53 protein-coding genes and 1 pseudogene (1 of these 54 running past the window's edge) are annotated in these 57,671 nt (G+C 31.7%); 11 read left to right on the top strand and 43 right to left on the bottom strand.

From position 1 onward, the window contains the following. The 15 genes and pseudogenes from T473_RS0105585 to T473_RS0105520 all read right to left on the bottom strand — a co-directional run. Positions 1-579, bottom strand: the 5' portion of a protein-coding gene (locus T473_RS0105585; RefSeq protein ID WP_024621014.1) for a glycosyltransferase. 159 nt of this gene lie to the left of the window's left edge; 579 of the gene's 738 nt are visible here — the first part of the coding sequence; the start codon lies at positions 577-579; its stop codon lies off the left edge, out of view. Positions 580-630: 51 nt separating this feature from the next. Next, on the bottom strand, positions 631-1,704 hold the full coding sequence (locus T473_RS0105580) for a mannose-1-phosphate guanylyltransferase (protein WP_024621013.1): 1,074 nt from the start codon (positions 1,702-1,704) through the stop codon (positions 631-633). Positions 1,705-1,717: 13 nt separating this feature from the next. Beyond that, positions 1,718-3,423 (bottom strand): annotated as a pseudogene (locus tag T473_RS19980) (phospho-sugar mutase). A 44-nt stretch (positions 3,424-3,467) separates the two neighbouring features. Continuing rightward, the gene (gene murJ / locus T473_RS0105570; protein WP_024621012.1) at positions 3,468-5,018 is read right to left on the bottom strand and encodes a murein biosynthesis integral membrane protein MurJ; all 1,551 of its coding nucleotides are present in this window, start codon (positions 5,016-5,018) and stop codon (positions 3,468-3,470) included. Positions 5,019-5,096: 78 nt separating this feature from the next. Continuing rightward, complete coding sequence (locus T473_RS0105565; protein WP_024621011.1) at positions 5,097-6,152, bottom strand: cell wall-binding repeat-containing protein; 1,056 nt, start codon at positions 6,150-6,152, stop codon at positions 5,097-5,099. Between the two features lie 94 nt (positions 6,153-6,246). Then, a complete protein-coding gene (locus T473_RS0105560; RefSeq protein WP_024621010.1) occupies positions 6,247-6,933 on the bottom strand; it encodes a sugar transferase in 687 nt (228 codons plus the stop codon). Positions 6,934-7,472: 539 nt separating this feature from the next. Beyond that, positions 7,473-9,506, bottom strand: a complete 2,034-nt coding sequence (locus T473_RS0105555) for a cell wall-binding repeat-containing protein (protein WP_024621009.1) — start codon at positions 9,504-9,506, stop codon at positions 7,473-7,475. A 187-nt stretch (positions 9,507-9,693) separates the two neighbouring features. Then, complete coding sequence (locus tag T473_RS0105550; protein WP_024621008.1) at positions 9,694-10,980, bottom strand: acyltransferase family protein; 1,287 nt, start codon at positions 10,978-10,980, stop codon at positions 9,694-9,696. A gap of 84 nt (positions 10,981-11,064) precedes the next feature. After that, positions 11,065-11,370: a hypothetical protein gene (locus T473_RS19045; protein ID WP_242825868.1), complete on the bottom strand. Its 306-nt coding sequence runs from the start codon at positions 11,368-11,370 to the stop codon at positions 11,065-11,067. Continuing rightward, positions 11,364-11,774 carry a PIG-L family deacetylase gene (locus T473_RS19040; RefSeq protein ID WP_242825867.1) on the bottom strand — a complete coding sequence of 137 codons (411 nt, stop codon included), beginning with the start codon at positions 11,772-11,774 and terminating at the stop codon, positions 11,364-11,366. The genes T473_RS19045 and T473_RS19040 overlap by 7 nt, the downstream gene beginning before the upstream one ends. A gap of 4 nt (positions 11,775-11,778) precedes the next feature. Then, a complete protein-coding gene (locus T473_RS0105540) occupies positions 11,779-13,650 on the bottom strand; it encodes a cell wall-binding repeat-containing protein (protein ID WP_024621007.1) in 1,872 nt (623 codons plus the stop codon). A gap of 319 nt (positions 13,651-13,969) precedes the next feature. Next, entirely contained in the window at positions 13,970-16,351 is a 2,382-nt protein-coding gene (gene secA, locus T473_RS0105535) for a preprotein translocase subunit SecA (RefSeq protein WP_024621006.1), read from the bottom strand. Between the two features lie 317 nt (positions 16,352-16,668). Beyond that, positions 16,669-18,738, bottom strand: coding sequence for a cell wall-binding repeat-containing protein (locus T473_RS0105530; RefSeq protein ID WP_024621005.1), 2,070 nt, complete (start codon positions 18,736-18,738; stop codon positions 16,669-16,671). 199 nt (positions 18,739-18,937) lie between these two features. After that, a complete protein-coding gene (locus T473_RS0105525; protein WP_024621004.1) occupies positions 18,938-19,216 on the bottom strand; it encodes a Mor transcription activator family protein in 279 nt (92 codons plus the stop codon). A 203-nt stretch (positions 19,217-19,419) separates the two neighbouring features. Continuing rightward, positions 19,420-19,677: a Mor transcription activator family protein gene (locus T473_RS0105520; RefSeq protein ID WP_024621003.1), complete on the bottom strand. Its 258-nt coding sequence runs from the start codon at positions 19,675-19,677 to the stop codon at positions 19,420-19,422. A 196-nt stretch (positions 19,678-19,873) separates the two neighbouring features. Here T473_RS0105520 and T473_RS0105515 point away from each other — a divergent pair, with 196 nt between their 5' ends. The 3 genes from T473_RS0105515 to T473_RS17665 are packed head-to-tail and all read left to right on the top strand — an operon-like array spanning position 19,874 to position 20,512. Then, positions 19,874-20,095 (top strand): DUF1659 domain-containing protein, encoded by a 222-nt coding sequence (locus T473_RS0105515; protein WP_024621002.1) that lies wholly within the window; start codon positions 19,874-19,876, stop codon positions 20,093-20,095. 33 nt (positions 20,096-20,128) lie between these two features. After that, complete coding sequence (locus tag T473_RS0105510; RefSeq protein WP_024621001.1) at positions 20,129-20,353, top strand: DUF2922 domain-containing protein; 225 nt, start codon at positions 20,129-20,131, stop codon at positions 20,351-20,353. 12 nt (positions 20,354-20,365) lie between these two features. Further along, complete coding sequence (locus T473_RS17665) at positions 20,366-20,512, top strand: YvrJ family protein (RefSeq protein ID WP_077065772.1); 147 nt, start codon at positions 20,366-20,368, stop codon at positions 20,510-20,512. Positions 20,513-20,542: 30 nt separating this feature from the next. Here the strand turns inward: T473_RS17665 and T473_RS17185 are convergent, their stop codons facing one another. Continuing rightward, positions 20,543-23,515, bottom strand: a complete 2,973-nt coding sequence (locus tag T473_RS17185; RefSeq protein ID WP_051365876.1) for a cell wall-binding repeat-containing protein — start codon at positions 23,513-23,515, stop codon at positions 20,543-20,545. A gap of 288 nt (positions 23,516-23,803) precedes the next feature. Between T473_RS17185 and T473_RS0105495 the strand changes: the two genes are divergently transcribed. Continuing rightward, on the top strand, positions 23,804-24,274 hold the full coding sequence (locus T473_RS0105495) for a pyridoxamine 5'-phosphate oxidase family protein (RefSeq protein ID WP_024620999.1): 471 nt from the start codon (positions 23,804-23,806) through the stop codon (positions 24,272-24,274). Positions 24,275-24,417: 143 nt separating this feature from the next. Here the strand turns inward: T473_RS0105495 and T473_RS0105490 are convergent, their stop codons facing one another. Further along, complete coding sequence (locus T473_RS0105490) at positions 24,418-25,539, bottom strand: YHYH domain-containing protein (protein WP_024620998.1); 1,122 nt, start codon at positions 25,537-25,539, stop codon at positions 24,418-24,420. Between the two features lie 253 nt (positions 25,540-25,792). On the opposite strand from T473_RS0105490, the gene T473_RS0105485 reads away from it, so the two are divergent. Further along, positions 25,793-26,854 (top strand): NAD(P)-dependent alcohol dehydrogenase, encoded by a 1,062-nt coding sequence (locus tag T473_RS0105485; protein ID WP_330369383.1) that lies wholly within the window; start codon positions 25,793-25,795, stop codon positions 26,852-26,854. A 174-nt stretch (positions 26,855-27,028) separates the two neighbouring features. Here T473_RS0105485 and T473_RS0105480 read toward each other — a convergent pair whose 3' ends face one another. The 20 genes from T473_RS0105480 to T473_RS0105390 all read right to left on the bottom strand — a co-directional run bounded on the left by T473_RS0105480 (position 27,029) and on the right by T473_RS0105390 (position 43,783). Continuing rightward, positions 27,029-27,640, bottom strand: a complete 612-nt coding sequence (locus T473_RS0105480; protein ID WP_024620996.1) for a hypothetical protein — start codon at positions 27,638-27,640, stop codon at positions 27,029-27,031. 202 nt (positions 27,641-27,842) lie between these two features. Then, the gene (locus T473_RS0105475; RefSeq protein WP_077065771.1) at positions 27,843-29,018 is read right to left on the bottom strand and encodes a lysylphosphatidylglycerol synthase transmembrane domain-containing protein; all 1,176 of its coding nucleotides are present in this window, start codon (positions 29,016-29,018) and stop codon (positions 27,843-27,845) included. A gap of 2 nt (positions 29,019-29,020) precedes the next feature. Next, complete coding sequence (locus T473_RS0105470) at positions 29,021-29,731, bottom strand: polysaccharide deacetylase family protein (protein WP_029791543.1); 711 nt, start codon at positions 29,729-29,731, stop codon at positions 29,021-29,023. Next, complete coding sequence (locus tag T473_RS0105465; RefSeq protein WP_024620994.1) at positions 29,722-30,828, bottom strand: MGDG synthase family glycosyltransferase; 1,107 nt, start codon at positions 30,826-30,828, stop codon at positions 29,722-29,724. Before T473_RS0105465 ends, T473_RS0105470 begins: the two co-directional genes overlap by 10 nt. Before the next feature lie 240 nt (positions 30,829-31,068). After that, positions 31,069-31,689, bottom strand: a complete 621-nt coding sequence (locus tag T473_RS19035) for a sensor histidine kinase (RefSeq protein ID WP_242825866.1) — start codon at positions 31,687-31,689, stop codon at positions 31,069-31,071. After that, a complete protein-coding gene (locus T473_RS19030; protein ID WP_242825865.1) occupies positions 31,662-32,396 on the bottom strand; it encodes a HAMP domain-containing protein in 735 nt (244 codons plus the stop codon). Before T473_RS19030 ends, T473_RS19035 begins: the two co-directional genes overlap by 28 nt. Then, positions 32,389-33,093: a response regulator transcription factor gene (locus T473_RS0105455; protein ID WP_024620993.1), complete on the bottom strand. Its 705-nt coding sequence runs from the start codon at positions 33,091-33,093 to the stop codon at positions 32,389-32,391. Before T473_RS0105455 ends, T473_RS19030 begins: the two co-directional genes overlap by 8 nt. Positions 33,094-33,239: 146 nt before the next feature. After that, on the bottom strand, positions 33,240-34,655 hold the full coding sequence (locus T473_RS0105450) for a cell wall-binding repeat-containing protein (protein WP_024620992.1): 1,416 nt from the start codon (positions 34,653-34,655) through the stop codon (positions 33,240-33,242). A gap of 298 nt (positions 34,656-34,953) precedes the next feature. Continuing rightward, positions 34,954-35,724 carry a hypothetical protein gene (locus T473_RS0105445; protein ID WP_024620991.1) on the bottom strand — a complete coding sequence of 257 codons (771 nt, stop codon included), beginning with the start codon at positions 35,722-35,724 and terminating at the stop codon, positions 34,954-34,956. Then, positions 35,717-36,199 (bottom strand): RNA polymerase sigma factor, encoded by a 483-nt coding sequence (locus T473_RS0105440; RefSeq protein ID WP_024620990.1) that lies wholly within the window; start codon positions 36,197-36,199, stop codon positions 35,717-35,719. Before T473_RS0105440 ends, T473_RS0105445 begins: the two co-directional genes overlap by 8 nt. A gap of 439 nt (positions 36,200-36,638) precedes the next feature. Next, positions 36,639-36,782: a six-cysteine ranthipeptide SCIFF gene (scfA, locus tag T473_RS17660; RefSeq protein ID WP_065365606.1), complete on the bottom strand. Its 144-nt coding sequence runs from the start codon at positions 36,780-36,782 to the stop codon at positions 36,639-36,641. Positions 36,783-36,846: 64 nt separating this feature from the next. Further along, positions 36,847-37,209: a TIGR04086 family membrane protein gene (locus T473_RS0105430; RefSeq protein WP_024620989.1), complete on the bottom strand. Its 363-nt coding sequence runs from the start codon at positions 37,207-37,209 to the stop codon at positions 36,847-36,849. Between the two features lie 48 nt (positions 37,210-37,257). Then, complete coding sequence (gene yajC, locus T473_RS0105425) at positions 37,258-37,569, bottom strand: preprotein translocase subunit YajC (RefSeq protein WP_024620988.1); 312 nt, start codon at positions 37,567-37,569, stop codon at positions 37,258-37,260. Between the two features lie 111 nt (positions 37,570-37,680). Continuing rightward, entirely contained in the window at positions 37,681-38,802 is a 1,122-nt protein-coding gene (gene tgt / locus T473_RS0105420; RefSeq protein ID WP_024620987.1) for a tRNA guanosine(34) transglycosylase Tgt, read from the bottom strand. 85 nt (positions 38,803-38,887) lie between these two features. Further along, positions 38,888-39,379, bottom strand: coding sequence for a hypothetical protein (locus tag T473_RS16280; RefSeq protein ID WP_024620986.1), 492 nt, complete (start codon positions 39,377-39,379; stop codon positions 38,888-38,890). A 73-nt stretch (positions 39,380-39,452) separates the two neighbouring features. Then, positions 39,453-40,478 (bottom strand): tRNA preQ1(34) S-adenosylmethionine ribosyltransferase-isomerase QueA, encoded by a 1,026-nt coding sequence (gene queA, locus T473_RS0105410; RefSeq protein WP_024620985.1) that lies wholly within the window; start codon positions 40,476-40,478, stop codon positions 39,453-39,455. A gap of 96 nt (positions 40,479-40,574) precedes the next feature. Next, complete coding sequence (gene ruvB, locus T473_RS0105405) at positions 40,575-41,591, bottom strand: Holliday junction branch migration DNA helicase RuvB (protein ID WP_024620984.1); 1,017 nt, start codon at positions 41,589-41,591, stop codon at positions 40,575-40,577. A gap of 72 nt (positions 41,592-41,663) precedes the next feature. Further along, a complete protein-coding gene (gene ruvA / locus T473_RS0105400; RefSeq protein ID WP_024620983.1) occupies positions 41,664-42,257 on the bottom strand; it encodes a Holliday junction branch migration protein RuvA in 594 nt (197 codons plus the stop codon). Beyond that, positions 42,250-42,759 (bottom strand): crossover junction endodeoxyribonuclease RuvC, encoded by a 510-nt coding sequence (ruvC, locus tag T473_RS0105395; RefSeq protein WP_024620982.1) that lies wholly within the window; start codon positions 42,757-42,759, stop codon positions 42,250-42,252. The genes ruvA and ruvC overlap by 8 nt, the downstream gene beginning before the upstream one ends. Before the next feature lie 403 nt (positions 42,760-43,162). Beyond that, positions 43,163-43,783, bottom strand: a complete 621-nt coding sequence (locus T473_RS0105390) for a hypothetical protein (protein ID WP_024620981.1) — start codon at positions 43,781-43,783, stop codon at positions 43,163-43,165. 146 nt (positions 43,784-43,929) lie between these two features. On the opposite strand from T473_RS0105390, the gene T473_RS0105385 reads away from it, so the two are divergent. Both T473_RS0105385 and T473_RS0105380 read left to right on the top strand, forming a co-directional pair. Further along, a complete protein-coding gene (locus tag T473_RS0105385) occupies positions 43,930-44,253 on the top strand; it encodes a DUF1540 domain-containing protein (protein WP_024620980.1) in 324 nt (107 codons plus the stop codon). A 343-nt stretch (positions 44,254-44,596) separates the two neighbouring features. After that, positions 44,597-45,019, top strand: a complete 423-nt coding sequence (locus T473_RS0105380; RefSeq protein ID WP_024620979.1) for a hypothetical protein — start codon at positions 44,597-44,599, stop codon at positions 45,017-45,019. Positions 45,020-45,220: 201 nt separating this feature from the next. Here T473_RS0105380 and T473_RS0105375 read toward each other — a convergent pair whose 3' ends face one another. Together T473_RS0105375 and T473_RS0105370 are read right to left on the bottom strand one after the other, a co-directional pair. Continuing rightward, complete coding sequence (locus tag T473_RS0105375; RefSeq protein ID WP_024620978.1) at positions 45,221-45,598, bottom strand: GNAT family N-acetyltransferase; 378 nt, start codon at positions 45,596-45,598, stop codon at positions 45,221-45,223. Positions 45,599-45,799: 201 nt separating this feature from the next. Further along, positions 45,800-46,738, bottom strand: coding sequence for an SGNH/GDSL hydrolase family protein (locus tag T473_RS0105370; protein ID WP_161627538.1), 939 nt, complete (start codon positions 46,736-46,738; stop codon positions 45,800-45,802). A gap of 245 nt (positions 46,739-46,983) precedes the next feature. Here T473_RS0105370 and T473_RS0105365 point away from each other — a divergent pair, with 245 nt between their 5' ends. Next, complete coding sequence (locus T473_RS0105365) at positions 46,984-47,541, top strand: sigma-70 family RNA polymerase sigma factor (protein ID WP_024620976.1); 558 nt, start codon at positions 46,984-46,986, stop codon at positions 47,539-47,541. 1 nt (position 47,542) lies between these two features. After that, positions 47,543-48,607: a DUF4179 domain-containing protein gene (locus T473_RS0105360; protein WP_051365875.1), complete on the top strand. Its 1,065-nt coding sequence runs from the start codon at positions 47,543-47,545 to the stop codon at positions 48,605-48,607. Between the two features lie 96 nt (positions 48,608-48,703). Here the strand turns inward: T473_RS0105360 and T473_RS16275 are convergent, their stop codons facing one another. The 3 genes from T473_RS16275 to T473_RS0105345 all read right to left on the bottom strand — a co-directional run bounded on the left by T473_RS16275 (position 48,704) and on the right by T473_RS0105345 (position 53,794). After that, the gene (locus T473_RS16275) at positions 48,704-50,401 is read right to left on the bottom strand and encodes an ABC transporter ATP-binding protein (protein WP_330369381.1); all 1,698 of its coding nucleotides are present in this window, start codon (positions 50,399-50,401) and stop codon (positions 48,704-48,706) included. A gap of 139 nt (positions 50,402-50,540) precedes the next feature. Next, a complete protein-coding gene (locus T473_RS0105350) occupies positions 50,541-52,268 on the bottom strand; it encodes an ABC transporter ATP-binding protein (RefSeq protein ID WP_024620974.1) in 1,728 nt (575 codons plus the stop codon). A 206-nt stretch (positions 52,269-52,474) separates the two neighbouring features. After that, entirely contained in the window at positions 52,475-53,794 is a 1,320-nt protein-coding gene (locus T473_RS0105345) for a cytochrome c biogenesis protein/redoxin (protein ID WP_024620973.1), read from the bottom strand. A 230-nt stretch (positions 53,795-54,024) separates the two neighbouring features. On the opposite strand from T473_RS0105345, the gene T473_RS0105335 reads away from it, so the two are divergent. Beyond that, complete coding sequence (locus T473_RS0105335; RefSeq protein ID WP_024620972.1) at positions 54,025-55,440, top strand: potassium/proton antiporter; 1,416 nt, start codon at positions 54,025-54,027, stop codon at positions 55,438-55,440. 282 nt (positions 55,441-55,722) lie between these two features. Here the strand turns inward: T473_RS0105335 and T473_RS0105330 are convergent, their stop codons facing one another. After that, the gene (locus tag T473_RS0105330) at positions 55,723-56,901 is read right to left on the bottom strand and encodes a cation diffusion facilitator family transporter (RefSeq protein WP_024620971.1); all 1,179 of its coding nucleotides are present in this window, start codon (positions 56,899-56,901) and stop codon (positions 55,723-55,725) included. 241 nt (positions 56,902-57,142) lie between these two features. On the opposite strand from T473_RS0105330, the gene T473_RS0105325 reads away from it, so the two are divergent. Beyond that, complete coding sequence (locus T473_RS0105325) at positions 57,143-57,658, top strand: ferritin (protein WP_024620970.1); 516 nt, start codon at positions 57,143-57,145, stop codon at positions 57,656-57,658. Positions 57,659-57,671: the final 13 nt, after the last annotated feature.

Below are 57,671 nucleotides of genomic sequence, written 5' to 3'. Positions count from 1 at the left end.
TATACAATCATAGCTAAACTCTTCTTTAAAACTAAATGGGTAGAAATACTCTCTATCGTAGATATATATGTCTTCTTCAAAGTTATTTCTATCTATTTGTTTAAATTTATTTCTAAGTACGTGAGTAATAACTTTCGGTATAGTGTATATATCGGATGTAAGTATTTCGCTGTCATAGTAATCAAGGATATCCTTTAGAAGTGGATGTCCTTTCTCAGCACATATTAATCCAGCGCTAATATGTATATCTTCATCTTCATATCCACTTATAAATTTATGCGTAACTAATATAGGAGTTATATCCTTTAAAATCTGCATATCGGTATCTAGGTAAACACCACCTTGCTCATATAATACCTTGATTCTGATATAATCGGATATAAACGCCCAAAGCTTTCTTTTGTAACATTCTTCAAAAAATTTATTTCCTGCGATTTCTTTTTCTATATCAAAGTTTTTTTCATTCCACTCAATGATTTCGTATTCTGGTAATTTTTCTCTCCATGAATTGATGCAGATATTCTCCAAATTTCCTTTAGGTCCACCAATCCATACATAGTGTATCTTTTTAGGTATCAATCTAAAACCTCCTCGTTGACATCTATATTATAAAATACATCGCCTTAGTTTTTATATATACTCATATCTATCATTTTCTTTAAGTTGATTCACTATCTCCTTAACATCCTGAGCCCTATCTTTTCTGCAAACCATCACAGCATCATTTGTAGATACTACGATTAGATCGTTTATTCCGATAGTAGTCACTAGTTTATCATCTGAATATATAATAGAATTGCTAGTATTTATAGTTATATTATCTCCACGCTTGATATTGCCTTCTTCATCAGCTGGGTATATAGCTCCCAGAGAATCCCAAGACCCGACATCGCTCCATCCAAAATCTCCTGGAACCACCACAACATCATTACTTCTCTCCATAATGCCATAATCTATAGAAGTCGATTGTATAGTAGGATAAATCTCTCTGATCTTTTCCTCTTCTTCTGGAGTACCTATATAATTAGATAACTCTTCAAGCTTAGAATACACTTTTGGTAGATATCTCTTAAAATCCTCAAGAATTTTTGATACTCTCCAAACAAACATACCGCTATTCCAAACATATTTCTTAGATTCAACATACTCTTTAGCTTTCTCAAAGTTTGGCTTTTCGACAAATTCACATACGTCATAAGCGCCATCACCTACACAAGCATTTCTATCGAAGTTAATATATCCATATCCTGTCGATGGAAAAGTAGGGGTAATACCTATTGTAACTAACTTATCATTAGTTTCTGCTATATTAATCGCTTTTACAATAACTTTTCTAAATTCTTCTTCATTCTTTATATAGTGATCAGCTGGATAAACACACATTACCCCATCACCAGTTTTTTTCATTATACTAAATGCTGCAAATCCTACTGCCGCGGCAGTATTTCTCGCTGATGGCTCAAGCAGAATATTATCGCATACGCAATTATCTTTTACTATATCCTTCAAAGCCCCTTCTTGTCTTTCATTAGTAACTATAAAAAGATTCTTCTTTGGAGCCAGAGTATCTATTCTCTTGATAGTTTCATTTATAAGAGCATCTTCCCCGCTCAAATTAATCAATTGTTTAGGTAATTCTTGTCTACTTAGCGGCCAAAAGCGAGTTCCACCTCCGCCAGCCATTATGACATTATATATCTTCATTATGTTCTCTCCTCTATATAGCCTCAACTATCTCTTGTAAACAACTCATAAGTTTTTCAAGTTTCTGTTCAGAGCTTTGTTCACTGTTTGAATTCACACCGAAATAAAATTTAATTTTAGGCTCTGTACCAGATGGCCTAATTGCTATCCAAGAACCATCGTCCAATATATATTTTAACACATTTGATTTTGGAAGGTCTTCAATTCCTTCATTATAATCATTAAATTTTTCTATTTTTATATCTTGAAATGAATTAATATCGTTATTTCTAAAGTAATTCATTATCTCTTCAATTTTCTTAACACCATCTAGACCTTTAAGAGTATAAGATTTAAGTCCTTCTTTATAATATCCGAACTTATCGTATGTATCCTTTAGAGCATCGTATAAACTCATCCCTTTAGATAGATAGTACGCTGCCATTTCACATATGATGAGTGAAGCAACTACTGCATCTTTATCTCTAGCATGTGTTCCCATAAGATATCCATAGCTTTCTTCATATCCAATTATAAATGTTTTTTCTTTGCTCTCCTCAAACTCATTGATTTTCTCTCCGATAAATTTGAATCCAGTAAGAGTGTTCAGACATTCTACTCCATAACTCAATGCTATTTTAGCTCCAAACTCAGATGTTACTATAGTCTTTATAATCGTTGGATTATTTTTGGAAGTTTATTCTTTTCTATTAATCCTTCGATAATATATCTAACTAATAGAGATCCTGTTTGGTTTCCATTTAAAACAATATACTCTCCACTTGAATCTTTAACGACAACTCCAACTCTGTCACAGTCTGGATCAGTTCCAATAATTAAATCAGCGCCTTTATCTTTAGCCATTTTTATCGCTATATCAAAGACTGATCTTTCTTCTGGATTTGGATATTTTACTGTTGAAAAGTTGGAATCAGGTAACTCCTGCTCTTTTACTACATTTATGTTCTTAAATCCAACTTCTTTTAATATAGATCTAACCGGAATATTTCCAGTTCCATGTATAGGTGTGTAAATAACTTTTAATTTTTCACTGTATTCATCGATTATATTTTGTCTGATAACTTGTTTTTTTACTGCATCTAAAAAGTCTTGATCTTCTTTTTTATCAAGTATAGTTATCATATTATTTTTTAAAGATACTTCAAAGTCTACAGTATTTATCTCACTGTAGTCTCCTATTTTATTGAACTCAGATATTATCTCATTTGCTACATCTAAACAGACTTGTCCTCCATTTTCATCATAGACTTTATAACCATTGTATTCTTTAGGGTTATGGCTTGCAGTTATAACAATTCCCATTATGCATCCAAGATTTCTAACAGCAAATGATAGCTCTGGAGTAGACCTTATGTCTTCAAATAAATATGCTTTTACACCATATGCCGCAAATGTAGTAGCCACTTCTTTCGAAAATTCCTTTGACATAATCCTTGGATCATGCGCAATCACTACGCCTTTAGATTTTCCTATTTCTCCGTAAGTATTTAAAATATAATTAGCAACTCCAAGAGTAGCACGTCTAACAGTATATACGTTCATTCTATTAGTTCCCGCTCCAACTACACCTCTAAGTCCTCCAGTTCCAAACTCTAAATCTTTATAAAATCTATCCTGTATTTCTTTATCATCATTTTCTATCGATTTTAATTCATTTTTAGTTTCTGTATCAATAAATGAAGAATTAAGCCACTTCTCATATTTTTCTCTATAGTTCATAAAATCATCCTTTCGAATATAGCAAAATTAAATCTAAGATCTTTTTAACAATTTATTTTTCCTTTTTTTAATAAATCAAATACTAAATCTACTTCTTCCACTTTCATTAAAGTTATTATAAATAGGTAGATACCTGCTCCTAATAATGCAGCCGTTCCAACAGAAAGAATCTCATTTATAAGCCCAGCTCCAAGGAAACCAAATAGTTTACTGTATGTAAACCAAGCAACTACAGCCATAACAGCCGTACCCAAGGCACTTTTTAATCCAGTCTTAACTATTCTCATACCTCCAAAGTGACCTTTTTTCTTTCTTAGAGAAAAGAATAAAAGGATCGCAGTAAGTATGGAAGATATACTTGTAGATAAAGCAAGCCCTGCATGTCCTAAAGGCTTTATTAATATTAAATTTAATACTATGTTTATGATTAGAGATATACTACTGTTTATCATTGGAGTCTTAGTATCAGATAGAGAGTAGAACACTCTATACAGAACATCTCTTACACCACAAGCTAAAAGCCCCAGTGAAAATAACTGTAGAGCAATTGTAGTCAGCTGAGTAGACTCTGCATTAAACATACCTCTTTCAAACAAAATTCTTACTATAGGTTCAGCGAATATTATAAATCCAACTGAAATTGGAAGAACCACCAATACAACGACATTTGAAGATCTAACTATAGTATTTATAAAACCGGATTTATCATCGCTATTTGAAAGCTTTGATAATTTTGGATATATTACAGTTATTATAGATGTAACAAATAATGCGAGTACGAACTCATTTAATTTGTTTGCATAGTTAAGGGCTGAAAGTCTTCCATCTAATAATAATGATGCTAGAAGTTTATCTATATATGTGTTAATCTGACCTACAGATACCCCTAAAAGCATCGGCATCACTAAAATACCAAGCTTTTTAATCGATTCATCACTAAAATTTAAATACGTCTGGTATTTATATGACTTCTTTTTTGCAAATGGTATTTGAAAGAAAAGTTGACTCGCCATCGCAAGAAGAGCCCCAACCGGTAATATATATATGTTTTTAGTTAAACCACTTATTATTATCGCTGAAATCAATATAACGTTATACGGAAGTCCAATAAGACTCGGAGCCGTAAAACTATCATTTACCTGTAGGTATGATCCTATAATTTTACTTCCAGTTATAAATAAAGCACCAGATATCATAATTTTAGTAAAAATCACTGCTGTTTTAAACTTTTCTGGATTGCTAACAAACCCTGCCGCAAATACCTTAACAAATTGCTCTGTATATATTAGACCCAATAAAGAAATTACTATAGCCAATATATAACATACGTTTAAAACATTGTTAGTAAATTTAAGTGCTTCTTCTTCACCTTTTTTTTCTTTAGTCTCAACATACATAGGTATATATGTAGTAGCAACAGCCGATCCTATTATTGGCATAATCAAAGCTGGTATATTTAAAGTCAGTACGAATACATCCGCGTATATTCCAGTACCATAAAAATTAGCAAAAATCTGCTCTCTAAAAAAACCTAAAATTTTCGAAAGCATTGTAGCCATCATAATCCAAGCTGCTGCCTTAGCTGTTTTTGACATCCTAGTTCTCCTTATCTAAGTTAACTCTCACTAGTCTTCAATAAATGTGTTCTAACACCTGAAGACCTCCTAATAGTTCTATTTTACTTCGTATCTAATCCCTCTATATGCTAACATTACCAACAATACTATTAAAATAGCAGCAGAAATAAAGGCTTTATTAAATATAGTTTTAGCAAAACTATATGGTTCTACCTCATCGCCTACTTCAATTATTTTTTCTATATTGTTATTTTCCAAAAATTTATTTTGAGAACGAGTGAAACGTTCATTACAAACAAGTATCGGCGCTTTGTCTTCACCAGCTACTGCTCCCAAAGAAATATATTCTTTTACCTGTGAAAGGGTCCCAAACTCGATATTTACAGTATATACCTTTTTAACTTCATCCATATTGTAAAACTCATTTATTAATCCAACATTAGACTTGGATTTATTAATCTCACCCAAAAGGTTTACATTATCCAAATCTTCAGTCAGTGCAGAAGTAAACTCGGGCGAATCTCCTACTCCATAGATTTCCTTTAAATCTTTTCCTTTTAGAAAATCTATTGCGTCATCAAGGTTATCATCGCTAACCCATATTATAGGATATTCATTTTGTGCCGCATAAGCGTATATAGATAGAGGGTTCTCTAAACCAGCTTTAGAACTAACCACAAAAGCCTTATCAAATCCTTTAGTCTTATACAGCTCTCTAGCTAAATTTATAGATGTGTTGTATCTATCCTTTCCTCTAACTCTATCAACGGTAATTCCCATTCTCTCTAGAGATTCCTCTGTTTCCTTAGAGATAGTTCCACTTCCACCTATTATAGTGGCATTTTTAACACCGAGCTCTTTTATATAATTAGTAGTTACTCTACCCAAGTTTTTCTTCTTAGCTGCTATTAGCGGAGCATTTTTAGCGTGAGCTAATGGTGTAGCCCCTAGGCTATCTATAATTGAATCTTCATTTACTAGTACAATGTTGTCAGACCTCTTAAAAACATTTTTGTTTAACTCCATTGAAATTTCTTGTGTCGTCCCATCAATTACATCTACATTATCAGCGTTTAATGCATCTAAATAAGTTGTAGAAGATATAGTTATAGTTAAAGCTATGGATAATGCAACAGAAAGTTTCTTTATCATGTATTCTCAAATCCCTTTCTAATAATCTCTTTTTTAGCAATAAAAAAGCTCTATTTAAAGAGCTCAATCATTGATTAAAATCTAAATATTTAAATTATCTAGCTCCGTCACCTGTAAATATAACTTTTACAGTTCTAAGGAGTATCTTAAAATCCAAAAATACACTCCTATTTTTAATATAATAGATATCTTCAATCAGTTTCTCTTCAGGAGTAACTTCATACCCACCATTGACTTGAGCCCATCCAGTAAGTCCTGGTTTTATTGCAAGTCTATTCACAAAACCAGGTATTTCTTCATTGAACTGAACAGTAAAGTTTGGTCTTTCCGGTCTCGGCCCTATAAGACCCATATCTCCCTTTAGTATGTTGAATAGCTGTGGAATCTCATCAATTCTAGTTTTTCTGATAAATTTTCCAACTTTTGTAATTCTAGGATCATCTTTCTCTGCCCACTGAGCACCATATTTTTCCGCATCTAACCTCATAGATCTTAATTTATATATATAGAAGCTTTTGCCGCATTTTCCTAGTCTCTCTTGTTTATAAGTAATTGGTCCTTTGTCATCTATCTTAATAAGAATTCCAAATATCGCTATTATAGGTATACCTATTACAAGTCCTAATAAAGACAAGACCACATCTAATACTCTTTGATACGCATCAAAAAGAATCGATCCTCTAACCATACTGTAGTCAATCTCACTTGCAATCTCTTTATCTGCTCCTGGATAGTTCTGTAATTCAGCTATTTCGTAATCTTCATTAGTATATCCAGACATCGCTACCTCCATCATTGGAATATTGTTTTTATATTTTAACTTATTCATATATTATACTCAAATTTCTACACTTAATCAATATAAGAAACAGCATTGTAAATAAATTATTTCTTTAAAAAATACGTCGTACTAGGCAATTCATCATATTCAAGCCTAAAACGACATATTTTCACTTTATATTTTTAACTTTTTTGGCATTTTTTTCTACATAACTTAACAAAAATACACTAAATTATTTTTCTTATTTTAAAGTATTAACTATCCTTTACCTACTTAAGTTCTTATTTGTTTTACTTTAGCGCTAGTATTAAGTTTTTACATATCATTATAATTGTCTATAAAAGCACATTCTATTATTCTTCTCATATCTTCCTCCCAAGTTTTCAAATTATAATTTATTATAGAAATACAATATAATAAATTATATTTCTATAATAAATTAGGAGAAAAGTAACATTTTTTGTAAAAGATGTTACCCTCCTCCTATTTATACTCATTGCAAGATATATATTAATAATGATTTTGCAATTACGCACTCATTATTTTAATGACTTAACGATTCCTTTACCTACTTGAGTACCCATTTTTTTAACTTGTTCATTAGTTTTTAATTGACCCATATCTTTAGCACTGTCTATAAAAGCACATTCAACTAATATTGATGGATAGTTATTGTTCCTAAGAACATACAGGTAATCTGTATTAGGGCTATTGCTTAAAGCTCTAGTTTTTATTCCTCTGTTTGTATAATTAAATTCAGCTAAAATACTGTTTAGTATATTAGTAGCAGCAGTTTTTGTAAAACCGCCGTTTTTATCTTTAAGTTGGTAGAATATCTCAACTCCGTTTGCAGACGCATTGAAAGAGTTGTAATGAACACTTGTAAACAAATCTGGTTTAACTTGATTTGATATAGCTGTTCTTTCACCTAAAGCCATTGTTTTATCAGTGTCTCTAGTCATTACAACATTTATACCTTGACTTCTCAAGTACTCTGTAGTTGCTAAAGCTGTGTTAAGAGTGTATTCTTTTTCTTTAGCTCCACCGTTTTGACCACTTACTGCCCCTGAATCACTTCCACCGTGTCCTGGATCTATTACTACTGTCTTGCTACCTGTACCAGGGTCTGGAGTAGTAGTATGTTTAGAAAGACTTGTAGCTATCGATTGGATAACACTATCTCTCATTCCTCCACCTATTTGGTAAACCTTGTTTGCTTTTTTAGCGTTTAAGTTATCTGTATGGTAAGCAGAAACATAAGTTTTCGGTGTTATAAGTATTGGAGAATTCAACTTCGCTGCTAGTGGTCCAGCTGCAAGAGCATCAACTATTATATCTGATTTTGCAACTAGCACAGAATTGTACTCTTCTTGTGGATAGAAATAACTTATAACTTTTGCATTAGTTTCATGTCTATCACTACCTGAAACTCTGTGCTTGTATATATTTTGGTCAGAATTTGTAGGGTATGATGGAGTAATTGCTGACATTTGATGGATAACATTTGTATCTATACTAGCCTCTCCACCTATAAAGTAAGCTGTCTCTAAGTCTTCACCCTTTAACCAAGTTAAAGTTTCAGCTGGTATTGCTTCTTTATTTGTAAGTATTATCGGTTGTTTATCTTGTCCTGATTTTGAAGCTATATTTAAAGCATCATACTCTTGATATCCATTAGCTATATACGCTTTTTTTACATCAACAGTTTTGTCTAATTCTTTTGCAATCTTTAATGATGTTTGCATTCTGTCACTTCCACCTAAACGTGTACTCGTAACATTTACTGTAGATTTTATATCTGTAAGTGCCTTAGCAGAAACAGAACCCTCATCACCAATAATTATTACTTTATTAGGATTTAATCTCTTAAGCTCTGTTTTAGTGCTGCTTGGTAAACCATTTTTGTATGTTAGAAGTATTGGAGCATCATTGGCTGTAGCTAATGGAGTCGCTGCTATCCCGTCTGCACTAAGCTCTCCATTTACTATTACCACTGTCTTAGCTCCATTTGGATAAGCTTCTTTACTTATAGCAGAAGCTGTTTCGTATCTATCTAAACCAGATAACTTAGTTATCGGGGCTGAAGTTTTTTGCGTAAATGCACGAAGAGCTTTTGGCGAATTTGCATCACTTATTATAAACTCTTGAGTTACATCGTAGTCGCTAAGTTTTAGACCCATATTTTGAAGATCTTTTTTATTTAAAACCTCAGATTTCTCAGGGTTGTTTATTTTTATGCTTTGTAGTTCCCAAACGTTTAAATATTCTGGATCTTTATTGTATTCGATCACGCCCTCGTATTCACCAGTCGACTCATTGTAGTTTAGAGTTGCTTCAAGCTCCATATCATAACACAAAAAATTAAGCGTTATGCTGTCTGCATTTGGCTTTTCTTTAAATTTAACACTAGCATTTGACTTCGTTCCAAGAAGTACACTTTTCTTTTCTAAATTTATGTTTAAGTCTGAGTTGTTATTCTCAACTGTACTAGCATTAGCTACTATAGCCATATTTGGTGTAACCAACGCCATAGATAACATTCCGGTTGCAAATATTTTGTTTAATTTTCTCATAGAACCCCCTCCTAAATTACTCAACAATTTTCAATCTTTTTTCATTATAGCACAATGAAATACAAATTGTAACATTTTTGTAATATCTTAAGAAAAAAGGTAACAATTTTTTACAATCTTTGTTAATATTTCCCGATATTACTCGCATCCAGAATATTATCCATAAATTACCACTTGCATTATTAGACTATATTTTAATAACTATATCCCTTTTATATATAATCATCATCACTATCATCCACATAATTAAGTATCCAATCACAAATACTAACGAATCCCAAGTCGATCCCGCCCAAGGTGTTATATATTTATAAGTAAAGTTATCAATCAAATACACAGAATTATAAGGCGGCATATTTGATGCAACCATTTTATGCAAAAACAAACTTGACAAACTTTCCGAAGCCACATACACAAATATCGGACTACTTCCAAGAGCAATAATAGGTGTAAATATCTTATTTACCTTTAAAATATCGCAAATTAAATACAGTATCGATAAAAGTACACCGTAGCTACCAGCTGTAAGCAACACAAAAGAACTCGACCAGAGTCTCTTATTATATGGAAAATAGTTATTGAAGTATTTAGCCAACAATAGAGTAACTACAGCAAAAACTAATAGAAATAAAAATCTCTTGTATTCTCCGAGCTTTTTGTTATTTACAATCTTTCCCATACAGCATCCGAGCATACCAGATGATATGGATACAATGCTAGTAAGAAATCCATCTGGTTCAAAATTAGGTTTGTACAAATGACCTTTAAAAAGGTACATATCCACTCTTTGAGCTAGAGATCCTTCCATCTGAAAACCATAAGGTTTTGCTATAAAATAATATACAACTACAATAAAAGCAGATATAGTTATCATTGATGTTACTATATACAAATCTTTCTTTTTAGCTTTTTTCATTAAAAGATAGATAAAGCTAGTTACAAAGTACACTAGCCCCATTCTTTGAAGCACACCTAATATTCTAATAGTTTTTAAATCCTGATTTTTTAAGTAATTTAGAAATATGCCGATTAGAATAAGCATCACACTTCTCCTAAATATACTTAGTGAAATACTAAGTATAGAATCATTTCTCTTTAATCTACTATCTATAGATATAGGAATAGTAACCCCTAATGATATTACAAAGAACGGAAATGCAAAGTCTGCCAAAGTAACCCCATTCCATTCTGCATGTATAAGTGGCGGATAAACCCTCTGCCAGAGCGGTTTATTATTAACCACTATCATAAGAGCAATAGCCAACCCCCTTATTACATCTATTGATTTAACTCTTTTTCGAGTTTTAGTGTCTTTACTAGATTTCCTAGAATAACTCGACTTGCTACCTTGCTTTTTTTTATTGCTTCCAGTACTGCTCCCTTCTTCGTAATCTGGGCTATTTAGATCCTTTAGAACATCTCTTCCATCAACAGGCTTTCTTGTTCTCCCTAAATTAGTTAACACATAACTCATAAAACCACCACCACTTTTAAATTTATATAAAATATAAAAGGCCCACTGAAAATACAATTTAATTTTCAATGAGCCTTTGTGTATCTACTCTGGTGTATGTATATACTGTATCTTGTTGATTTCAAGAGAATCGAAGTACGAACTTACTGAATGGTACCCTATTGCAAATCTACGATCTTTTGGATCCCATTTCTTATATGCCTTTATCGCCTTGAACAACTTCTCTTCATCGTCATTTAAAACTCTCCAAGACCTTACATCAGGTTTATCTTGTATAAATTCTTCATATTTATATGGCTCTACATAAAATCTTAAATCTTTTATCTTACCTTCTTCATAAAGCTCTAATGCGGCTTCGCCCAAAGCTCTGTGGTCATTTTGAGTCAACATATCACCAAAAGGCTGATAGTCTTAACCTTTGCATTCGGATATTTTTCAAGATAAGATAAAATCATCTTTCGAGCCTTTTCTTTTGTCAAACTTCCATCTACTGCTCTATCTTTATCAGCGTGAATGTTTTCTTTTTTTACACCTAAAGCCTCACAGCTTTCTTTGAACTCAGTATCCCTATAACCAGAGAACTCTTTTTCTGTTAGGTAGAATCCATGATATCCTAAGTGAAACGAGCATGTACCATCTTCACTAAGTCTTTTTCTGACAGTTGACTTCGATCCATCGGAGCAAAGTATAACGTGAGTATCGCTAACTTTTGCATGTTCAATTATTGCGCTTCCCATACTTAGAACTTCATCATCCTGATGAGGTGTAAAAAATAAAGTTGTTTCCATCATCATTTTTCTATTCCCACCCTAAAATACTTGCTAATTTCGTGTAAACAGCTGTTTTTATTCCATTACCAATTTGTACAACTGTTCCTGGTTTATTTTCTTTAGATTTTAGAACATTTTCTTGAGAATCAGCCATTTTCTCTGTCGCAAGAAGTATTGGTCCATTATTTGCCGCTAAAGTTCCTGCCGCTAGAGCATCTATAAGCATATTATTATTTCCTTGCCCATCTTTAGCTACATACAGTGTGTTTATATCAGTGTAGTAATTTTCTATAACCTTAGCATTGGTATCATGTCTATTTTCTCCTTCGACTCTAGATACTTTGCTGTCTTTAGCAACTAACTTAAGGTCGTTTTCAAGAGATGAAGAAACGCTATTATATCCACCGATTATATCTATCTCTTTGTCTTTAAGCATAGTCAAAGAGTCGTTAGATAGTCCACTTCCCCCATTAACAATTATTGGAGAGTAATCTTCAGCAGCCTTCGCAGCTATACTCATAGCATCTGGCTCACCTTTTGCACCGACAACATACGCTTTTGTAGGTGTAGATACTTCACCCATAGCTTTAGCAACTTCTAGTGAAGTAGTATGTCTATCAACACCAGCTAATCTCTCAACGTTTTTAGTTATACCAGTAAGTTGTTTTTCAGCTTCCTTAGAAACTGTTGACTCTCCACCAACGATATATATGTTAGCAGATGGGTTAGATTTTATTACTGATTTTATGTAATCTATAGTAATTTGTGGCACATCAGTATCTGAAGCTAAAAGTATTGGCGCAGATTTCATTTTTGCAAACGGAGTTGCTGCAAGCCCATCAACTATCTTACTTGAGTTAACAATTACTATATTATCTTTAAGCCCAGATTCTTTAGCTATCTCTATAGCTGTAGAATATCTATTAGCTCCTGCTAGTACGTTTACTTTAACATCATTATTAAGCAACGCATTTCTTGATTTTTCTATAGTTGTTAAGTTTGTACTCTCTATAGTTAATTCTATAGGATTTCCTGCTGGATCTATATATTTAACTACGTAGTTGTATTTTCCTGTTTTTTCGTCTTTTTCTGATATATCACTTATTTTTTTATCTTTGTCTTTTGCTATCTCAACACCTTTTACTGATAGTTTGTATCCATCGTATATTTCTGAAGCTGGTAAAACTTCTAATTCTCCATTTTTGATAGTTACTTCTTTTATTATTTTTGATGGTAACTTAACTGGATCAGCTTCTCCTAGCGCAACTATATTCTCAACTTTTAATTTATCAAATTCTATCTTATTACCTGCTTTATCTATAGGTTGAGCTTCTAAATTGACTTTTTTGTCCCCAACTTTTAAAGTTATAGTCTTTGTAGTCTTTCCAGTTTCTGTTTTATCCACTAAAGTTATTTCTAATATTTCTTTAGTTTCATCTAAAGATACTGTTACAGTTGCTTTTCCATACAGACCTTTAGTATTTGTTTTAATTAAATCCTCTATATTTTTAACTTCTTTTGATAAATCAGCTAAAGTTTCATATTTTTCAACTGCTTTTGAAGTTATTTTTCCATTTACTTTGGCATGACCTTTGTCAGTTATTCTAACAACCATTTGAGCGTTGTTAGGAATAGCTTCAATTTTCTTTTTAAGATCTTCTGTATCCTTTATAACTACTCCATCCGCCTTAATTTCATAAACTGGCAGAACTGTTTCCCCTGGAGCATTGTATTCTAAGTCTATATACTTTGATTTAATCTCTGATAATAAACCTTCTGATTCATTTACTGTTACAGTCTCTTTGTCAAACTCTGGTTTTTCCTCTACAGCAAACGCTGGTGCTACTGATGTAGCTACAGTTGCTCCCGCCATTACTATTGCAAGGTATTTTTTATTCATACACTTACCTCCTTATATTAGATTAGTTCTAATTCATTCATTATATTACATATTGTAGTAGCTTTCAACATTATTGGAACTATTAACCTCATATGAGAAAAAAAGGTTACAATTTTGTAATAATATTCAATCATAAGCGAATTATTCAATAGACAATTAAAAATCTTTATAGTATAATAGCTATTAGGACGAAAGAAATTTCAAACATCTCTTTTTTCCGTATTACTCACACGAAAAAAGAGACCGATCACTCGGTCTCTTTTTTTATTTGTATTTATCTTTTAAGTCGCTTTTTAAAGCCGACTATTTTTTGTTATTCTTATTGATCTTCTTGCGCTTCTTTTTCTTCTTGTTCAACTTCATCAAACTTATACAGATATTTTACAGTGTTTATTCTTATATTGTCGTTTAATTCATCAAACATCTGGAACCCTTCGACTTCGTATTCCTTAACTGGATCTTTTTGACCTATAGCTCTAAGACCTATATACTGTCTCAACTGATCCATAGCATCTATATGTTCAACCCAATACGAATCGACTACCTGAAGTAATACTTTCTTCTCAAGTTCTTTAACTCTATCTATACCAGTAACCATCTTTTTAAGATCGTAAACTCTCTTAGATATATCGTAAGTATACTCTACAAGCTCGTCCACACTCATGCTGTCCATATCTGGAATCAGTATAGTGTTTATTGGCATAAAGGCATTGTAAAGATATTTTAGATATCTAACGTAATCTCTATTTTTAGTTAAGTACTTCTTAGCAGCATCTTCAATTATACTTCTAACCATCTTTTGAATCTCATCTGATAAATCTATATCATCAAGAACTTTGTCTCTTTCTCCATAGATTATCTTTCTCTGCTGATTTATAACATTGTCGTACTTAAGTACATTTTTTCTTATCTCAAAGTTTTTACCTTCTATTCCTCTTTGAGCTCTCTCAATGTTTTTAGATAGGTTTTTACTTTCAAGAGCTTCATTTTCATCGCCCTTCATCCTAGACATTATCTTCTCTATACTCTTACCACCGTACAGTTTGATAACCTCATCTTCAAGACTCACAAAGAATCTAGATGTACCAGGGTCACCTTGACGACCAGAACGACCTCTTAACTGATTGTCTATTCTTCTAGTCTCATGTCTCTCTGTACCAATTACATAAAGACCACCAAGAGCCTTTACTTGTTCCTCTTCTTCTTTGTCACCAGCGCCTAGAGAAATATCAGTCCCTCTACCAGCCATATTTGTGGCAATAGTTACCGTATCCAATTTACCAGCCTTTGCGATTATAGCCGCTTCTTTATCATGCTGTTTCGCATTAAGCACTTGATGTTTAACGCCTTTTTTCTTTAACATCTCTGAAAGCATTTCTGATTTATCTATAGAAACCGTACCAACTAATATAGGTTGTCTAGTTTTATGTACTTTTATTATCTCTTCAACTACCGCATTGTATTTAGCTTTTTCTGTTCTAAATACTTTTTCCTGCAAATCTGCTCTAAGAATAGGTTTATTTGTAGGTATTTGGATAACGTTCATATTGTAAGTCGATTCAAATTCAGTCTCTTCTGTTTTGGCAGTACCTGTCATTCCCGATAGCTTTTTATACAATCTAAAGAAATTTTGGAATGTAACAGTAGCCATTGTCTTAGACTCATTTTTAATTTCTACTCTCTCCTTAGCTTCAACAGCTTGATGAAGTCCATCAGAATATCTGCGTCCATCCATGATTCTTCCAGTAAACTCGTCAACTATGAGTATCTCTCCATCTTTGATTACATAATCAACATCTTTATCCATAAGTTTGTGAGCTCTAAGAGCTTGGTTGATGTGATGGTAAATCTCTAAGTTATCTATATGTGTTAAATTCTCTAGACTAAAGAACGATTCAGCTTTCTTCATACCAGTATCAGTCAAGTTAGCATAGTTGTCCTTTTTATCTATTTCGTAATCTTCTTCTTTTAATGTTTCTATAAGTACATTTGCTTGTTGATAAAGAGCTGTACTTTCATCACCTTGTCCAGAAATTATAAGCGGAGTCCTTGCTTCATCTATAAGTATTGAATCCACCTCATCGACTATAGCGAAGTTAAGCTCTCTTTGAACTTTATCATCTTTTCTAGTAACCATGTTATCTCTCAAGTAATCGAAACCAAACTCATTATTTGTACCGTATACAATATCACAGTTATATTGTGCTTTTCTAAGAGTTGGATCTTGATCTTGAATTATGACTCCAACGGACATGCCTAAAAATTCGTAAACCGGTTGCATTTGCTCTTTATCACGTTGTGCAAGATAATCGTTAACTGTAATTACATGTGCACCTTTTCCATCTAAAGCATTTAAGTATACTGGAGCTATGGCAACTAACGTTTTACCTTCACCTGTTTTCATTTCTGCAATTTTACCTTGATGAAGAACTATGCCACCAATAAGCTGAACTCTATACTGTCTCATTCCAAGTATTCTTCTAGTCGCTTCTCTCGCAACAGCAAAAGCTTCCACCATAATATCCTCAAGTGTTTCACCTTTATTTAATCTATCTTTAAAGATAGCTGTCATACCTTGTAACTCTTCATCAGTCATTGCCTGAATCTTTTCTTCAATATCTTCTATCTTATCTACTATATGATTAAGTGATTTAATTTCTATTTTATCCGACTTATCTACAATTTTATCTAATATTGACATGTTCATTCCTCCTGTTAAAAATCTACAGTATCTATTATACATTAAATCAATAAATAAATCTTCTTTTTGGTTAAAGGAAAACGTGTTCTTATTTAAGAATTTAATTAATAGACATTTACTGGAAAATATAGTATAATCGTCTTACTTGAAATAAAGTGGTTACATCTTATATTTCAGGTATTTCTCACAGAAAAAGGAACTAATCTCGGTAAGCGTCGCTCACTGGGATTAGTTCCTTTTTCGTTTTTGTTGTTTTTATAATAAAAAGGATTTTCCATATGGAAAATCCTTTTTATTTATATCAGATTAATTTAATCTTATAAACCAAATGTTTTTAATACAGCTTTTAATGCATCCGCTGCAACACCTTGACCTACTTGATAAACTTTTTTACCGTCAGGTTTATTATTAAGTGTTACATATGCTTTAACATTATCATCTTGATCTTTACTTAAAGTAGTCCCTGCTAATACTATTGGAGCTTGAGCTTTAGCAGCTGAAGGAGCTACTGCTAATGCATCTATTAATTGACCATTTCCACCAACAGAACCATCTTTTGCTATAAACACTGAATCAGCTTTTGGATTATCAAATCTAGTTTCAGCATAGAAACCTTTTATAACTTTAGCATTAGTCTCTGATCTATTAACTCCAGATATTCTTTTTGCTTCAGTTATTCCATCTGTATCAGCTATATCTTTTAAAGCTTGTGTAGATATATGAGTTGCTCCACCTATTACTGCAACTTTAGTTATATCTTGATCTTTTAATGAAAGTTTAACATCTTTAGCTAATTTATCTGATGGATTAACTAATATTGGAGCACCAGTTTGAGCAGCATATGCAGCTATACTCATAGCATCCGCTAAACCTTCTCCACCAACTACATAAGCTTTTTTAGCATCATTTTTACTTTTATCTAATTTTTCAGCTATTGCAGTAGAAGTAGCATATCTATCTTCTCCTGAAACTCTTATTATACTAGCATTTAATTCGCTCTTTAATTGAGACTCAACTGCTTCTGATATTGTAGTTTTTCCACCTACTACATATATATCAGCACCTTTATCAACTACTCTTTTTATTTCATCCATAGTTTGAGCTGGCACTGCATCAGCTTTTGTTAATAATATTGGAGCATTTTTTTGTGATGCTAATGGAGCAGAAGCTAAACCATCAACTATAGCATTTTCACCAACTAGGACAATCGCACCAGCTTTTTTATCAGTTGCAGCTGTTTTAAATGGCTCATATGCATCTTTACTTACTTCTACTGCTGTAGAAAATCTATTTTCTCCTGCTAAAGTAGTAAGTCTACCTTCAACAACTTCATTTTTAGCTATTATATCATTTTTAACTCTAGATAAATCCTCTTGAGAATTTGATTTAAGAACTAATTTTATATCTGACCATTTTGTAGCATCAGCTTTCTTATAATTGAAATTCATTGTTAACTCATAACCATCTTTAGATGCTTTTATTGAAGTTCCAGCAGCATTTATACCTTTGACAGCATATCTAACTCCATCAACAACAATTGATGATTCCCCAGTATCAACTGCTTTACTTAGTTGTTCTACTAAGTTAACTCCTATTTCTGTATATCCACCATCTTTAGAATAGTAGTCAGATAAGTTCTTTTCTATTGTAACTTTACTTCCCATTGTATATTCAGCGAATTTAAAACTTGGAGCTGTTTTGTATGTTGCATCTCCTGTAAGTTCTTTTACCTCAAAGCTGTTAACACTTTTCTTAACTGATAAATCTGAATCAGTATCTAAACCAACTATTGCATTTCCATTAGCGTCTAATGGCTTATTGAATTCTAATGCAAATTGTCCTGCTTCAACATTGAACTTTTTACCATTCATTAACTCAACTTCAATAGCTGTTGCTTTAGCATCTTCATCAGTATACTCTCCCTTTATATCAAGGTATTTAGCATCTTTGATTGCTGGACTTGCAACTTTAATTGCATCAAATAAAGTAGTATCTACTTTTTCAACAAATTCATTTTTAGTTTTTATTTTATAAACTATTTTTCCATCATTAGTTTTAACATGACCTTTATCTATCACTGTAACAACTAAGTCATTACCTGCTACTTTAGCATCTTCTATTGCTACATTTAAATCTGCAATATCTTTAATTCTTGTAGATCCTGCCATTATTTTGTATACTGAGTTAGTATACGATCCATCAACAACACCATTATCTTCTTTACCTTCTTCTGAAGGATCAGAATATTTTACGTTTAATAACTCTTGTACCTTCGTTCTTAGACTTGCTTCGTCTAAATCTGCAGCCTCAGCAGCGAATACTGGAGCAACAGAAGTTGCAACTGTAGCTGCAGCCATTAATACTGCTAAATTTCTTTTTTTGCTCATAATTTTATTTCCTCCCGACAATTATATTAATTACATCTCTTTTTATGTAAATTAACCGTTGTTTCTCGTATTTCTCACATATCTATCATATACTAAATTTTTCAGCATTTCAATAGATTTTACCATTTTTATTTCCTAAAACTTGAAATAAAATTAAATTTTACTAATTATTCTTCCTTTTTTAACCACTCTGCCTTTGCTATTTTTTATTCTTTATAATCTTTCTAACATTAGTCTCAGACATATGGAATTCCCTTGCCAATTCTCCATAGTTTTTCCCGTTAAATCTCTTTAAAATCAACCTATCTCGTGATTCTCTCAAAATACACTCTTGCGTCGGTAGATATATATGTCCTCCGCCCCATTTCTTACTTAATTTAAGTAGATCCTCAATTTCCAAAACTTTTAATATTTCTCTAATATTTGTTTTCACATCTTCTTCCCTAAATTCTTTTATTAAATCTCCAATATCGTTCATATCTATCCCCTCCTAAGTATATTATTTGTTATATGTTTCTATTACATATTGTTTTAAAATAACTTAAATTGTTGATAGTATTTTACGTCTACTTGTTGCTAATGATACACATTTGATTTTAATTTATTCTTCAAAATTATCTTTATTAACTATATTATATATTAACTTTAACTAATTTTTTTGTATACATGTCCATCATTTTCCTATTTACATATATTTCGAACAATTCTTTTTATACTATTACTGCTTATCCCGTACTTTATTGCCAATTGATTTGAATTGACACCATTGTATTTTTCTATTATTTCTCTATTTCTAGCCTCTCTAATGATACAGCTGTATATAGGCATGTACATATTCATACCTCCATAAAGCTTAGATAATTCTAAAAAGCTTTCTATTCCTATAACCTCTAACATTGCATGAAAATTTTCTGGTATATCGTCTACTCTTACTAACATATAATTTCCTCCAATCAATTTTTATTGGTTATATTTTAACTTTATATATCCAATAGTTAAATATAAATTAATTGGACAAACTTTTTTGAAATATATTTTAATAACTAGTGTTTTAACTACATAAACACATATCTTGCTATCATAAAGTTACAAAGTAATTGTGCACATACTTTGAATAAAACTAGGAGGTACTTTTATGGCAATTGTTTCAACTAAAAATTCATCTAGTATAAAACTCAGTTTGGATTGTGGTATTGATGAGAAAGGAAAGACTATAGTTAGGAGTATATCATTTAATAATCTTAAATTTGATGCTCTTGATGACGATATTTACGAAATCGTTGAATCTATTATGTCTTTACAGGATTTCAATTTATTGCAAGTTAACAAAATAGATAATTCAACTTTATCTAAGTAGTTTAAATATAAAATTATATTAAGGAGGTAGTGTATGGAAACTAAAAGAAAGTTAGTTATGAGCTTTATGACTTCTGCTGATAAGTCTGCATCGATTTCAATTGATAATCCTAAGATTGATATAACTGAAGAAGAGATAAAGTCTACTATGGGGTTGATACTTAGTAAAAATATATTTGCTGTTGATGGAAAAGATTTCGTTTCTTTAGATAGCGCTAAGGTTACTGAGACTGATACTACTGTTTACGAGTTAGTATAGGTTGGTGATTCTATGTTTGATGATATACAATTTCTGATCACGAATGTTGGCTTTCCTATCGCTTTGTGTATGTACTTGCTTATTAGGATAGAGGGTAAGTTGGTAGGTCTTAGCGATAGTATTGATAAGTTGGCTATGAGTATATTGGAAATAAAATAGAATAAAAAAAGTGGGCTTAAGCCCACTTTTTTATTTTATATTTACAGATATTAATTTCTGCTTAAATACCTTACTTTCTCCTGTTTTATATACATTAATTACAATTGTTCCATCTTTATTGCCTTTACTAGCAGTCAATTCCCCGTTAACTATACTTGCCCCCGATGTATTAGTTATTTCAATATCAGCAATAGGCGTACTTGTGTTGTTTGCATATAGTTTAAATTTGTTGCCAACATTATTTACTAAAACTTCATTAGCTACACCTTCCACTTTTATATTATTTATTATTTTTTTTAGATTTTGTCCAGTACCAACTTCTCTTATATCAAATAATTTAGACATTAAATCAAAGCTAGTTGCCTCTTTAATATCCCCAACATATTCAAAATCAAGATTTGTTAATTTAGGTGTTGTATCAGCTACTGATAAACCTATAGAACCTTTAGAAGTTGCAGATGTTGCTGTTGCTACAGCCTTTGGATAAATATATAATGTTGGAGTACCTTTTTTTAATGCCTTAACTTTAATCGCAATTTTATTTAAACTAGCATCCTTCTTAAAATCTAAATTTACTGTATCTTTTACACTAGGAGCTACTATATACTCATAACTATCAAAGTCTGATTCTTTAGTTGGAATACTATCTGAAAATTTTACTTTTGATAAGTCTATAGCTCCTGTCGAATAACCATTTGAAGTCGTTAGTCCATTAATGCCTAATACAACCTCTTTTTCGTAATTATTGTTATTTGGCGTATATACATCTATATTCTTACTTCCGCCCTCTAATACATCAAATTCATAATAAGTCGCTTCATTATTAGCACTTATATCTACTCTTAGTTCGGATTTTGCGATTTTAACTCTTCCATTCTCTCCTGCATTATCACTTGATGCTGTTATAGTTAACGTTCTTAGATTAGAGCCCGCTTCTTGATTTTCTGAAATTGTCGCTATTTGATTTTTGTCTAACATAACCTTTTCATCAGTAAGTTTAGTGTCATCTTCCCACGGAGCACCAAATTGATCTAGTAGTCTAACATCAACTTTCCCAGTAGCACCTTTTGCTAATTTAATAGTCGACTTTGATAAAGTTACACTATCAAATTTACGATTTTCTGCTGGCTTAACAACAACACTAAAGTTCTTGCTTAGATTTCCCTTTTTAACTGTTATTGTTACTGTTGCCTCACCACCCATAGTTACTAACGTATTTCCATTCTGTATATCTAAAACACCTTTATTATTAGATGTTATATCGAACTCTTTAATATCAACTTTTTTAGTATTTCCTAATGAATCTTTTACTTCAATTTGATTTATTACTGCAGATTCTCCTCTAGTAATAGTATTTACATCAGTATTTATTGGTTTACTATTTGCTGTTGTTATAGTCAAATCAAATTTACTAGAAACTATACTTTCATATGCAGCGGCTTTATCAACAACCTCAAATGCAGTTAATGTACTCTCATATTTTGTGTTCCCATTTTTGATAATAACTTTATAGTTATGAGTTTCCCCTGCTTTTAATGTTGTCTTTAAACGACCATTTTCTGATATAAATTCTCCATCTTTAGAAGCTTCTACATCATAAAATATATCTGATTTAGATATAAACTCTATAGTCCATCCTTGTTCCTTTAATTCACGAAGTGATTTTTTGTCATTCCCATTAACTGTTAACTCTAAAGTAGCTGATGATCCTTCTGCAACTTCTTTTGTACTAGCTTGAACACTTGATACATTTGTATTGTATGTAAAATTATGACTAGTAGCTTTTCCTAGGTTACTATTAACACTTAGTGTATTATTTGCTCCAAAAGCGCTATTGAAAACTAAAGTTGCTTCAGTTCCAGCTGTATTAGGAGAGTATGAACTAACACTATTTCCTGATATAGAGAAACTTCCTGTAGTTAACTTATCTAATAATTTACCAGTTATTTTTAAAGTATTGTAATTAACTGCGCTAACACTACTAACAACAGATTCTTCATCAGCTTGAGTAGCTTTTATTTGATTTACAGAATTAGCAGGAACACCCATACCAATTTGAGTCATCTTAGTAAACTTCTTGCTGGCTAGTAATGATTGTTGAGAAGTCTCTATGTTATTTCCAACTAAAACAATTGGATTACCATTCTTAGCAGCTAAAACACCTGCTGATAAAGCATCAACTATCTCGTCTTTAGACTTAACCATTCCTGACTTAGCTACATATATATTACTTAAAGAAGTAGCTGTATAGAATTCTTTTATAACTGCAGCATTAGTGTCATGTCTGTTAGCTCCACCAAGTCTAGTTTTAGTTCCTGGTAAAGAGTTCATTACGCCATCAGATACTGAATTTGTTGATCCTATTACATAAGATTTAGTAACCCCTTCACCATCAACAAATTTCTTACTTGCTGCGTTTAATCCGTTATTTTCTGCTAATAGTATTGGCATCTTTTTGCTTGCTGCTGGTGCTGCAACACTTACAGCATCAGGAATACCTTTATCTCCATTTACAACAGCTATTTGAGCTACATCTTGTATTTTATCTATCTCTTTTGCTACAGCTAAACTTGTGTCATATCTTGATGCTCCAGATATTCTGTTTACTGTTATGCCTTTGTTTTTAAGTTCAGTAACAACACCTTCTGATACTGAGTTTGTTCCACCTACTACATCAACATTTTTAACTCCCATTTTAGTAAGTCTGTTAGCTGTTGCTGGTGTAAGTTTACCTGATGCAGTTATTAATATAGGTGCATTTTTTGTATATGCATATGGAGTAGCTGTTAAAGCATCAACTAATCCTTTTTCCCCATTTATAAGAACAGCACGGTCAGAAGTAGACCACCCATTTTCACTTATTTTTATTGCTGTTTCGAATCTATTACTTCCACCAAGAATAGTATCAGAATTTACTTCTGCTGCACTTGCATTAACTGTAAACGATGTTAATACCATAGTAGTGGCAAGTAACTTCGATAAGATTTTTTTTCTTTTCAACATTAATTTTCACCCCGTATATTAAGATTTTACTTCTTTTTACATATTTATTGCATTATGGAATATTATAACTTATTTGGTTTTACATAGCAACAATTCCATATTTTTTCTATTTTATTTTTTATGAAATTTCAACGTTTTTCGAAATTACTTTAAAATATTATGCATAAGTAACCGTTAACTAGCCCTTTATTTATTTCTCTTATACATTTTTTTGCGACATGGTATAATTAAGTAAATAGTAGAAAATACCAAATGTTTTGATTATATTTCTAAATTGGAGGGATTTGTATGTTTAAAGAGATGAGAAGAAAAGATAGAATGTTAAGTGTTGAAGAGGCAAAAGATATCCTAAAGAATTGCGAGTATGGAGTTCTTTCTTCAATAAGCGATAACGGGTATCCATACGGTGTTCCGGTAAGCTATGTTTATTTCAATGATGCAATATATTTCCACAGTGCCAAAACTGGTCACAAAATCGAAAATATTAAAAACAACGACAAAGTATCGTTTAATGCAGTAGGTAATACTGAGATACTTCCAGGTGAATTCACTACCAATTACGAAAGTGTAATAGTTTTCGGAACAGCTACCGAGGCTTTAGATGATGAAAAATACGCTGCTCTAATGGAGCTTATCAATAAATACGACCCTGATTCTAATATTACAGACAAAGGTAAAAAATACATAACAGCTCTAACTGGGCAAACTTATGTGGTAAAAATAACTGTAGATCATATTACTGGAAAATCTAGACGCTAACTGTCACTTATACTTAAGCTTTTAATGCTTTTGATTTTAATTAAATAATTAAATTACTACATCATAAAATCGAATACTTTAGATGAGATTGAAAAAGCAGTATCCTAATTATGTAACTTTTTTAGGATACTGCTTTTTTAAATTTAGTACTTATTATTTCTCTTTTTCTTTCTGTTTCTTCTATATAGAACTAACCCTGTTGCCGATACGCCTATGACGCCTGCTCCAATAGCTCCATTAGTTTTTGCATCTTCTTTTCCTCTATCGTATTCCTCTTTAAGGTATTCTTTCGCTCCAAGCACTGCTGTTTCTACTTGGAATTCCTCCCCTTTTAATCCTTTTTGGTATGCTTTTTCAAGTTCTTTATCTAATCTCTTTTTGCCGTTTTCGTACCCGGCTTTATACCATTTAGAGTGTTTTTCATTTTTTATAGAACTTTCTTCTGATTTAGCTTTCTTAATTGCAGCTTTAAATCCTTTATTGTTAAATTCTTTTTCTATAACTTTTTGAGAACTGTTATACCCATCTATATACGCAGCTTTAATTTCTTTATTTATATCCTCTTCAAATTCCATCATAGGTTTATCTTCAGCACCGTCTTGCTTTCCAATTGCCATGTACTCTACTTTTTTCTTAGTCTTGTACTCTTCAAAACCTTTCTCGTATCCTTCTTTAAATGATACTAATAATACCTCTTGAGAATAAGGATTTTCTATATCTTCTCCTGTAACTCCAAGGTTGTACCCTTTTTCAGAAGCTTCTTTCGCATCCTCTTCTACTTTTTCAAGACCTCTGTTGTACCCTTCATTGTATCCGTTATAATAATTATCTATATAACTTCCTGAATACGACGAAGTGTCACGACCAACTCTCGAATATCCATCTTCATACCCTTTATTAGTACCCTCTTTTTTAATTCTTTCTTTCTCTTTTTCCTCTTGTCTAGCTTTAGCTTCTGCTTCCATTTTTGCAGCTTCTTCAGCCCTTCTTTGCTCCGTTTCTCTCGTGCTTGCAGAATTTCCAGAAGATCCAGATGAACTAGATCCGCCACCTTCATAAGGACATCCATTAGTATGTAAATGTGGACCATAACCATGATGGTAGTGATAGCTTCCAAGAGCAGACTTGTTCTTATAGTCGTGATGTCCTCCTGAAGAATCTGTTCTTCCAGAGTGAGCAAAAGATATACTTCCAAAACTCATCAAAGAAACAGTCAAGATTACAGCAAAACACCTATTTTTAGATTTTCTCCTCAAAAAATTCACAAAAACTCCCCCTATTCATCCTTAAATTAACTCAAATCATCTCAGATTATACCAATAATTGGTATCCGTTACAAATAAATAGGAAAATATTTAATTATTTAATACTAATACAGTTAGCTATTATAATAGAAAATTAATATATATAGTATTCATCATTGACAATTAGATAATAAAGCAATATCATAAAATTGACATAAATAAATTATTAACAAACAGTTCTATAAACAAACCAATTGAAGAGGAGATTATCTATATGAAGATGAAAGGCTTTGCAATGTTGGGAATAGGAAATGTTGGTTGGATCGAAAAAGATGTTCCAAAATGTGGTAATTTAGATGCAATTGTAAAACCGCTAGCTGTTTCACCATGTACATCTGATATACATACAGTATGGGAAGGTGCAATAGGTGAACGTAGTGATATGATTTTAGGTCATGAAGCTGTGGGTGAAGTTGTAGAGGTCGGAAGTGAGGTTAAGTCCTTTAAAGCTGGGGACAAAGTAATAGTTCCTGCTATTACTCCTGATTGGGGATCTCTAGAAGCTCAAGCTGGGTATTCAATGCATTCAGGCGGTATGCTAGCTGGTTGGAAATTTTCTAATTTTAAAGATGGAGTTTTTAGTGAATACTTTCATGTTAATGAAGCTGATGCAAATCTAGCTCTAATTCCTGAAGGTGTCGATGTAGCAGACGCTGTTATGCTAAGTGATATGGTTCCAACAGGATTTCATGGCGTTGAATTAGCTGATGTCCAATTTGGAGATTCAGTTTGTGTAATAGGTATCGGGCCTGTTGGTCTTATGGCTGTTGCTGGAGCAGCGCTTAGAGGTGCTTCTCATTTATATGGAGTAGGTTCTCGTGCTAACTGTGTAGCTGCTGCTAAAGAATATGGTGCTACAGATATACTAAACTATAAAGAAGGCGACATAGTCGCTCAAATTATGGAAAAAACTCATGGTAAAGGTGTTGATAAAGTTATAATTGCAGGAGGAGATAATGATACTTTTGCACAAGCTATAGAAATGCTAAAACCAGGTGGTAGAATTGGTAATGTAAATTATTTAGGTAGTGGCGACTATATAAAAATTCCAAGAGTTGAGTGGGGCTGCGGCATGGGCCATAAAGTAATCGCTGGAGGTTTAATGCCTGGTGGTAGATTACGTATGGAAAAACTAGTATCTCTAATGGAAACAGGAAGGCTTGATACAAGCAAGTTATTAACACATAAATTCAATGGCTTTGACCATATGGAAGAAGCTCTTATGTTAATGAAAGACAAACCTAGAGATTTAATTAAACCTGTAGTTATACTATAGATTTAATTAAACAAAAAATATAAAACAATATATTTAAGCTAATCTAATGTTATAGTTTACAAATAAGTGAACATAACTTAATAATAAAATCATCTAAACTTTTAAAGGCGATAGCTTTTAAGCAATCGCCTTTGTTTTTTACCCATATTCTTTTCAATATATTTTCCTATCCTATCAATCTAAGTTTACACCTAAATTACGTTCTAATTCATTCCACACATCTATTAATGTATTATCCTCATAAATCAATCGATCCAGCTCATCAATTCTAATATCTATCTCATTTCGTTCTTTTTCTGACATAAGATTTTCTGTAACGGTGCCTGCTTCTATTTCTAATTCATTAACCAATTCTTTAACACCGAATTCTCTAATCTTCGTTTCTAATTCGTCTCTCTCTTTGAAATTATTTGATTTATCGATACATATTTGAATCAATTTATCATGAATTTTATTGGTTTCTTCATCCTTACTTCTAAACTTAGAAAATTTTTCTCCCATTTCTTTATACTTTTTTTCATTGATTTTATAACTCTCTAATAACTTTTGATACTCCTCATTCTCCGGAGTCTTCTCAACGTATTCTTCTTCATCATGTACATATGTATAATCGCTAATGTATTTTCTCGATTCATCAAATACTAAATTGATTCTCTCTATATATTTCTTATTGGATAATATCTTTACATCCTTGTCTTTTTCATTGTTTCCTGTATCATTTTTACTATTACATCCTACAGTAAATACCAATAACAACATCGATGCAACTATTAATATTTTTTTCATAAAAATGCTCCCTCACAATTTAAATTTGTACAAATTCATCTCGTTTCACTAAAATTATACCAATGATTGGTATCTATTTCAATTTGATCGGCAACATTTTTAAAAACATAAAAAAGAATAGCATGTGTATTGGTGGTCATTGCAAATCTGTTTATGACCACCAATACCTATGCTATTCTCACTATTCTCTATTTCTATAATTTCAAATGCGAATCTCTTTTTTATTAACCATGTACTTTTTAAAATCAAACCTTCTCATACTCACAAGTCTGTATACCTTTTTCTTTGAACTCTCTTTTTTTACTTGTTTAATATGGATAACAAGTGTAATAAGAGCACTTAATGCTACAAATGCGTAGAAGTTTAAAATTCTACATACAAGCATCGCTGGTATTAGCATACTTCCTGCAAAGAACACCTTGAACATATTCAAAAATCCAGTTTCAGATGCTCCTACTGCTCCCGGAAGTGGAAGTGATGATACAGCAAGTGTTAGTATAGCTTGAACAGCTATTATATCTAAGACTCCATATCCTGTTAAGTTAAATGCTTTGTAAACGAAATACGGTACTAAGAACATCGATGTTATTTGAACTATAGTTATAACACAGACTTTAAACATCAAAGCAGGGTTTTCTTTGATATGCGCCGCTCCTTTTTGGTACTCCAATATCTGCTCTTCAACAGTATCCATTGTCTTATCTATATTTTTTACTATCTTAACTTTAGAAAGTATTTTAACTAAAGCTTTAATTGATGTATTTACAAATTTCTTAGAAAATACTATCCCTATCATTCCACCGATTAATATTACATTGGAAACTACTCCGTATACTAAAAGTATCTTCATAGCTCCAATATCCTCTTTCACAAACGAGTATCTAACTAAAAACATTATTCCGGCATACAGTAGAGCTACTAGTTGGTGAAAAACTGATAGTATTATAAGTGTAAGCGATGAATAGGATATGTTTATCTTATCCTTGTTCATATAATACACTTGAGCTGGCTGACCTCCAGATGCTGAGGGAGTTATTGAGCTAAAGTAAAATCCTACAAATGAATAACCCAGTCCTTTTAGCACTGATACCTTTTGACCAAGTGATTTCATTATTATATTGATTCCTATAGCTTCACAAGCTAGGTACAAAAACATCATAGAAAATCCGATCAATATATAAACCGGGTTTATTTTTTGAATAACACCTACTAGCGATGTGAATGACTGATCCTTAAAGATGTAATAACTTGTTATCGCCATAAGCAATACCATAAATGTAAGACTTCCTATATATTTATTGTTATTGTTTTTGTTATTTTTTTTAGAAATTGCTTTTGTGATTATATATTTTTTCTTCTTTTCTACTTTTTTGCTCATACTTAGCTCCTTTCTGGTGTAACAAATCTAAATCCAGATGCCTTGAGTTCAGGTAGAGCTATTTTTAAAGCTTCAATCATCCTTCTAGGTGCTCCTTCAGCTCCTCCTGAATTTTCTCCAGCATCGTGGAGACATATTATTGAGTTTCCTTTTGTTCTCTTTTTAAGTCTTTCAACTATTACTTCTACTGTTACATCTTTTTCCCAATCTTCTGCCATTACGTCCCAAAGTATAATTTTTAAGTTGTGTTTGTTTGCAAAACTCATTGTAAATATATTTGTATGTCCCCATGGTGGTCTGTAATATTTTATATTAACACCTAATTTATTCATTATATCTAAACTTTCGTAAAAATCCTTTCTTGTGTAAGAGTAACTATACAGCCAAGCATTTTTATGCTCTAAAGAATGTATTGCTACTTCATGACCTTCATTTAGCATTCTCTCGATAATATCAGGATTTGCTTTTGCGTTGTTTGCAACTACAAAGAAAGTTGCCATCACATTTTGTTCTGTTAAAAGATCTATTAAATCGCTTGTATACCTCGGATCAGGTCCGTCATCAAATGTAAGCATGACCTTCTTTTCACCTTTAGTATTTTTTACTATGTTATCATTATAATGCTTATTGTAGTATGTTGGTAGTATCGAATGTAGTAAAAATATAATAAATATTATTATACATCCAATCGATATAAATTCAATTATATACATCTGGCGCACTCTCCTTGTGCCTCGCTTTCTAGATAATCCAACATCTCTATTAATCTAAAATCGTCCAAGTCTTCTTTTATAGATTTTAAATTTTTCTTAAACGTGTTTAAAAGCTCATCATCATAAATAATCTCTTTTATAATATCTATATGCTCTTTTGGATTTTTGCTTAATACTCTTCCTATGTCCTTATCTAGAATAAAAGCTGCGTTATTAATCTCATGTAGTAAAAATGGAGAAAATACAAGTAGAGGAAGTTCGGAATGTATTGTCTCAAACAATGTGATTCCTCCTGGTTTTGTAATTATAAGGTCTGCATTTTCCATATATTTATTTACATGGTCTGTATACCCTAATACTTCTATGTTTTCGTACATAGAGTGTAACTTGTAGTACATGTTCACATTATTCCCCGTTATTACTGTTGTTTTAACACCTTCTAAATTGTTTAGATCTTCATAAAATTTATTTGATTTTGGAAGAAGTCCAAGTCCGCCTCCCATTATAAGTATGTTTTTTTCGTTTTTGATTTTATCTTTTCTATCTGTATTCTTAAATTCTCTTCTAACTGGTATTCCGGTTACTAGTATTTTAGAGACTTCTATTCCTTTTTCTATTAATTCATCTTTAGTAAATTCATCTGCTACTAAATAGCAATTTGTATTTTTGCTGAGCCATTCTGAGTGACTACTTAGATCTGTTATACATGTAAGCAGTGGTCTTTTATCCCCTGTCTTATCTTTGTATTTTGAAACAAGCTGTGAACAAAATGGAAATGTAGATATAATCACAGTTGGCTTTATTTCGACTAAAAGCTCATCTAGTTTTTTTAAAAAATGCTCAAATACAAATGGTGTTGAGTCTATTTTTCCATTTTCTGTGAATCTGTAAAATAGATTGTATAGTTTACTGCCTTTATTTACTAAAATATTAAAGGCTTTATACATTGTATCTGTGTATTCTGGCATAATATATTCAAATATATCTTCTACAATTGTTTCAGATCCAAAGTACAAGTCCTCTATCTCTTCAGCTAATGAATTAGATGCTGAAAGATGTCCCATACCAAATTTACTTGTAAGAATAAGTACTTTCATATTTCTCATCCTTCCTTTAGCAAAAGTGAATTATATAATCTTTATTTACTCATCATTTCGACTGAGTTCGATATTTTATGTTTTTTATCGATTAACTTCACTATGTAATATTATCTGCTATATATAATATTTTATTTGCTAAATCTTTAGAAATACTTAATATAATTCTTAAGAATTCTTAATTTTTTTAAAAGCACTGATTTCTAAGCGTTTGATAGGTTTATATTATTAATTAATTTATTAATCTCCTGTAGAACTAATCGGAATACCAATCTCAACTAAAAAATCTTTTTCGCCGTTAAAGACATTTAAGAAACCATTATGATTTTTTACTATTTCTTTGCAATTTTTTATACCTATACCAAAACTTTCTGATTGATCTTTTAAATTAGAAACTTGATTCGCCTGCTTAATAAGCAGAAAATTTTTTGTCATGCTTGCTAAAAATTCAATAGGAGCATCTTTATCAGCATACTTTATTATATTTGAACAGATGTTAGTAAAAATCCTTCTAAATTGTGTTATATCTACATCGATATGTATTTGTTTATGTAATTCATTTTTTACTTTTACCTCAAAATTATTTTCCTCTAGCTCAAAAGTGGTGTCTAGTATAAGTTGAAATATAAACTCGTTTGCATTGATTCTCTTAATTTCATAATCGATGTCTTCCGGTGATGTCACAAAATGTATAAACAAATTTTCAGATAGTTTCTTAATCTGATAAGCATTTAACCTTGCATTTTCAATGTATTTATCCAACTGCTCTTTGTCCGAATACTTTCCGTCTGCAATTAGATCCAGATAACATATCACTGATGTTAGAGGAGTCCTTATATCATGAGATATGGATGTAACCATATCTTTATTTTTTGCCTCATCTCACTTTCAAGCAGAAGTTGATCTGTGATCACGCCACTCATTTCGTTTATGCTTTTGGCAAGAGAACTCAACTCATCATTTCCTTTTACTGGGATTCTGTATTCTAAGCTTCCTGACTCTGCTATCTTTATTCCCTGTTCAATTTTTTTGATGTACTTTATCTTTTTGCTAAACAGTAAAAGGAACGTTGATATAAATGCTATAGCTAAAAAAGCAACTGATGCAGCATTTATAAAATTTTGATACTTCGCATTAAAAAAAGCTGTTATTGTAATTGTCGCGTTTGTATCTTTAAACTTTAAAGAGTAGTTATTCATAAGATCGTTGTTTTGAAGTTCTCTCTGTTCATCTTCATCGGAAATTTTCTTAGGGTAATTTACTGTGTCGTACAAAATTTTCTTATCTTTGTGTATATTCATATAAACATACCATTTGTCCTCATTCCAATATGATAACATCTCCGAATCGCTCGTTTTTAAGTCATTTTCGTCAATATATAACTGGAGATCATCAACTAATCTTGTTAGATGACTTTGAAAATAGTGCTTTTCTTCAGCGGCTTTAGTTACCCCGTTTTCTAGCATATTATAAAAAGGAACATTTAATATAAAGGCAACTAACACAGACACAACTATATAAAATAGAATTTTCCAACCAAGCCTAGAAGGTTTTAAATGCTTAATCAATGTAATACCCCTTTCCCCAAGCAGTCTTAATGTACTCAGGATCTTGCCTGTCCTTTTCTATTTTCTTTCTTAAATTCCTTATATGAACCATTATAGTGTTATTTGCTGTATAAAAATAAGGTTCATTCCAGATACTTTCATAGAGGTTCTTAGACGAAAATACCTTCTTTTTATTTTGAATCATAAGGGCAATCATATCGTACTCTATAGTTGTAAGTGATATATTTTCATCTTTTAACTTCACCTCTTTAGTATCTAAATTTATACTGAGATCTCTTATTATAATTTCCTTTGACTCATCTTCTACTTTTATTCCTTGGTATACATAATATCTTCTGATAAGTGATTTAACTCTAGAAGTAAATTCAGAATAAGAAAATGGCTTAAGTAAATAATCATCTCCACCTGATGAAAACCCTATAACTTTATCTGATTCCTGGGTCTTTGCTGTTAAAAATAGTATTGGAGCATTGGTTTTTTCTCTAATCTCTCTACATGCTGTAAATCCATTTTTTACAGGCATAACCACATCTAATATTATAAGATCTACATTTTCATCAACTAAATCTATAGCTTCCTGACCATTTGTAGCTTTTAACACTTTATATCCTTCACTAGAAAGCAGTATATCAACTATTTCTATTATTTCAGGACTATCATCAGCAACTAGAACTGTTTTTTGCAAGTTCTCACTCACCTTATCACCTCTTTACATAAAGTTCGCACTAATCTTGTTTAGTTATACAAAACTGTGCGAACTTTTATCTTCTTTATATTTATACCATATTCACTTAATTTTTCACAACTCTACAACATTAACTTTTAAGCCAAATAATAATGAAGTTAATTTTGATAAACTCCATAAAACTCTTGTGTTGCATACATAGTCTTATCTGATTTAGTTGACATACCAAATCCCATAATTTCAAATCCTGGATGAAGCATATTTACTCCACCATCTGCTTCACTTTTTTTCCATTGACCCAACATCGACTGCGCTATATTATTTGCATCTCTTTGTGTGTACACGTATTTATCGCCAACTTTATATTTAAATAAATTTTCTCCTTGAACAATTACATGACCTGCTGGGATTGGTGACCAGTCAAGGTACTGCATAAATGTTGAGTAAGAATTTTTTCCATTAATTACATGTGACATTGTATTATTTTTGGCCATTAGTTTCGACCAATCTCCAGCCAGTCCTTCTAGCCTCTTTGCTTGTGAAAGAACACTTTGACCATTTTCCTTTCTATATATATTGATTAAGTTGTATAGATGATCTTTTATCCTCTTATTAAGAGTTGGATTATCTATATCGAAGTAAAATCCTTGTTCATTCGGTTTATTATTTGTAGCTGCATTTATACTTTGTTGAACCGCAACTTTATCGATTCCACCTAAGATGGTAAATTTATTAGTGTTTTTTAGTATACTCTTATCACTGTTTTTATGAACTAGAACTACTGGTTTATTTTTAGCCAGTGGAGATACTGCAAGAGCATCTACAAGATTGTACGCTTGACTCAAATAAACCTCGCCATAGTCTTTGTAGAACCACTGTATTAACTTTTTATTTGTATCAAATCTATCTACTCCGCCAAGTCTTTTAGCACCTATATCACTAACAAACTTGTCGCTTAAAGATAGATTTGATCCTATTGCATATCTATTTAGTCCATTTAGATCAAAATCTGTACCTTTACCTTCAGTAAGGATTATAGGAACCCCATCTCTAGAAGCAACTGAGGATGCACTTATTGCATCAGCTTCTCCTTTATACGCATTTGCAAATATAACTTTGTCTATACTTTTTATTTCTTTAATCTTATTAGCTATAGCTAAACTTGTCTCGCATCTATCCTCACCAGCTAATCTCTCTGTCTCAATATCCTTATCTCTTATCTCTGTTTCTACTTGTGAGCTTATTGTATCTTCAGTACCTATTATGTATACTTTTTCAACACCATTTAGTTTGCTCATTGTAACTGTTGGAATTTGGTTTTGTTTAACAAGTAGTATGGGTGCATTTTCTGCTCCTGCTAAACCGCTTGCACTAAGCCCGTCAGCTAGAGTTTTATCTGAATTTACTATAATCGCAGTCTTGTAACTCTGCTTAGAAGCTATTAAAGCGGCTGTTTCGAACCTATCACTACCCTTTAACTGATCAACTGTCGAAAGTGCATTTGATGAACTCGTTGCTCCAATTATAAACGAAAGTGTCAAACCAAGTGTTATAATTAATTTTTTATTCTCCATATAGACCCCCCCATATATCAAGCTGTATACTTATGTATACTTGTTTCCATAGTACTAATCATGCTTCAGAAACTTTCTAACTTTAACTTTCTATCCACATTTTGGATAAAATAATAAGTCTGTGCTAACCTACCTCACACAGACTTATAATAAAATTATATTACAATTTCCTAATATTGGCAAAAATTTATAGTTAATGGTTATAAGATTACAACCTTTATAAATGAAATTTACAAGAAATAAATAAGCACCCGAACAGTTATTCGGATGCTTATGATAAAAACAGTTGCCCTAAAAATTATAGAGAATCGATCATCTGATGTGCCATTTTAACCAATTGCTCTTGTGTAACATTAGAATCCATCGCAGTAAACATATAGCTAATTCCATCTTGAGTCCAACTTAAATGCTTAAACTCTGATATCTCTACTTTGTCACTTCCATAACTAAATATATATTTACCTGACGCCTCATCATTCTTGTCCTGCTCTGTCATTTTATAATCCTCAGGCACCACCTTATTTGTACTTGAAACGTAGCTTAAATCAATACCCCTGTAATTTCCTACATGTTCAGCTTTTTCTGAATCTTCACCTAATTTCCCTTTACCCATATTAAGGCTTAATTCATCTTCACCTTTATTGTAATCAAAATCTACATTATTTTGTTTTCCTAAACTATTTCCCTTGTCATCAAAAATTTCATTCTTTACTTTGTGACCACTTTTAAACTCATACCCTGTGTCAAATTTCTCAACTAATTTAGGCTCAAACTCAAAATCTTTATTTATTTTATCTGCACTAGGCATTGAATAATACGTCGGTATTACACTTGAGCTACCTACTATAGATGCTATCTTACCAGAAGCAAATACAGTTGTCCCAACCGCTAAAGTAGCTATTAATGCAATCATAACTCCCCTTTTTAAAGGTATCTTTCTAAACATTGATCTATTATTCATTTCACTAATCTCCTCTTTATCTGGCAAGCAATTTAAAGTGTTGCTTACTTTATTATGAAAACTTTCTGGTGGATCAGGAAAGATATTGTTCCAATTGTTTTTATTCATAGTCTACCTCCACAATCTTTAATCTATTTTTTAATAGTTTTCGTCCTTTTGCCAAACGACTTTTTACGGTTCCGGCAGGTATTTTTAAAATCTGTTTAATTTCTTTTACAGAATAGCCCTCAACATAATAGAGAACAATAGTAATTCTAATTCGCTCAGGCAGTTTTTTAATAGCTAAATACAGCTCGCTATAATCCTCTTCATCCTCAGACTTTACAAATTCAAAACACTCCTCATAAGAGACCTCTGGTTGTTCCCTACGCTTTAATCGGTAACATTCATTTAAGAGTATCCTAATAATCCATGTTTTGAAATACTGTTCCTCTTTCAATGTATTTAATTTTTCATAAGCTTTTAAAATTGCACTTTGAACCGCGTCCTCGCAGTCCTGATCTACAGTCAGGATAGTCTTAGACACATGATATAAAGTACGTTCAGCTTCAAGAACTCTATCTATAAATAAATCTTTATTCAATTAGCTTCCTACCTTTCCTAGCAAACCGTAGCGCTACTTATTTGCTTCTTCACTAATTCTAATTAGATGCTCAAGGATGTGAAATGGTTCATTTTATTTTGTTATATTATAAAATTAATTATTTTATCAGTTTTAAGTTTATTAACTTGGTCTATTGATTGCTATCTATATTAATTATTATATCTATTAGGTTTATTATTTTACAGATATATTGTTATATTGATAAATTATGATTTTTATAAGGTCTTAACAAAAAAACAAAGTCGGAAGTTACACCTCCGACTTTATAAAAAAATAATTTTATTTTCCTTTAGCCATATCCCAAGGATCAAATAACAAAAATGCTCGATCGATTGGATTTCGCGGCATTTTATTTCGCAACGTAACATTGGCATGAAGCCAAATCCAATTGATCGAGCATTTTTGTGGCAAGGCCTTACTATCTTTCGCACTCTTGATTTGCAACCGTACAAGAAGTTTTGCAAGCTGATTGACAAGAAGTTTGACATTCTCCGCATCCACCTTTTTCAGCACTTTGCTTCAAAGTAGCACCTGATAATGTTTTTATGTGTTTTTTTTCCATGACTATACCTCCATTACGATTATTCTCTACTGATTATAACACAAAATGGTATTTCTGAAAATCTCTATTTGAAGTTGACGCCTAAAACACCACCAATGCCTCCTGCCGCTGTCATTAGAAGGATTCTATAAAGCATTGAAACTTCAAATACAAAATTCTCTTGAATTAGAAAAACAGTCAAAAACACGCATACTATGTACATCATACCAACCAATAAACCATAAAACATACCTTTTTCTTTAATTTTTTTAGACGCATAAAACCCACCAAAGGCTGCAGATATAGTAGTTATAAAAGATGCCGCCATGGTAATAGTCTCTCCACTCATGTTGGTAAATGTCAAAAACAAGTTGTATATGAGAATTATAGCTAATGTCATAATATATGCAAAACCGAGACCTTTAAAAATATAATTTGATTTTTCCATTAAAAAACCCCCTCCTGAAATAAATATATTCAAGAGGAGGTGTTTAAATTACTTTTCTTCTTTGTCTTCTTTAACTTCTACTTCTTCTTTTCTAGTTTCAACAGTTCCTATAGCCCATTTTTGGAATGGTACTTTAGTTCTACTTGGACCTATTTCAAGAATTAAGTTGTCTTCGTCAACTTTAGCAACAGTTGCTATGATTCCTCCTATAGTAGTAACTTTGTCACCTACATGAAGGTTTTCTCTCATTTCTTTTAGTTGTTTATCTCTTTTCTTTTGAGGTCTCATCAATAAGAAATAGAATAAACCGAATACAACTACCCATACAGCTATTACAGGTATTAGTGATTGTTGTGGCATACTTTTTTCACTCCTTGTTCTTCATAATTTTATCTTGTTAATTTAAATTATGCCTTTTAAAGCGTTATAGAGTATTATACATTAAATCTATAATAATTCATAGTGCAAAGCTTATAATTCGTACCCATATTTTGTAAAAAACTCTTCTCTAAAGTCTAGTAGTCTATCTTCCATTATCGCCTCTCTTACTTTAGCCATAAGGTCTAGCAAGAAGTGTAAATTATGAGTAGTTATAAGTCTCGCACCTAATATTTCGTTAGTCTTAACCAAGTGTCTTATATAAGCTTTTGTGTAGTTTTGGCATGTATAACAACTACACTCTGGATCTAATGGTGTGAAGTCCTCTGCGTAACTTGCGTTTCTAACTACTACTTTCCCTTGGCTAGTCATAGCTGTACCATTTCTAGCTATACGAGTAGGAAGTACACAGTCAAACATATCAACACCTCTTATTACGCCTTCAATAAGGTCATCTGGACTTCCAACACCCATAAGGTATCTTGGCTTGTCAGCTGGCATAAGCGGTGTAGTATATTCAAGTACTTCATACATCAACGGCTTTGGCTCACCAACACTAAGTCCTCCTATTGCATATCCTGGTAAATCTATAGACGTAATTTCCTTAGCTGATTGCTCTCTAAGGTCTTTGTACATTCCACCTTGAATTATACCAAATAACGCTTGATTTTCAGTATTATTATGAGCTTCTTTACATCTTTCTAACCATCTAGTTGTTCTTTCAAGAGAATTTTTTACATAGTCTCGATCAGCTGGATATGGGGCACACTCATCAAATGCCATAATTATATCCGATCCAAGTGCATTTTGTATCTCAACTGCTTTTTCAGGTGTTAAAAAGTGTTTTGATCCATCTAAGTGAGATCTAAACTCAACACCTTCTTCAACTATTTTTCTAAGCGGCCCTAAACTAAACACTTGGAATCCTCCACTATCTGTAAGTATAGGTTTATCCCAGTTCATAAATTTATGAAGACCGCCAGCTTTTTTAACTATTTCATGCCCAGGTCTCATATACAGATGATAAGTGTTGCTTAGAATTATCTGTGAGCCAATCTCTTTTAGTTCTTCTGGTGCCATACTCTTAACTGTCGCTTGCGTTCCTACAGGCATAAAGATCGGTGTATCAATTACACCGTGTGGTGTGTGTAGCCTTCCAAGTCTAGCTCCAGTCTGTTTGCAAGTTTTTATTAGTTCATATCTTACTGCATTCATATTATTTCTCCTAATCCTTAGTAACTCTTTATTGATTCTTTTTAATTGTTATGTCAATTTTTATATTCTTGTATTATTTCTTGTATTATTTCTTATATTCTTCTTCATATTTTATATTGATTTCCTCAAGCATCTTGTCATCGCACTTTTCCTTTATTTCATTTTTCTCAGTCATATAACTTCCCTTTGGAATTAAGTATCTCTTTATTGCAAAAAGTCCAGCCATAGCTATTACTCCTAGTAAAACGTCCATCATTCCATCGTTTTTTGGCAATAGCAGCATTTTTCTTGCTATTGCGTACAACAACGCCTCAATAAATGCACCTGGTATATGAAGTGAAAGCATTATAACAAGCTCTACGCCTATAACCAATAAAAGTACTTGGGCTAGGATATTATTTAATGTTTGATATTGAACAATATTTTGAAAATCAGTGATGTATTCAAACCAAATCAATCTGAATATATCCATAATTCCCAGACATATAGTTAGAAGTACTACTAACGCTAGAATTTTTTCTAGTATAAATGCGATTTTAAGTACCTTGCTATTGCTATTTTTAGTTATTTCTTTCATATATAACCCCCTCCAAATTTGACGTTTTGTATTTAACATTTTTCAGTTTGATATAAACTTTTTATAATCTTAACTATTTTATAATCATTGCGTCACCAAAACTGAAGAATCTATATTTTTCATCTACAGCAGTATTGTATGCGTTAAGAATATTTTCTTTACTGCTAAGTGCACTTACAAGCATTATAAGTGTCGACTCTGGTAAGTGGAAATTAGTTATAAGTTTATCCACAATTCTAAACTCATATCCTGGATATATAAATATCTCAGTCCATCCGCTTGTTTCTTTTATTATGCCTTTTTCTTTACTAGCTGATTCAACAGTTCTACAACTTGTAGTTCCAACACATACTACATTTTTTCCGTCTTTTTTAGCCTTGTTTATTTTATCGGCAGCTTCTTTGTCCACCATATAGTACTCTGAATGCATATGATGCTCTAAAACATCATCTACTTTAACTGGTCTAAATGTACCAAGCCCTACATGAAGCGTAATAAATGCTATATCAACGCCTTTTTTCTCTATCTTATCTAATAGCTCTTTAGTAAAATGAAGTCCTGCAGTAGGTGCTGCGGCAGAACCGCTGTGTTTAGAGTACACTGTTTGATATCTATCTTTTTCTTCCAACTTTTCTGTGATATATGGAGGCAATGGCATGCTTCCCAGCTCATCAAGTATCTCTTCAAATATACCGTCGTAACTGAATTTAACTATTCTAGATCCGTCTTCTCCCATTCCAACGACTTCACTGATTAGTTTTCCTCCTCCAAAAGAGAATTTTGTACCTATTTTAGCTCTCTTACCTGGTTTAACCAATGTTTCCCAAGTATCATCTTCTGTTCTTTTTAATAACAAGAACTCTATCTTCCCACCAGTACCTACTTTTTCTCCAATAAGTCTAGCTGGAATTACCTTTGTATTATTTAATACTAAACAATCACCTGGATTTAAATAATCTATTATATCCTTAAATATCTTATGCTCTATTTTGCCAGTTTCTTTGTCAAGAACCATAAGTCTAGAACTAGATCTATCCTCTATTGGAACTTGAGCAATAAGCTCTTCTGGCAAATCAAATTTAAAATCACTTGTCTTCAAAACTAGTCTTCCTCTCCAAAAAAATTTCACCTTATTATTATAACAAAAAAACTACATGTCGACTACTGCTATACAACTTAAAAAGTCCCGTGCTGCCTATTTATCACGGGGCTTTTCTATATTTAAGTGTTTATATGCTAAAGGCATTGCAGACCTTCCTCTTGGACCTCTGTTAATAAATCCAAGCTGTAATAGGTATGGTTCAAAAACATCTTCTATAGTATTTCTATCTTCACCTATTGAAGCTGCAAGTGTATCAAGTCCTACTGGTCCTCCACCAAATTTTTCTATTATTGTGTGCAGTAGCTTTTCGTCTACATTGTCTAGACCGAGATCGTCTATTCCTAGAAGCTCCAACGCATCTTTGGCTATTTCATTGCTTATTATCCCATCCGATTTAACCTGAGCGTAATCTCTAACTCTTTTAAGCAATCTATTGGCGATCCTAGGAGTTCCCCTTGAACGCTTAGCAAGCTCCAAAGCTCCAGTTTCGTGTATCTCTGCATCGAGTATTGAAGAAGATCTCAAAACTATCTGTGCAAGCTCATCGACAGTATAGTAATCTAGCTTGCAAATTACTCCAAATCTATCTCTTAAAGGATTTGTAAGCATTCCTGCTCTAGTAGTAGCCCCTATAAGAGTGAATTTAGGCAAATCGAGTCTTATACTTCTCGCAGATGGGCCTTTACCTATAATTATATCCAAGCAAAAGTCCTCCATTGCAGGGTACAACACTTCTTCCACAGTCCTATTGATTCTGTGAATTTCATCTATAAAAAGTACATCATTTTCATTTAAGTTTGTAAGTATCGCCGCCAAATCTCCAGCTCTCTCAATAGCAGGGCCCGAAGTTATTCTAAGGTTAACGCCCATTTCATTTGCTATTATACTGGCAAGAGTAGTTTTCCCAAGTCCAGGTGGTCCATAAAGCAGTACGTGATCTAACTGTTCGCTTCTAGACTTTGCGGCTTGAATAAATATACTAAGCTGCTCCTTTGATTTTTCTTGCCCTAAATATTCTTCTAGAGTCTTAGGTCTTAAACTGTTTTCTATATCTACATCATCGGTCTGCATAGAAGATGTAATTATTCTATCTTCGTCATCAGTCTGCATAGTAGATGTAATTATTCTATCTTCGTCATCAAATTCATTCATAAATCTTCCTCCCCTCTAAAATATAGTTGGCTATTTCGTCATTAAATAGGCAAGGGATTTTTTGATTATATCCTCGGTATTTAATCCGTCCTTTTTACAGTTTTGAACAGCTTCTTTTGATTCCATCGGACTGTAACCTAGCGCTATAAGTGCTTCAACGGCTTCATCCTGTGAAATAAGTATAGGCTTTTCAGAGAAAAGTGTAGGTTCAAATGCCACGCTATCTTTATCTATCTTATCTTTAAGTTCTAGTATAATTCTCTCTGCTGTTTTTTTACCTACTCCAGGTGCTTTTGAAAGATTTGCTATATCATCGCTAAGTATAAATGCACCTAGTTTTGCTGGAGTCGAAAACGACAGTATAGCTAGTCCAACTTTTGGGCCTATCTTAGATACTGAAGTCAAAAGCTCAAACATCTTAAGCTCTTCTTTAGTAGAAAATCCGCAGATAGTTAAATCATCTTCCCTTACTATTAATTTTGTATATATTTTTGCCTCTTTTCCAACTCTAACATCTGCAATAGTGTTAGAAGAAGCATTGATCTCATATCCTATATTATTGTTTTCAATAACTATGTAAGTCATGTTTATCTCTTCTATAATTCCCTTTATATAATTAAACATATTTCCCTCCTATATTTTTCAGAGTTTTTTCAAGCTTATTTGAATGTGCGTGGCAAATTGCAACTGCTAGTGCATCGGCAACATCATCCGGCTTTGGTACTGCTTTTAAATTTAAGAACGCTGTAACCATCTGTTGAACTTGAGCTTTTTGTGCTCTACCATACCCTACTACCCCTTGCTTAACCTGAAGTGGAGTGTACTCGTAAACCGGCTTGCTATTGTGAGAACATGCAAGCATAGTAACCCCTCTGGCTTGTGCAACTGTAATTGCAGTCTTAACGTTTTTGTTGAAAAACAGTTCCTCTATTCCAACTTCATCTATATCATAATTTTTTATTATTGTATCTATTCCTTTGTACACTAGCTCTAGTCTCTTAGACACATCCATATGTGCAGGCGTAGTGACTGCTCCGTAATCTATCGGAGTAAATTTATTATTTTTGTATTCCAGTACTCCATATCCAACTATTGCTATCCCTGGATCTATTCCCAAGATTATCATAAAATACGTCCTTCCCCAATTTATAAAACATATTTCTCAGCAATATATTTTATGCTATTTTTTATTAGCAACAAATACAATCACTTTTAATACTATCAATATTAAATTCTTCTATCATAAGAATTTAAATCTTCTCTTAAAAACTTTAAATTCTCTATTACAAAACTTATGTTCTAAATAATTATACCATAAATATAAGTTAAAATAATCCTTAACGCCTTTTATGTAAATAAAAAATTGAAAATAAAAAAGAACTATCTACTGCACCTATATTTATACAAAGATAGTTCCTTACATTTATATACTATTTATACTATAATTAACCCATTTACCCTATGCCTTCAATATACTTACAAAATTCTAACTTGTAGATTTTACTCTAACTCTAAATTAAAGATCTCCTCTAGCTTGCAAAATCCTCTAACCTAGCATATGCTTCATCTTCAGTGTCCATTATTACGCCTTTTTCAATTTCTTCCTGCACTGTTTTAGGCAGTGAATCCAGAGTAATTTTAGTTTTTTCAACTAAGCTCTTCTTTCCATTTTTGTCATACTTATAAAGAGCTATAAGTCCTTTTTCTGTCTCTATGGCGTATTTTCCACGTTTAGAATTATCGCTCATTGTATCGACTTTATCATCAGATTTGTGCTCAGCATCCTCTAATACAATCTCCTCTTTTGATAGACTCTTTACCATTTTTCCAGGATATTCATTTTTAAAGTAACTCTTTATTTCATTTTCTGTTTTGCCCAAAACTTCATTTGGAACTACTCCAGCCATTATATAAGTTCTTTTGTAATTCGTCTCTGTCTCGCCTTCATTTTGAAGCCAAACTTCACAGTCTTGATTTAAATCATAAGGCTTTTGAACTTTAGCTTGTTCAATATTTGCTGTATTTTTGATAGGCATATCCCTCGAAGCAGTTCTTGATCCTATATAAAATCCACTTCCAAAAACTATAATTGCTGTTGCTGCATAAGCAGATACTTTGCGATAATTAAAACTTCTTCTTTGCTCAAACAATATATTCGCCTCCTTTTTTAATATTCTTTCCAAATGGGAGGCTTTTATACAATTTATGTAAATAATAAGCAAAAAAATGTTGATCTTGTTATACTTATAAATCTATTTGGACATACTTCTATTAAGAATGATTAGGAGGTAATTATATGTCAAAAATTAATTGTAATGTAACGAACTGTTCTTACTATGATAACAATGTCTGTTATGCTGAAAAAATAAATATTTCGGGTAAATCTGCGCAAAAAAGCGAGAGTACTAACTGTAGCTCATTTTTAGAAAAAGAACACTACAGCAGATTGACTAACAATACTAACAACGGTAAGACTGATCTAGTTTGCAACGTCAGCTCTTGTGAGCACAATGGAAATGGAGATGTTTGTAATCTTCAAAATATCCAAGTTGAGCCTAATACTGATAAGCCAGTTATATATTCTGAGACTTATTGTGGAAGTTTTGAAAGTAGAATGTAAATCAACTTATAATACAATCGATTTATGAAGTAGTTAGTTATACCAATATATTTTAATTGAACTTTTTATTTAACTTTTATTTAAATTTAATTGAACTTTTTTAACTTATAATTTAAGTTTTAATTTAAGTGTTTTACTTAACTTTTGATTGAACTTTTAAGTATTATTTTGTGCGATTTCAATGAGCATGGTTTATATAAAATTAAACTATAAGCTTTGAGAAAGCGTAAAATAATACTTTTTTATTTGTTATTTTATAGTTATACCTCACCTTTTACCAATTTCAAGAATAGTATAAAATTGTGTTAAGATACACATTTACACACTATTGAGGAGGGATATTATGGTTTCATTTGCTACTTTAAAAGAAAGATCGAGAAATCAGTTAAATGGACACTTGCCATCGGCAATATTCGTAGTTTTTTTATCAACTTTAGCACTTGCCGTAACGGAAAGATTTGAAGGATCATCTAATACAAGTTCACTCATTGCCTATATACTTCTGAGCATCTTTTTAACTGCACCTATATATGTCGGCAAGATTAAGTTTATGTTGGATCTTTCTTTGGGTAAAAACCCTAAGATATCAGAGATATTATTTGGCTTTAAACATTTATCTAAATCAACTTTTTTAGGGGTTGTTTCACTTATAATTTCGATTGTAATTATCCTCGGCGTAATTCCATACGCGCTTTGGTTATCTGCTTATATAGAAATGACTTACATCAATTTTTATCTAGAACTAAATAATTCTACAATTAAATAAAATAACAATAGAAAAAGTATGCGATTTACTATAAATACCGCATACTTTTTCTATTTATTCTTTTTAAAACCTATGTATGGATATACTTATCGCAAGCTATGTACGTATTAATTCAAAACCGAGATACACAAGTACTAAACTGCCTGAAAAGAAGTGTTAACTATAATATTATTATCAGTTAAATTTACTCATAAGTCCAGTCTACAATATCATTCTAAGCCTGATCATATCCAAGCATTCGATTCCATTTTCAACTATCTTCTCAGTGTAGTTTTTCTTAAAAAAATCAACATCAACTCCAACAATCCTAAACCCACACTTCTGATAAAAAGCTAGCTGAGAAATACTCGAATTTCCAGTTCCCACTTCCAAGTATTTATCTCCTTTATACTTAGATAGACGCACTACATCCTCAACTAAAAGTTTACCTATTCCTGCACTTTGGTGTGACTCTTTTACTGCTATATTTACAATCTCTAAAGTATCAAATGACTTTCTAGCAAGCAAATAAACTCCTACAGTCTCTTTATCTGCAATAGCTATATGACACTCTCCTTCTTTTAAATATCTTTCTACCATATCAATGGATGGATCCGCTAAGTAAAGTAAATCGTAAGGTATGGTATCACATTGTCCATCTTTCTTATTTCAATATTCATTGTAATCCTCCGTCATTCATCTATAATTCTATTCAATATATTTAGTAAATAATCAAAACTTATGTAAATAGTTAATCTTTAGTTAATTGTAAATCTTAAAATGATAATAGTCCATATTAATTTAACTGAAAAACTCCACTATCTCTCTACATATAATTTTCCAATATTTTGAGATCTCTCCAAAACCATTTTCTTTGTGCGATGAAATTGTCGGTATTTCCTGGGGAATATTATCATCTACTACACTTAATATAGTTTTATATATCTCATTTTGTCCTTTTTCGTTTGGATGAATATCAAAGTAAGCCATATTAGTCATTACATCCCTGCTATTAGATTTAAATACGTTATAAATATCTGCAACCAAATAATTATTTTCATATGAATTTCGTTTAATTGAACGATTAATTTGACTTATGTATATGTCTGCAACACTTGACATTGGCTTTAAAATAGCAGTTTCAGTAAACGGATTGTATAAAGTTTGTACTACTAACTTTACTTCTGGGTTTTGATCTTTTATGTGCTTTATAATTATAGGGAAGTCTCTGTCAAACTCTCTAAGCCCATCCTTCAATTTCCCAGTTACTTCTGGCGATCTCAAACCTTCAGGTGTAAGTAAATCTACAAGAGGTTCTGGGTTTAATCTAACAGCTCTTTCAATCTCATAGGATGAGGCATTATCAGACAAACCAAGAGCTTCTTTAATCGAATACATTAAAGGTTGTAATAGATTATTTCCTCCAATTGATAGAGTTATAACTTCCGAACTCCTTATATATTTGTTTATATCCTTCTCGTTAGATCTAAAAATATCAACTAAGTCACTGCTATCTATGCCATTTACAGCTAAATTAATAGACCTTTTATCTATACTTTTCGCAAGTTTGTTTGAAAATATCTGTTTTTCTTTATCTTTAAGACCTACTCCAGTTGAAATTGAATCTCCCAAAACCACATATTCATATTTACTTTGTTCAGCATATACATTGATACCGATTGCGATAGTCAAAAAAGACAGCATAAATGCAGTCAGAATCCTTTTTAATAGTCTAATCAATTTAACTCCTCTTCTCATATTAATAGTCTTCTAAATGATCTTCTAGAAATTTATTTTCTACATCGTTATAAAACTATATGTAAACCGGCATTTATATATTAATATTATAAATGAATATAAATGAAAATATTTTAGATAATTTCAAAACAATTATAATTTATTTCTCTAAAATTGATAGATTCTTGCAATTGAATTCGTATTAATAGACAAATACATAAATAAGCTTATTGGAACTGGAGGAAAAAATGAAAATTCATGAAAACAATTTTATTTCTGAACTAAGAGATAAAAATGAAGAAGCCTTATATTTTGTAATCGACAACTACGGTTGGATAATAAAATCCACAGTAAAGAAATCGCTCTACAATCTTATCGGGCACCAAGAGGAATGTATAAACGATATCTTGCTCGCAATTTGGGATAATATAGATTCATTTGATGAAGATAAAAATTCATTTAAAAACTGGGTAGCTGCTATATCAAAATACAAATCAATAGACTACCAGAGAAAATACTTAAAAAACTTAAAGGATGAAAACATTGAAAATACTGAACTTATTTCACCTGAAAACTTACTTGAAAAAGTTTTAGAGAAAGATGTTCAAAATAATCTGGAAAAATTACTAGCACCTCTTAAACCTGAAGATAAAAAGATTTTTCTAATGGTTTATTTAGAAGAGAAAGACTTCGATGAGATCAGTGAAGAGCTTAGAATTTCAAAAAGCGTTCTTTACAATAGGTTGTCAAGGGGAAAGAAAAAACTAAAAAATACAATACAAGATATTGAAACTAGGAGGATATAAAATGAAAAACGATATGAATAAAGATATATTATACCTACTCAATGAAACAGAAATCGATTTAGATGAATTAGATCAAACCGATTTTACAGATATAGAAGCAAAAAGGGTTATAAAGAACTTTAAGAAAAGCTTAAACAATAGAAATAAGAAAAATAAAGACTTTAAGAAAGTTGCAGTAGCTGCATCAGTATTAATTTTATCAGTATCTCTTTTAGCCAGCAACTCAGGAGGACTTGCGTGGGCTAGCATCAATATATTTGTATCCAACATGGCATCATTCATGGGCTTAGATGAAAATTTGGACAAATACAGTACAGTTGTAAATAAAGAAATTACTAAAGATGGAATTACAGTTAATTTAAATGAAGTTATTTTAGACGACAAGTTTCTAGTTGTTTCAACTAGCTTCTCAAGTACTGAAAAAATTAAAGACTACTTATCTTCATCTGCAAGTATATACATCAACGGAAAAGATATTTCTGAAGGAGGGCGCGGTTCAGGTCAAGGTATAGACGAATTTACACATCAAGAAATTATTAATTACAACCTAACATCCGTTCCTGAAGCTGGTGGTATAAATGTGAAAATTGTCTATGATAAAATATACATTGATGACAAAGAATACAGTGGTCCGTGGGTATTTAAATTTAAAACTAATGGAACAGAATTAAAGAAAGATACTCAGGCTTTAACTTTAGATAAAAAGATAACTATATCTGAAGACTATAAAATAAAACTTAATAAATTCACTAGTAATAGCCTTGGACAAAAAATATATTTTACATTCGATAAAAAAAATATAAATGGATATGATATGCATTTAATTGGTAAAAATGATTTAGGAAATGATGTTACATTTGAATTTGTAACAGGTAACAAAGATGGAGGTATGTTCGAATATTCCAATCTAGATTCAAACTTAAACAAAGACGCTAAATCGTTAACACTAACACCTTATGCTGTTAAAATGCCAGAATCAAGCGGAAAAATGCCAGATCGATCTGAATACAAAAAAGTAGGAGAGGCATTTACAATAGACTTAACAAAGCTATCAACAAGTAAATAGAAGTTTAATATAAGTATAACTAATTAAAAAAATAAATGGTCAGGAAGCTTTTGATACATATCTGTATCAAGCTACCTGACCTTATTTATATGTCTTTTATTTATTATCTAATTTGCTATTATCTAATTTGCTATTATCTAATTTGCTCTCATCCGATTTCCCAGCAAATTGACTGTTGTAAAGATTCTCGTAGAACCCGCCTTTAGCAATCAATTCATCGTGAGTCCCTTGCTCTATTATACTTCCCTGATCCATAACTAGGATCAAATCAGCGTTTCTAATAGTAGAAAGCCTGTGAGCAATTACAAAACTAGTTCTACCCTTCATAATGTTTTTCATAGCCTCTTGAAGCATTATTTCCAGTCTTGTATCCACCGAACTTGTAGCTTCATCTAATATAAGTATCGAAGGATTTGACAAGAATGCCCTAGCTATTGTAAGTAATTGTTTCTCACCAATCGAAATATTAGACCCTTCTTCATTTATCAGCATATTGTAACCATCTGGAAGAGTCTTGATAAAGTGGTGTACATTAGCTCTTTTTGCAGCTTCCACAATTTCTTCTTTAGTCGCTCCAAACCTTCCGTACTCAATATTTTCATATATTGATCCACTAAATAACCAAGTATCTTGAAGAACCATCCCGAATAGTGATCTTAAATCTTCTCTTGGCAAGTCTCTAATGTCTATTCCATCGATTTTGATAGCTCCACCTTTTACATCGTAAAATCTCATAAGTAAGTTTATTAAAGTCGTTTTACCTGCTCCAGTTGGACCCACGATTGCTACCATCTGACCGCTTTTAACTTCAGCATTTAAATCTGTTATAAGTAAATTATCGTCTTTGTACCCAAACTGAACATGCTCAAAGCTTACATTTCCTTGTAATTTACTAACATCTTCATTAGTTTGTGTATCTTCTGTCATCTCTTCTTCTTCAAGTATCTCAAGAACTCTATTAATAGCCGAATATGCAGATTGAATTATTGTAGATAGTTGAGTTACCTGTGAAAGAGGTTGGTTAATTTGCCAAATATAACGAATAAATGCTTGTAAGTTACCAATAGAAAGACTTCCCGATATAACATTTAATGATCCTACAAACGAAACAGCAACTATTCCAAAGTAAGTTAGTAAAGATATAAGTGGATTCATCAAACTAGATATAAACTGAGCTTTAAATCCGTAATTACGAAGATTGTTATTTGCTTCTTTAAATTCTTCTATAACATCTTCTTCTTTACCGTATAATTTTATTTCATTAAATCCAGTGTACATCTCCTGCACTTTTCCATTTAAAACACCAAGTGCATCTTGTTGATCGTTGAACTGTGTTTGTGATTTCTTTACTATAAATCTAGATATAAAGTAACTTAACGGTATTATTAACAATGTAAAAAGTGCCATCTTTACATTGATAGTAAACATCATACCTATTGCCAATGAAAATACTAATATTCCGTTTACTATCTGTATAAAACTCTGTTGAAACGCATTTGATATAGTATCGATATCGTTTGATACACGGCTAAGCACATCTCCAAGACTATTTTTATCAAAATAGCTTATTGGAAGCCTTCTTATTTTGCTTTCAACTGCAGTTCTCAGATCTCTTATACTGCTTTGGATCGCATTTGCAAGTAGACATCCCGCACCGTAGTTTAGTATTGCTTTTACTAAATAAATTGCTGCTAATATCCCCATTATTCTTAAAATATATGTGAAATTAACTGAAGCTCCTTCTACACCCTTGTATATATTTATGGCATCTTTAGCTAGCTGAGTAGTTATCATTCCCTCTATTCTAGGTCGATCGAATTCAAAATTGCCGAAGTTATTACGAAAAATATCGCAACTAAAAATGAAAATCTATAGGGTTTTATGAAAGGAGATATTTTTTTATAAGTTGAACCAAAGTGTTTTACTTTTTTCATTAACCCAATTCCTCCTTTTTAAGTTGTGATGTAGCTATTTCGTAGTATATTTTCGAATTTTTAAGAAGTTCTTTATGTGTTCCGATCGATACTACTTCTCCCTCATCTAAAACTATTATTTTATCAGCATCCATTATAGAACTTATTCTCTGAGCGACTATAAGTACAACTGAGTCTCTAGTTTCTTCTTTTAATCTTGCTCTAAGTACAGAATCAGTCTTAAAATCAAGTGCTGAGAAACTGTCGTCAAATACATATATTTCAGCTTTTCTAACTAAAGCTCTCGCAATAGAAAGTCTCTGTTTTTGACCTCCAGATACGTTTGCTCCACCTTCACTTAGCTCTTCATCGAACTTTTTAGGTTTGCGTTTTATAAAGTCGTACGCCTGAGCTACTTTAGCCGAATACTTAATTTCGTTTTCATCTGCATTTTTTTTACCAAATCTTATATTGCTCTTTATACTTCCAGAGAACAGTAAAGCTTTCTGTGGTATAAATCCAATTTTTTTCCTAAGAGCATGTATATCGTACTCTCTTACATCTACGCCGTCTACTTTTAAACTTCCACCTGTAACATCGTAAAATCTAGGTATTAAGTTTATAAGCGAACTCTTTCCACTTCCTGTACTTCCTATAAATGCTACCGTTTCTCCTGCTTTTGCTGTAAATGATACATTTTTTAATACATCAGCCTCTCCATCTGGATACGCAAATGTAACATTATCAAACTCTAGAAGCCCTTTGATTTCTGTCTCTTTTACCCCATTTTCTGGATTTTTGATAAGTGGATCTGCTTCCAGTAGCTCCTGAATCCTACTCGCCGAAACAGCTGCTCTAGGATACATGATAAACACCATAGAAAACAGCATTATCGAAAACATAGCGTGGAATAAATACTCCAAAAATGCTACTAATTGTCCGACTTGTAGTGTTCCATTATTTATTTTTCCACTCGATACCCAGAATACTGCAAGTATTGCAACGTTTAAAATTAAGAAAAACGCTGGTTGAGTAATTGCCATAAGTCTAAATAACTTTTTTGATACCTTTGCATAGTACTCGTTTGTTTCTGCAAATCTTTCTGTTTCGTATTTATCTTTTCTAAAAGCTCTTATAACTCTTATACCAGTTAGATTTTCTCTTAAAATTCTATTTAATTTATCAAGACTTTTTTGCTGTTTATCAGATATTTTATGAGAAATTTTTGCTATTATTAGCACTCCAATGAATATAAAAGGTATTGTAGCCATAATGATTAATGATAGCTGAGCACTTGTGATAAATGTCATAATAATACTCATCAAGAATACTATTGGTGTAAGAAATGCCAGTCTGAGTAGAATATTTACAAAGTTTTGAAGTTGGTATACATCGTTTGTAGTCCTTACTATCATCGATGAAACTCCAAATTTGTTGTACTCAGTATGTGAAAATTCTTGTGATTTCTCAAATATGTTATTTCTTATGTCTCTAGCGATACCTGTAGATACTTTAGATGAACAGTATCCTAACAGCATACTACCAAACCCACCGACTAACGATATAAGTATCATTACTAATATCATCTTCTTTATATAAGAAATATCTCCATTAGTTATTCCGTTGTCTATGATTTTAGCAAGTACTGTAGGAATTCCTAGTTCAACAAGCGCAAAACTAAATACTCCAACAAAGTTAGCTGCTATTAAAAGTTTATAATTCTTGAGATATTTTAATATTAACTTCATCTTACATCTCCTCTCTCTAATTTAATTATTTCACTTAAACTGCCTATATATGTACTTAAGTTATCTGTATTTCAACTACAAAAAAAGAGATAGAGTCGACTGCCCCCTAATCTCTTAAATAATCCCAAGCCACAATTTGTCTAATCTTATAAATTTTATCATATAGAAAAAACAAAGTCAATTTATTGTGTTTTACTTTTTATTTTTTATTGCTTCTTACTTTCTAATGTCTGCCCAATTATCTGTTTCATGATGTCTTTATTTAATGCTCCAACAGTATAACCATATATTTTGCCGTCTTTATCTATCATATAAGTAGTCGGATATGAGTTGATGTTATAATTATCAAAAACCTCACCCGTTTTGTCTATAACAGTAGGGAAAGTGTAGTTGTTTTGATCTAAGTAGTCTAAAACATCCTTTTCACTCTGATCGTGAGTCCCTGTTACTCCTAGAATAACAACCTCATCTTTATTTAAGTTGTATTCATTGTATAGATCTTCTATATGCGGCATCTCTTCTTTACAAGGAGGGCACCATGTAGCCCAAAAGTTTAAAAACACTACTTTTCCTTTGTAATCAGATAGTTTATGTTCTTTTCCATTTTGATCTAAAAGTGTGAAATCAAATGCAGGCATCTCTCCTGGCTCTGCTTCATCACTATTCGAATCAGCTACGCCGTTCTGGCTATCTGATTTATTTTTATCATCTTTATTTTCTTTATCGCTATTAGCCTTATTGCTTCCATTAGTATCATTTTTATCTGATTTCTGAGATATATTTGACTGGTTTGTATTGGTATTTAAATATCCTGTTAAAGAATTTATCCAACCAGTATAAGTCATAACCCCCATTATTATAAGGATAACTCCTCCAATTTTAATAGTGTACTTTACTATATGTTTCTTTTTATCTATAAATTGTAGAGCTTGTGTTGTAAATAAGCCTAAAAATATAAAAGGTATTATAAAACCTATTGTGTATACCAAAACTAGTACATTCCCCGCAATAGCACTCTTGGCACTTGAAGCTAATATAAGTACTGAGGATAATGCCGGTCCAACACAAGGAGTCCACGCAAAACTAAATGTGAATCCCATAATGAATGCAACGATCGGATTCATTTTCTTTAAATTTTGATTTATATTTATCTTAAAATTCCTATTTAAAAAATTGAAATTTAAAAATCCTATTTGAATCAAACCTAGTACTATAATTATTATCCCGCCAATTCTACTAAATATCAACTTATTGTCGCTAAAAAATCTACCTAGCGCAGAAAATGAAAGCCCCAATATAAAAAATGAAACTGAAATACCTAGCACAAAGAACAATGTGTGAAATAACACTTTGCCCCTTTCATATGTAATATTGCCATTTAAATCTTCTTTTTTAGCATTACCTGCCAAATAACTCATGTATATAGGTATAAGCGGAATCACGCATGGTGAAAAAAACGATATTATACCTTCGATAAATACAAGAAAAAAATTTATGTGCCCAATTGAAAGAATATTTTCAAACATTTATTACCTCCCCAAATTTAGTCATATCAATACACTCTTTATTTTTTATACCCTTAAATATATTTGTTAATTGCATAATTGAAAAATATTAACTATTGATATACTCTTAACATAGACATATAATTATATTATAGGTTTTATTTAATTTAAGCAATAAGATAAAAAACAAACTCTTTTTTAACCTAAAATAAACCTAAAAATTTAAAACGGTTAGGAGGATTGATAGAAACATGATCTATGCAATGATTATTTGTTCTATAATTTTACTTTTATGTATAGCCTCGAGCAAGTTGCTCTATAGGTTTGGTATACCAACTCTTGCAATATTTATAATACTCGGGATGCTATTTGGGTCTGATGGTATAGTCGGTATATACTTTAGCGATTATGAATTATCAAGGCAAATTTGCTCTTTTGGTTTAGTATTTATAATGTTTTACGGTGGTTTTGGTACCAATTGGAAAGCAGGAAAGCCTGTATTTATTCCATCATTACTCATGTCGACACTCGGAGTTATAATTACCGCATCACTTACCGGTATGTTCTGTTATTTCGTTTTAAAAACTTCACTTCTTGAAGGTTTATTAATCGGTTCAGTCGTTGCATCTACAGATGCAGCATCAGTATTCGCAATTTTGCGTTCTAGGAAATTAAATCTAAAAGATGGCTTGGGATCTCTACTTGAAATAGAAAGTGGCAGTAACGATCCAATTTCATACATGTTAACTGTAATCATAGTTTCTCTTATGTTAGGCAATGGTGAAGCATCCGTTTTATCAATGTTATTTTCACAGATAGTATTTGGACTTCTGATAGGATTTGTACTCGCCAAAATTACAGTTATTACTCTTCAAAAAATAAATTTAGAAATAGATGGGCTTTATCCAATTCTTGTAACCGCAATAGTAATTCTTGGGTACGCTCTAAGTGAAACAGTCGGTGGCAATGGATATATATGTGTATACTTAATAGGTATAATCGTTGGTAATAGCAATATTCTAAACAAACGAAGTCTTTTTCACTTCTTTGATGGAATTTCGTGGATTATGCAGATAATGTTGTTCTTTACACTAGGATTATTATCTTTCCCATCAGAAATACCCAAAATAATAGCTCCAGCTGTTATAGTATCGATATTTATGATATTCGTTGCTAGACCAATAGCAACCTTCTCAATTCTTAGTTGGTTTAAGTTCCCGATTAAGCATCAACTATTCGTATCTTGGGTCGGACTAAGAGGTGCTGCATCAGTTGTTTTTGCGATATACGCAGTCTCTTTTAATATAAACCTAAATCAGGATATATTCCATATAGTATTTTTCGTAGCACTGTTCTCAGTATTAGTTCAAGGTACTTTAATACCTACTTTTGCTAGAAAATTAGACCTTGTAGACGACAATGAATCTATATTCAAGACATTTACAGACTACGAAGAAGAATCTTTAACTCATTTGATGGAAGTTGAAATTACAAAGAGCAGCCCTTGGGTAAATAAGACTCTTTCTGAAGCTAATATTCCTCAGAGTATTCTAGTGGTTATGATTAAACGAAATAAGAAAGCTATTGTTCCTAAAGGATCTACTAAGATTAAATTAGGCGATGTGCTTGTATTAAACGGAATCGATTTTGATAAGATTCCTGTATAAAATATCGAAGTAGATCATATTGATGAACTTAAAAAAATAATCTAACGTAACGATAAGTAGCATTGAAGTTCAGTAAATTCAAAATAATAAGTAATGATAAATTAAAATAACTAGGGATGTAGAGATAATCAGCTATTTAAGATAGGTTTTACCTAACTTTACTAATTATCTATACATCCCTAATTTAATTGTAAATACCTTATTATTTCACATATATGTTCTCTATCTACTCTATTTTATAGATAAACTCCACTATATATTTAAAATTACATATTTATATATTTAATAAAACTTTCTATCCACCCCTATTATACAGCCGTATTCTGGATGAACTGATTTCACTAGATTTGTTATATTCGCTTTTATTTCTTCCTTAGAAATATTTCTGTCCAACTCATTTGGATCTACTACTACATCGAAAATTAGATTCTTCCTTTTGCCCTTACCCACTACCCTAAAATCATGTATCGATAGTATATAAGTATTTTGCTTTAACATATCTTCTAGTTCTTGTCTTGTTTCATATATTTCTTCATCTTGAACGTTTACTGGGTCCATATGTATTACTAAGTATATTTTTAGTTTTTCTGACAATTCTCTTTCTGCTGTATCAATCACTTCATGTATATCAAGAATATCTTTATCCGATGGAATTTCAGCATGAACAGATGCTATACTTTTTCCAACTCCATAATTGTGAATAATTAAGTCGTGAACGCCGATCACCATATCATAAGACATCAATCCGTCAACTATTGAGTTTACAAGTTCTTCGTCTGGAGCTTCCCCTAGAAGTGGATTTATTGTATCTTTTACTAGTGTAAATCCTGCATATAAAATTAATAAAGAAACTACAATTCCAACATATCCATCTACTGGTATAGTTGTAAATTTAGCCGCTAAAAATGATAATACAACACAGCTTGATGTAACAACATCACCCATTGCATCTAAAGAAGCTGCTTTTAGAGCTGAAGAATCTATTTTTTTACCTATAAATTTATTAAATCTGCTCAGCCATATTTTGATCAATATAGACACTAAAAGTATTATAAATGGTATCATTTCAAATTTTATAGGTAATGGATTTAATATTCTCTCCACTGAGGACTTTATAAACTGAACCCCAACCAACATAACCATAAATGCAACTATAAGCGCTGATAAGTACTCAAGTCTTCCATGTCCAAATGGATGTTCCTCATCTGGAGGCACGCATGAAAGTTTAAAACCTATTATAGTTATAACTGATGATGCCATGTCAGATAAATTGTTAAATGCGTCTGCCATTACAGCTATACTTGAAGTAAACAAACCTATAGCTAGCTTAAAGGCAAACAGCAAAAAGTTCATAAAAATTCCAACTATCCCCGCTAGATAGCCGTATTTATTTCTCACATCTTCATCTTGTATATTTTCATTGTCTTTTACAAAGGATTTTACTAATAAATTTGATAACAATTTCATTCCTCCTAATATTCGTATTACTCAATTATTATTCTATAGTTAATAGAGATATAAAATCTCATCTTATATATTATACCCAAAGGGATTGGTAATTACCTTATTTTGAGTTTAAAATGTATTATATCATAAATATAACAATATTTACTATAATTTACTATTTATATTTGCTAATTATCTGAGAAAACTATAAACTATAATTAAGGTACAAAAATAATATTTATATGGGGTGATAAAAATGGTAAGTAAAAAATTATTTGAAAAGCTAAATGCTCAAGTGAATTTTGAGATATATTCTTCATATGTTTATTTAGCTATGGCATCTTATGCTGAATCCATAGATTTAAGCGGTTTTGCTAATTTCTTTAGAGTTCAAGTTCAAGAAGAATTGTCTCATGCAATGAAGTTATATGACTACATCTTCCAAAAAGATGGGATGGTTATTTTAGAAGAAATACCTAAACCAAAAGCTGAGTACAAAGATATTCTAGAAGTTATAGAAGAAGCTTTTGATCATGAAAAATTAGTAACAAGCAAAATATACGACTTAATGGACGTTGCAACTGAAGAAAAAGAGCATGCTACTAAAAGCGTACTTCAATGGTATGTTGATGAGCAAGTTGAAGAAGAAGATAACTTCCACAACTTAGTTAAAAAAGTTAAAAGAGCTAAAGACAATCAAGTTGCTCTTTATATGCTTGATGACGAACTTGCTCAAAGAGTTTACGTTCCTCCAACTACTACAAACAATTAATTATTATAATAAT

This window comes from Clostridioides mangenotii TR (assembly GCF_000498755.1).
Taxonomy (GTDB): domain Bacteria; phylum Bacillota; class Clostridia; order Peptostreptococcales; family Peptostreptococcaceae; genus Metaclostridioides; species Metaclostridioides mangenotii_A.
This window is presented reverse-complemented; position numbering and strand designations above follow the sequence as displayed.

Bases quoted from the DNA above. Each gene is read 5' to 3' on its own strand.
- T473_RS0105580 (WP_024621013.1), bottom strand. From the start codon at position 1,704: ATGAAGATATATAATGTCATAATGGCTGGCGGAGGTGGAACTCGCTTT.
- murJ (WP_024621012.1), bottom strand. From the start codon at position 5,018: ATGTCAAAAACAGCTAAGGCAGCAGCTTGGATTATGATGGCTACAATG.
- T473_RS0105565 (WP_024621011.1), bottom strand. From the start codon at position 6,152: ATGATAAAGAAACTTTCTGTTGCATTATCCATAGCTTTAACTATAACT.
- T473_RS0105560 (WP_024621010.1), bottom strand. From the start codon at position 6,933: ATGTCTGGATATACTAATGAAGATTACGAAATAGCTGAATTACAGAAC.
- T473_RS0105555 (WP_024621009.1), bottom strand. From the start codon at position 9,506: ATGAGAAAATTAAACAAAATATTTGCAACCGGAATGTTATCTATGGCG.
- T473_RS0105550 (WP_024621008.1), bottom strand. From the start codon at position 10,980: ATGAGTTATGTGTTAACTAATTTAGGGAGAACAAGAAAGCCTGTTGAT.
- T473_RS19045 (WP_242825868.1), bottom strand. From the start codon at position 11,370: ATGTTGACTCAAAATGACCACAGAGCTTTGGGCGAAGCCGCATTAGAG.
- T473_RS19040 (WP_242825867.1), bottom strand. From the start codon at position 11,774: ATGATGATGGAAACAACTTTATTTTTTACACCTCATCAGGATGATGAA.
- T473_RS0105540 (WP_024621007.1), bottom strand. From the start codon at position 13,650: ATGAATAAAAAATACCTTGCAATAGTAATGGCGGGAGCAACTGTAGCT.
- secA (WP_024621006.1), bottom strand. From the start codon at position 16,351: ATGTCAATATTAGATAAAATTGTAGATAAGTCGGATAAAATAGAAATT.
- T473_RS0105530 (WP_024621005.1), bottom strand. From the start codon at position 18,738: ATGAGCAAAAAAAGAAATTTAGCAGTATTAATGGCTGCAGCTACAGTT.
- T473_RS0105525 (WP_024621004.1), bottom strand. From the start codon at position 19,216: ATGAACGATATTGGAGATTTAATAAAAGAATTTAGGGAAGAAGATGTG.
- T473_RS0105520 (WP_024621003.1), bottom strand. From the start codon at position 19,677: ATGTTAGTAAGAGTAGACGATATACCAGAAAATTTTCATGCAATGTTA.
- T473_RS0105515 (WP_024621002.1), top strand. From the start codon at position 19,874: ATGGCAATTGTTTCAACTAAAAATTCATCTAGTATAAAACTCAGTTTG.
- T473_RS0105510 (WP_024621001.1), top strand. From the start codon at position 20,129: ATGGAAACTAAAAGAAAGTTAGTTATGAGCTTTATGACTTCTGCTGAT.
- T473_RS17665 (WP_077065772.1), top strand. From the start codon at position 20,366: ATGTTTGATGATATACAATTTCTGATCACGAATGTTGGCTTTCCTATC.
- T473_RS17185 (WP_051365876.1), bottom strand. From the start codon at position 23,515: ATGTTGAAAAGAAAAAAAATCTTATCGAAGTTACTTGCCACTACTATG.
- T473_RS0105495 (WP_024620999.1), top strand. From the start codon at position 23,804: ATGTTTAAAGAGATGAGAAGAAAAGATAGAATGTTAAGTGTTGAAGAG.
- T473_RS0105485 (WP_330369383.1), top strand. From the start codon at position 25,793: ATGAAGATGAAAGGCTTTGCAATGTTGGGAATAGGAAATGTTGGTTGG.
- T473_RS0105480 (WP_024620996.1), bottom strand. From the start codon at position 27,640: ATGAAAAAAATATTAATAGTTGCATCGATGTTGTTATTGGTATTTACT.
- T473_RS0105475 (WP_077065771.1), bottom strand. From the start codon at position 29,018: ATGAGCAAAAAAGTAGAAAAGAAGAAAAAATATATAATCACAAAAGCA.
- T473_RS0105470 (WP_029791543.1), bottom strand. From the start codon at position 29,731: ATGTATATAATTGAATTTATATCGATTGGATGTATAATAATATTTATT.
- T473_RS0105465 (WP_024620994.1), bottom strand. From the start codon at position 30,828: ATGAAAGTACTTATTCTTACAAGTAAATTTGGTATGGGACATCTTTCA.
- T473_RS19035 (WP_242825866.1), bottom strand. From the start codon at position 31,689: ATGGTTACATCCATATCTCATGATATAAGGACTCCTCTAACATCAGTG.
- T473_RS0105450 (WP_024620992.1), bottom strand. From the start codon at position 34,655: ATGGAGAATAAAAAATTAATTATAACACTTGGTTTGACACTTTCGTTT.
- T473_RS0105445 (WP_024620991.1), bottom strand. From the start codon at position 35,724: ATGAATAAAAACAATTGGAACAATATCTTTCCTGATCCACCAGAAAGT.
- scfA (WP_065365606.1), bottom strand. From the start codon at position 36,782: ATGGAAAAAAAACACATAAAAACATTATCAGGTGCTACTTTGAAGCAA.
- T473_RS0105430 (WP_024620989.1), bottom strand. From the start codon at position 37,209: ATGGAAAAATCAAATTATATTTTTAAAGGTCTCGGTTTTGCATATATT.
- yajC (WP_024620988.1), bottom strand. From the start codon at position 37,569: ATGCCACAACAATCACTAATACCTGTAATAGCTGTATGGGTAGTTGTA.
- tgt (WP_024620987.1), bottom strand. From the start codon at position 38,802: ATGAATGCAGTAAGATATGAACTAATAAAAACTTGCAAACAGACTGGA.
- T473_RS16280 (WP_024620986.1), bottom strand. From the start codon at position 39,379: ATGAAAGAAATAACTAAAAATAGCAATAGCAAGGTACTTAAAATCGCA.
- ruvB (WP_024620984.1), bottom strand. From the start codon at position 41,591: ATGCAGACTGATGACGAAGATAGAATAATTACATCTTCTATGCAGACC.
- ruvA (WP_024620983.1), bottom strand. From the start codon at position 42,257: ATGTTTAATTATATAAAGGGAATTATAGAAGAGATAAACATGACTTAC.
- ruvC (WP_024620982.1), bottom strand. From the start codon at position 42,759: ATGATAATCTTGGGAATAGATCCAGGGATAGCAATAGTTGGATATGGA.
- T473_RS0105385 (WP_024620980.1), top strand. From the start codon at position 43,930: ATGTCAAAAATTAATTGTAATGTAACGAACTGTTCTTACTATGATAAC.
- T473_RS0105380 (WP_024620979.1), top strand. From the start codon at position 44,597: ATGGTTTCATTTGCTACTTTAAAAGAAAGATCGAGAAATCAGTTAAAT.
- T473_RS0105375 (WP_024620978.1), bottom strand. From the start codon at position 45,598: ATGGTAGAAAGATATTTAAAAGAAGGAGAGTGTCATATAGCTATTGCA.
- T473_RS0105365 (WP_024620976.1), top strand. From the start codon at position 46,984: ATGAAAATTCATGAAAACAATTTTATTTCTGAACTAAGAGATAAAAAT.
- T473_RS0105360 (WP_051365875.1), top strand. From the start codon at position 47,543: ATGAAAAACGATATGAATAAAGATATATTATACCTACTCAATGAAACA.
- T473_RS16275 (WP_330369381.1), bottom strand. From the start codon at position 50,401: ATGATAACTACTCAGCTAGCTAAAGATGCCATAAATATATACAAGGGT.
- T473_RS0105350 (WP_024620974.1), bottom strand. From the start codon at position 52,268: ATGAAGTTAATATTAAAATATCTCAAGAATTATAAACTTTTAATAGCA.
- T473_RS0105345 (WP_024620973.1), bottom strand. From the start codon at position 53,794: ATGTTTGAAAATATTCTTTCAATTGGGCACATAAATTTTTTTCTTGTA.
- T473_RS0105335 (WP_024620972.1), top strand. From the start codon at position 54,025: ATGATCTATGCAATGATTATTTGTTCTATAATTTTACTTTTATGTATA.
- T473_RS0105325 (WP_024620970.1), top strand. From the start codon at position 57,143: ATGGTAAGTAAAAAATTATTTGAAAAGCTAAATGCTCAAGTGAATTTT.